This is a genomic window from Candidatus Schekmanbacteria bacterium RIFCSPLOWO2_02_FULL_38_14 (genome assembly GCA_001790855.1).
GTDB lineage: Bacteria > Schekmanbacteria > GWA2-38-11 > GWA2-38-11 > GWA2-38-11 > 2-02-FULL-38-14-A.
The window spans coordinates 39,206-96,876 of sequence record MGDH01000010.1 but is presented as its reverse complement, the minus strand read 5'-3'; the positions used below and the strand labels follow the sequence as shown (position 1 = coordinate 96,876).

Genomic DNA, 57,671 nt, shown 5'->3' with positions numbered 1-57,671 from the left:
CTGCGCCTGCAGTGATGAAGGATGCTTTTATGTCCAAGATGGACAGGGTGAAAAAAGAGAGGCCTGAGATTGCTGAAAAGTTTTTGAAATTCCACCAGTCTAATGCCCACGAGGTTCTGGAAAAGACAAAGTAAGAGCAAAGCATTATTTTCCGCTTATTCTTTTTTTTCCTTAAGATAAACTGTGCGGTGCGGGAATGGTATTTCTATGCCTTCCTCTTTGAATCTTTTAAAAATCCTTTTTCTTAGTTCGTGTTGGACAGTATACTGGTCAACAAACTCCCTGACATGGCATATGAGAGTAAAATCAAGGGAGCTTTCGCCAAATCCCGGGATAAATCTCACAAAGGGTTCCGGGTCCCCAAGCAGTCCCTGAACCTCTCCAACTGCTTTTTTTGCTTCATCAGCAAGCACCCTTTCAATCTTCTCAGGGTCTGAAGAGTAGCTTACGCTTACCTTAATTGGCAGAGACATCATTTTTTCCGGCAGGAAATAGTTTGTCATTGTACTTTGCGCAAGTTTGCTGTTTGGAATTACAACAATGTTGTTAGGAAGCATTTTTATCCTGGTTGTTCTCCATGTAATGTCCTCAACGTAGCCTTCCTGACCTGTTTCAAGTTTTATAAAGTCACCGATTCTTATAGACTTTTCAACCAGTATGTGAATGCCGGCAAAAAGGTTTGCCATCGTATCCTGAAGCGCAAGGGCAACAGCCAAACCTCCGACACCGAGCGCAGTAAGCAGAGGTGTTATTGAAATGCCAAGAACATTGAGAATAATCAATACACCTATCACAATAACCGTCCCTTTTAAAATCCCGTTTGCAAGCCCAGTTGTAGGAATCTGGAGATTTAATTTCTGAACATAATTTCTGAATATTTTTGATAATATGTTTGCAATGGTGATGGTTATGGAAAAAATTATCAATACATGGATGGTTTTGTTCAGATGAATTACATACTTTTTAGGAAACTCGGAGACTGCGATACCAATATAAATGCCGATGGCGACTGACCAGTATATAGACGGGGTTTTTAATATGTTTACTATTATGTCATCAATCCTTGTCTCTGTTTTTTCTGCCCACCTGTTAAGGATTTTAAATGAAATGGCTCTGATTATCAGCAATACCAGAATAGTTGTTAATGCTATGATTGATGGAATAACTATTATGTTAAAATTAATATCCATCTTTTTCTCCTAAAATATTTTAGAAGTTAGCCTTTTAAAAAGTTTATTTTTAAAGTCCTGAACTTTTATAATTTTTATGATGTGTTTCTGAGAAAGCTTTAAACAGAATTATTGCTCTAATTATAATTTATTATGGAACAGAACCAATTGTCAACCCTGTTTCAAGATAGATATGGTATCTTTTTCAAACATTGTTCCCTCTTTTACAAAAAGTGAAACCAACCGTTGCAGAATTCTTCTGCTAATAAAAGATTCTTAAAAGCATCAATCCCAAAATCTTCTTTCCCCATCCAGGCTTTATGTGCAAGGATTACGAGTATGGGGAGGATTGCCGGAAGTGGAGTGGGAAGTTACTTTTCTAATAAAAAAAAGAGACCGGCAGGCTGTCCCAAAATGCGCATTTTTTGAAAACTCGTTTCCTGAACTGGCAATAACATACTCAATAACGAGTAATTTTGTTTTATGAGTGTTATTTTATTTCGCAAAAGATATCAATTTACTATCTACAGTGGTAAACTATTTTTGAAGATTTAATTTTGGGACAGCCTGCCGTTCCCTTTTTCTAATTAAGGTCTTTTATGAATTTGAAAGAACGCGGGGTAACCTTTGCTCTTGTCTTTTCGTACTCTTCTAAAATAGGTTTCCAACGTTTAATAATAACTTGATCTTTAATTTGCATTTATGCCTTCTTTGGTTATATATTATATCAAAAGAGTTACCTAATTAGTGAGCATGAACAACAGTTCTCTTTAATCCCGCACCGCCGGATAAAAACCTGAACTACCTGAGGTTTTGATTTTAAGAAAAATGTACCGGTTATATTTTTTAATCCAAGCAAAAGAGCATTTTTTGAAAGAATTGAGAGAGAATCCGCTATGAAAACAAATGAAGGTTTATGGAAATTAAGCCCGAGCGGTTTATATGGATACACAAGTTGCAAGTCTTGTTTTTGGGTAGATAATCATTATAAAAAGGCTCCGATGCTTCCTTTGCTTTTGAATAGCGCTATGGATAGCATTTTAAAAGCGCGTTATGACAAATACCGCGAGCAGGAGATGTTCCCTCCGGAAACAAGCGCACTACTTCAAGAGAACATTAAACCGTTCACCGATTTAAACACCCTTAATGTATGGCGGACAAGTTCAAATGCTTTAAAGGTTGTAAGTATTGATGCTGGGTATGTTCTTACAGGGAAAATTGATGATGTTCTGGTTGAGTATGATGGACGGTTAATTCCGGCAGATTATAAATCTTCAGGCAATGCCCCTGCTGAAGATAAACAGAAATATTACATAGATCAGCTTGCCGCCTATGGCTTCATGTTTATGAAACACGGACACAGGGTTTCAGACCGAGCCTATCTTTTTCATTATTTTGTTAAGGATAAAAATGACCCTTCAATTGAAGTAAAGTTTGACAGCCATATTGATTTGGTTAAGATTGATGTTAGTTCGATGGAAAAAAAATTAGAGGATATGGTCAAGCTTTTAAACAGCCCATATCCGGGCTATAATCCAGAGTGTGAGGTCTGTTCGTATCACAAAGGAAGAACAGGCGTTTTTGAATGATTTTTAGAAAAATTTAAGGAAATCTTCTCTTTACCCCCCCCCAGCCGGCTTGACAGGTACGATAGCCAGGTTCTTAATCCATGTGAAAATTGCATATGAATCAGGATAATACTTCTTGACATTATTGTAATAAAGTTTATAAGTTAGATTAACTATTTGAAAATAAGCATAATTATTTAAGGGAGCCTGGAGATGAAAAAAGTTTTAGCTTACGTAAATACTCAACAATACAAGAAAATACAAGAGGAAGCTCTTGAAAAGAAAGTCTCAGTTGCTAAAATTATGAAGGCAGCTTTTACTGAATATTTTAAGGAAAATAATATCTCTAAAGTCTAATTCTAGCTATAATTAATTATACTGGTTCTCTTTTTAATCTGATTCTACTTGCCATATTCCCTTGATTCCAAGAAATCTCTTTACCATTTCTTTCTCTCAACAAAACAAATATGATTGTATTTTAGCCAAAGTGAGGCTATAATTACTTTGTATTTTAGACAAATTATTTTTGAAGGGTGGTATAATGCGCAGGGACATTGAAAAAGAGTTGGTTTCCTGGCGCCCGTAGCTCAGCTGGATAGAGCGTCGGACTTCGAATCCGCAAGTCGCACGTTCGAATCGTGCCGGGCGCGATAAATGGATAAGTTACCAGATTAGAATAATTTAACTAAGCAGGAAACTTATATATTGTGAAAAGGGCTTGTCACAGCACCAGTTTTTACAAACTGTGACATAATGTAGCCGCAACCTTTAGGTTTGCGAATAAAAATTTTTTAATATCAATAAGTTTAGCGCAGGCTAAAGCCTGCGGCTACCATTAAAACATAAGTTGTGACACAGTCTGTAACTATTCCATTGACTTGAAAACATTGTTTGTTTATAATATTGCGCAAATGTGCATATGTACAATATTGCAAGTTTATGAAAAAGATAATTGAAATTTTTAAAGCTCTTTCTGAGGAAAACAGACTCCGGATTTTTAACCTTGTTCTTTTGTCCAATCAGGAGATATTTGCGGGGGAGATTTCAAACGCCCTTAAGAAACCCCAGTATACCATTTCACGCCATATCGGGATTCTTATTAAAAGCGGATTAATTAAACAGAGGAGGGATGGTGCAAGGATTTTCTATTCCCTTTCAGAAAAGACAAAGGAGTTGAGGATAAACCTGCTGCAGTTTCTTGATATGATTGGGGGAGATTTTCAAAATATTTTTAAAGAAGATTTTGAGGGGTTGAGGGAGCAGATTGAAAAAAGAAAGGATGGAAAGGTTTTAAATAGTAATGGGGATAAGCTTGAATAATAAATCTTCTGAAATTAATAATGAACTTGAAAAATTAATACAGTCAACAGGGAAAAGACTTTTCAGAAGGGTTCAGGAGGAGACAGAAACTTTCATTAACTCAAGATGGTGGGAATCTCAGGTCCTTGAATGGTGTATGAAGGACAATTTTCTGAAAACGAAAATTTTAAGGTTCATTGATGTCTTTCCTGCGCTCAAGACTCCAAAACAGGTAATAAAATACCTCAGAGAATATTTTCCTGACCCTGAACACCGCCTGCCAATTCCTTTAAGGATTGGTGTTTCTGCAACAAAACTGCCCTTTCTGACTTCAAGAGCACTTTATTCGATTGTTAATCTGGGTGTTACAAAGATGGCAAAACAGTTTATTCCGGGCTCCACTGTTGAACAGGCTTTTGATGTGGTTAAGAACCTTAAAAAAGAGAATATGGATTTTACAATTGATATACTCGGTGAAGCCACTACAAGCGAACTTCAGGCTGAAATTTATATGAAGCGCTACATTGAGCTGATTAGAGAATTGTCTGAGTTTTTTCAGAGAGAAGTTGTCAGGACAGATACAGATAAGTCTTATCCAATAAATGTATCAATCAAACTTTCCTCCCTGTATTCTCAGTTCAATCCTGTTGACCCTGAAGGTACAGGCAAAGAGGTAAAAGAGCGTTTGAGAAAAATACTTAGGATAGCAAGGGAGTTTAATACATTTGTAAACATAGATATGGAGCAGTACTGCTACAGGGATTTAACTATAAGGATTTTTAAAGAGATTTTTGAAGAAGATGAGTTTTCAGACTTTGAAGGTGCAGGTTTGGTGGTTCAGGCTTATCTGAAAGATTCAGGCAGAATGGTTGATGATATTCTAAGCTGGGCAAAACAGAAAAGAAGAAAAGGTTTTACAATACGCCTTGTAAGAGGTGCCTACTGGGATTATGAAGTAATTTCTGCAAGACAGAAAGGATGGGAGATTCCTGTTTTTACCCAGAAACGGGAAACAGATGCAAACTTTGAAAGAATTGCTGAAACTCTTTTAAGGAACAGCGATGTTGTCAGGACCGCAATAGCAAGCCATAATTTCAGAAATATTGCCCACGCAATTGCGATGACAACGTTTCTAAATATTCCTGATGACAGGATTGAATTTCAACTACTCTATGGGATGGGTGATACAATAAAGAAAGCCATTGTTTCGATGGACTTTCCTGTAAGGGTCTACATACCATTTGGTGAGCTTATACCGGGAATGGGTTATCTTGTAAGAAGGCTTCTTGAAAACAGCTCAAATGTATCATTCCTGATGCAGAGCTTTGCTCATAGGCTAAATGAAGAAACTTTATTTCAAAATCCCCTTAACCAGAAACCAAGTAATTTTGGAACAATGATTTCTCCAGAAGGTTCAAAGGAGCATGAACCTTTTACAGATTTTTCAAAAGAAGAAAACAGGAACTATATGGAGAAGGCTCTTGCTTCTGCAAGAAAAGATTTATCCGGAGAATACCCTCTCGTGATTGATGGGAAGAAAATTTATACAAACGATAAAATTCTTTCCTTAAACCCTTCTGACCCTGATGAAGCAATAGGGGAAGTTTCAAAAGCCTCCAGAGAACATGCAGAGCTTGCTGTTGATTCTGCATTAAAGGCTTTTAAATCGTGGCAGTATGTTCCAGCTAACAAGCGTTCTGAATATCTTATTGCCGCAGCAAAAGTTATGAGGCAGAGGAGGTTTGAGCTTGTAGCGCTTCAGGTCTATGAAGTTGGAAAGAACTGGGAGGAAGCTGATGCTGATGTTGCTGAGGCAATTGATTATCTTGAATACTACGCCTCAGAGATGAATCGCCTTGAGAAGCCAAGGATTCTGCAGCATATACCAGGAGAAACAAACGAATATATGTACAAGCCAAGGGGAGTTGGAGTTGTAATTGCTCCGTGGAATTTTCCTCTGGCAATTTTAACAGGAATGACATCTGCAGCAGTTGTTGCTGGAAATACAGTGGTTATGAAACCTGCAGAGCAGTCCTCTGTTACTGCTTTTAAGTTTATGGAAATATTAATTGAGGCAGGGCTGCCGCCAGGAGTGGTGAACTATCTTCCGGGCATTGGAGAAGAGGTTGGGGAATATCTTGTCAGGAACCCAAAGACAAGTTTCATTGCATTTACAGGCTCACATGAGGTTGGAACATATATTAACAGGATTGCATCTGAGATAAAGGAAGGGCAGGAAGGAATCAAAAGGGTTATTGCAGAAATGGGAGGGAAAAACGCAATTATTGTTGATGATGATGCTGATATTGATGACGCTGTTAAGGGAACCTTGTCTTCTGCTTTTGGTTATCAGGGGCAGAAATGCTCAGCCTGTTCAAGGGCAATTGTTCTTAAGGGCATATATGAAGATTTTCTGAGAAAGCTTGCTGAAAGCGCTAAAGGCGTAAAAATTGGAAACCCTGTTCAGCCGGCAGTAACAATTGGTCCCTTGATTGATGAGGAGGCTTTTAACAAGGTAAGCAGGTATGTTGAAGCTGGTAAAAAAGATGGTCAACTTGTTCTTGAAACAGGAAAAGATAATTTGCCTCAAAAGGGATATTTTATAGGTCCGACAATTTTTGCAGATGTAAACCCTGATTCAGCAATTGCACAGGAGGAAATATTTGGTCCGGTTCTTTCAGTGATAAAAGCAGAAAATTTTAATAAAGCCATTGATATTGCCAACAACACAAAATATGCGCTTACAGGCGGGTTATATTCAAGAAGCCCTGAACATATAAGGATTGCGCGGGAAAGATTTCAGGCAGGAAACTTCTATATCAACAGAAAAATAACAGGTGCTGTTGTATGCCGTCAGCCATTTGGTGGGTTTAAAATGTCAGGTATTGGTTCAAAAGCAGGCGGACCAGATTACCTTGTTCAGTTCATGATTCCTGTCACAATCACAGAAAACACTCTGCGCCACGGTTTTGCCGCTGAGGAGGAGTATTAAATTATTTTTTTTACAAAATCTTCTATTACCAGGTTAGCCACCTGCAGGTCTGCTGCAATCCAGATGACTTTGTCATCTTTACAGAGAAAAAAATGTTTTTGGCTCATACCGTAAACTGAATAAAATGTCTGAGAACCTGTCTGTTCTTTTTTAAGCCCTTTAAAAATCTCGTGGCTGTTACCAATCCTTTTTACCATCCAGTCAATGAGCCTTTTGGCAAGCTTTTCGTGTTTTGCAACAGAGTAATAGACTGTAGCTTTTCCATCTTTTTCTTCATAATTTGCCACATATCCGTTAATCAAACCCATCTTCCTTCCATGAAGCATAAATATCTCTTTAAGCGCCTCTTTTCCTGTTTTATATTTTCCAAGTTTAAGATTTCCAATAGAATCAGGGGGTTTTATTGGGGCTAATGGTTTGCTGTTACAGGAATAAAAACAAAGCAGTAAAAAAAGAGCCAGATATGGAATTTTACTGTATTTTTTCATTTAAATTCCTGAATTTAATTGTTGCTTTTCAATCTATTGTGAACTATATTAATTATACTAAAATATTATCATGAGGGAAATAAAAATGTTTAAACCAAATAGTATAAAGTGGTTATTTATCTTTATCATTACTGGTCTTTTTATAATGTCTTCAGGCATTGTAAAAGGTTCGTCTAATCCCTATTATATTGGTCCATCAGGCGACATTGAAGGGGTTGTGGCGGATGATTCAGGAAGCCCTGTCTCAGGCGCAAATATTTATTACACAGCCGGTGACGGCAATATGTGGTATGGTTTTTACTATGCTGTAAGTGATGAGCAGGGAAAATTCAGCATAACAAATGTTATTCCCGGAAGCGGTACCCTGACTGCAAATGCCAAGTGGTATAATGAAGGAAAGGCAGAGAATGTTGAAGTAACTGAAAACAGCATAACAGAGCAGGATGTGGTTCTTACTCTGGTTGATACAGGAACTATAAGCGGAACTGTAACTAAAACTAACTCATCAACAGAAGACCCTATTGCAGGAATTACAGTGTCAGCTTTCCCTACCTATTATTTCCCTGAAATGATGAAAGACGGGAAAATGTCAGGCGGGATGAAAGATATGTCAATAGTTAAGAAGGATAACGGGCTTGCTATGCAGAGAATCAATCCTTCAAAAATTAAAAAAGAGAAAGCAAGGATTGACAAAAAGCACAGAGGCAAAGGGAAAAAGAAACCTACAAAAGAGGAAGAAAAGGCGACACAGAGTTTTGCAGGGCTTTTCTTCCCTAACTATTATATGTATGAAAGCATAACCCCCGCTATTACAGACAGCGAGGGAAAATACTCCTTTGAAAACCTTCCTAAAGGGAACTACTCGATTTATATTGACCTTGAAGCCAAAAGCGGATTTGAGAGACCTAAGGAGCAATATATTGAGGTTCTGGGCAATGATGCTCAGGAAATTGATTTTAAACTCAGTCCTCTGAAAACAGGTAGTGTAAGCGGTAGGGTAATAAACCCGATAAACCCGAAAGAAAACCCTGTTTCTGGCGCTATGGTTGATATTTATAATGATACCTTTTACGGGTATACAGTCACAGATGCAGATGGGAACTACTCAATGCTTTCTGTCCCTAAAGGGGAATACCAGATAAGTTCTTTCAGCCAGTATTCCTGGATTGCAAGCAAGCTGTATAGTGTTTCTGTTGAGGAGGGCAAGAACTCAGTTGTTGAGGATATAAAATTTAAAGAATATGAATATATTATGCCGGATGAAGGGGAAGATACAGGCGGCGATGGTGATTTTATGGATATGGGTAAGGATAAGATGAAAGAAAAGAATATGGGGATGTAGGTTAAAAAAAATCAAAAATCAAATTTAGTATTTAAAACAGGGATTCAAAATTTTGAACCCCTGTTTTTTTTAATTTTTATAATTTGAATTTTATTTAGAATTTAGATATCAGGGTTTAGGATTTAATTATTTATGTCAAAACACTTATTTTTAGTTGACGGTTCTTCTTATATCTACAGGGCATTCCATGCGACACCTCACCTTTCAAATTCAAAGGGGATTCCGACAAATGCAATCCTTTCATTTACCAATATGATAAGGAAATTTATTAAGGATAATAGCCCTGAGTACTTTGCCATAGCCTTTGACAGAAAAGAGGAGACCTTCAGGCATCAGGAATTTAAAGACTACAAGGCACAGCGCCCGCCGATGCCTGAGAATTTAGTACCTCAGATACCTTATATTAAGAAAATAGTTGAACTGCTGAATATTCCCCTTCTTGAAATGGCAGGGTTTGAGGCAGATGATGTTCTCGGAACGGTTTCTTTAAAGGCAGTAAACACGGGCTTTAGAGTGACAATTGTAACCGGCGATAAAGACCTTATGCAGCTTGTTGAGGACAATCTGGAGCTTTTTGATTCAATGACCGGGAAAAGGACAGGAATAAAAGAGGTAGAGGAAAAATTTGGTGTTTTGCCTGAGAAAGTAGCGGATGTTCTCGGGTTAATGGGAGATTCATCAGACAATATCCCCGGAGTTCCGGGCATAGGACCAAAAACAGGAATGAAACTGATTCAGGAGTTTTCGAGCCTTGAAAATCTTTTAAATAATTTAAAAAATATCAAACAGGCTAACCTCAGGGAAAAACTTGAGACTTATAAAGAGCAGGCTATTTTGAGCAAGAGGCTTGCTACTATTAAAAAAGATGTTCCGATTGAAACTGATATTGAATCCTTTAAAATCAAAGAGCCAAACAGGGATGAAATTGTAAAGCTTTTTACTGAACTTGAATTCAAAAACCTTCTAAAAGAATATGCGGGTTGATTTTTTGGTTGAGTTAAAAGTTAATTAGCAATTGCGGTTTTTAAAAAGCCTAATGGCTGGTGTCAGAGGCGGCAATAGCCCGTCCACTGGGTTTAATTATTATGCAATCTTCTTCTGCTTTTTAATAATTTCAGTTAAGGATCGCAGTGCTTGATTTACTGAGTCATGGTCAGGGAAAAATTTTGCAACATCGGGTTCAATAACTATAACATTTGTTCCTTCTTTGTACCTTTCAGCATATTTTCCCCGAATGCCCTTGCTGAAATCATATTCTTCAAGCATGTCTGGATCTTTTCGCATTCTCTTCATATTGTTTCCTTTCATTTCTTGTTGTTTTTCTTGCGCTTATTATCCTGATTTTATCTCCTCTTTCTGTGTGAACAACTACCAGAAGGCGATTTTCACAGGAATTCCCAATTAAAATAAACCTGTCTTCTTTATCAGAATGCAGAGGGTCGTAAATAGTTAATGATAAGGTGTCTTTGAAAGCTGTGCTTGCCTCATCAAAAGATACGCCGTGAGTTTTTATATTTTTTCTTGCCTTGTTCAGATCCCATTCAAATAAAAGCATATCTTGTCAGTTTCTATTGTCTTATTATAACTGTTATAATTGAGTTTGACAATACCTTTTCATCGTTTTTGTTAATAAATCCACAATAAAATCTTATCTAATTCACGTGGTGAAAGAGCAATATCATACTTATTCTTGATGAACCTATTAAGTGAATATGCTTTTAGATAAAATGATGTATATGTTGAATCATAATTTAAATATTTATCATTTGCCAATTTAGGTACCAGTTTTCTCAATGAATTTGCAGCTCTTGAATCGAATAAATAAAAAAGATTTGGACGGTGAAAGTGTAAATATTTTGAAGCAAGAGACCTCTTGTTTAGTTCTGTAATGCTCACAAATAAATCTACTAAATATTTATGGGTTTCTAAAATTAATTCAATATTGAAGTCGGAAATCTCTTTATATATATCCAATCTGGATAGATAATGATCTAATCTTGATTTAATCATTGCTGGTGCAACTATTTTCTCATAAAACATTTCATTATCTTCACCTTTATGATTTTTATTTTTACGTCGCTCTATAGAAGCAGCGTAAGATCTACCTATTAACCATATTTTCGCCAATACTTCAGACTTGTTCTTATGGTTTGGATATTTTAAGCATAAATTATAAAGCACTTGGTTGCCTAAATCCCATGTGGCAATTTTTGCGTACTTAAGATTTTGTTTGTCAAAAAGTATAGTTGTATTCATGGGTAATATAGAAGTCAGTGAATGGGAAAAGATCAACCGATGTATACCATTCGAGATTTGAAGTTACAATATCACTCATGTAGTTATTGTGAATCTTTTAAACTCTAACATTTACTTTCAAGCTTTATTCTGCAATTAAAAAAAATATATAGCGAAAGAATTTATTGTCAAGATATTCTTGCATACTTAAAGGAATTTAAAAAATCCCCCTTGACTTTGTCATTCCTTGCAGCAATAAATTGAATAAAATTTCATAATAGAAATTAGAATTTCAAAGTGTAAAGTTCAAAGGACAGCTATGAGAGCAAAGAGAAGGTTTTTAATATTTGTTTTTCTTTTATTCCTGCCATTAACGATTCTATTAGCTCCAAGTTCATGTAAGCGCGAAAAGGTGGATATTGATGCAAACAAAAAGGTAGTTTCACTGCCTAAAAATGAGGAACCCAAAAAAGAGGTTATAAAGTTTGGAGTGATTTCCAGATATAATCCAATGGTAATGTATGAAAATTACCAGCCAATTATGGATTATTTGACTGCAAGCACACCATATAAATTTGAGCTTAAGCTCGGTTCAACATACAATGAGACAGAGGATGACCTTCATTACGGAGTGACTGATATTGCATCCCTTGGTGGAGTGACTTTTATTGATTGCAACCTGAAATTCAATGCCAAGAGTATCCTGCGTCCAAGAACAAGCAGTGGAGATATTTTCTATAGAAGCATAATTATAACAAAAGAGGACAACAATATATATTCGTTGAATGACCTTAAAGGAAAAAGTTTTGCCTTTGCTTCAATCAAATCAACATCTGGGAATTTAATCCCGCGCTATTTGCTCTTTAATCATGGAATAAAGCTTGAAGATTTGAAATCCTATATAAATTTAAGGCACCATGATGCTGTGGCGCAGGCAGTTCTTAAAGGTGAGTATGATGCTGGCGCAGTAAAAGATGTTGTTGCCTTAAAATACAAACCAAGAGGTTTAAGATTTTTAGCTCAATCTGACCCGATTCCAAGTGTCCCTATTACAGTAAGGAAGGATGCTGACCCTAAAATGGTTGAAGCTGTTAAAAAAGTCCTCCTGAAGCTTAATCCGAAAAATCCTTTGGATTGGGAAATTATGAAGAACTGGGATGAGGAATTCAGATATGGTTTTATAGAGGCTCATGATGATGACTATGAACGTATTAAAGAACTTATCCTGGATATCCCAAAAGTCTGCGGAAAAACATGCCACAGAGGACCAAAAGGATGAAAAGAGGTTTAAAAGAGATAAGATGGAGTCTTAAAAGAAGGTATATTGCTTATACAACTACTCTAATAATAGTGCTGATGATTGTTGTGGGATATGTAGAGAAAAATCAGGAAGAAAGGCTTTTAATTGATAAAGCTGAACAGAATGGCATTACTCTGGTAGAAGCCCTTGGGGTTTCCTGCACAAATACACTTTTATATCAGGAATTGGGGTTGATTGAAGAAGGAGGCTTGCTTGACAATTATATTTTGCAGATAATGAAAAATAAAAAGCTTCATGTAGTCTATGCTATGATTCTTGATAAGGATAACAGAATTATTGCTCATAATGATTATAAAAAATATGGCAGGATATACAATGACTCTGTAAGTTTAAAAGCGACTTCAGCAAAAAAGACATTGAAGCAATATTATTATGACCCAATAAAAAAAATTAAAATCCTTGATGTGGCAACTCCGCTTGCTATTTCAACAAAGAAATGGGGAACATTGAGGGTTGGATTTTCAATGGAATTTATGAAGCCATTTTTAATAAAACTCTACATTGAAATAATACTTGTTGCACTTGGATTCATATTTGTTTCTGTTATAATTACTTGGGTTCTTGCCAAAAGATTAACAGAGCCGATTTCAAAGCTTTCAGATGCCATGGACAAAATATCTTCTGATTTATCTCATCCTGAGATTGAAATAAAAAACAGGGATGAAATAGGACTGCTGGGTGAGAAGTTCAATAAAATGATTGACAGGTTACGACAGGCTAAAAAAGACCTGGAAAAGGCACAGTCCCAGATTATTCAATCAGAAAAGCTTGCCTCAATTGGCAGGCTTGCAGCAGGAGTTGCTCATGAGATAAACAATCCACTTGACGGAATTAAGGATTGTTTCCAGATGATTTTAAAAGAACCAGATAACAGGGAACAAACCAGCAAGTACATAAAGCTGATAATGGACGGGCTGAAGAGAATAGAGCTTATTGTTCGCGAGCTTCTTGATTTTTCAAAGGACAGGACCTATGAGATGGAAGAGGTTGATGTCAATGAAATAGCAGAAAGTTCTCTTTCCCTTGTGAATTACAGAATTGAGAAAAAGAAGATAGTTTTCAAAAAAGAGTTTTGTAAGGAGATTACAAAAGTATTTGGCAATAAATATCAACTCCAGCAAGTTTTAATAAACCTGATTATGAATAGTCTTGATGCAGTAGATGGCAGTGGAGTAGTCAAAGTATCTACTGAGAGAGAAAATGGTTTTGTTAACATTAAGGTTTCAGATAATGGAAGTGGGATATCTAAAAATAATTTGAATAAAATTTTCGACCCGTTTTTTACAACAAAGGAACAGGGTAAAGGAACAGGGCTTGGGCTTTCAGTAAGTCTGGGGATTGTAGAAAAGCATAAAGGGAAAATAGAGGCTGAAAGCAAAGAAGGAGTCGGCAGCACATTTAAGGTATCACTGCCTTTGATTAGATAATATTAAGGGACTTATATGAAAAAGATTTTGGTTGCAGATGATGAACCTATAAAAAGAGTTACTGTTACTGATTTTCTGTCAAAGAATGGATATGAAGTCATTTCCTGTGAAAATGCAATAGAAGGATTTGACAGGTTTAAGAAAGAAAACCCTGATATAGTAATAACTGACTTAAAAATGCCAGAGATGGATGGAATAGAATTTTTAAAAGAGATAAAGAAAATCGATTCTGAGGCTGTTGTAATAATGATGACCGCTTATGCAACTGTGGAGACAGCCGTAGAGGCTATGAAGCAGGGGGCTTATGATTACATTACCAAACCCTTTGAGCTTGATGAACTTTTGCTGATGTTTAAGCGGATTGAAGAATTTCAAAGGTTAAAATCTGAAAACCTTGAGCTTAAGGAAAAGCTGTTTGAAAAATACGAATGCTGCAATATTGTCGGGAAAAGCAAAATAATGAGAGAAATCTATGAGTTAATTTCATGTATTGCAAATACCCAGAGCACTGTTCTGGTTCAGGGTGAAAGCGGAACAGGAAAAGAACTGGTTGCCAATGCAATTCATTATAACAGCAAAAGAAGAAATAACCCTTTGATAAAGGTTAACTGTGCTGTGTTTAATGAGAACCTTCTTGAATCTGAGCTTTTTGGCCATGAAAAAGGTTCATTTACTGGTGCAATAGGCAGAAAACCTGGCAGGTTTGAGCTCGCTAATGGAGGAACAATTTTTTTTGATGACATTGATGACCTGCCTCTTTCAATACAGGTTAAGCTATTAAGGGTTTTGCAGGAGAGAGAATTTGAAAGAGTAGGAGGAACAAATCCTATCAAGGTTGATATACGAGTAATAGCAGCAACAAAAGAGAACTTATTAGAAAAAGTCAGAAATGGAGAGTTCCGCAAGGACCTTTATTACAGGATTAATGTTGTGAACATAGAATTGCCGCCTTTAAGGGAGAGGAGTGAGGATATTGCGCTATTGTTTGATTATTTCCTGAAAAAATTCTGCAAACGCGAGGCAAAAGAGATTCCAAAAATAGAGCCTGAAGCTATGCAGGAGTTAATTTCTTACTATTGGCCCGGAAATGTGAGAGAGCTTGAAAATATAGTTGAGCAGATGGTTACAGTAATGAAAGGAGATATGCTAACAGCAGATATGGTAAAGAAAAGAATAGATTATTTTCAGTATACAGGTTCTTTTGTTGATGTTACAAAACTTCATCCTGATAACAGGGTATTTAATGAAATAATGGAACAGGCAGAAAAAGAATTGATAGCATGGGCTTTAAATGAGAGCAAAGGGAATAAAACTATTGGCGCGCAGCTTTTAAAAATGAAGAGGTCGACATTCTGCGATAAAGTAAATAAATACGGGCTTGAGAATGATGTTGGTGACGGAAATACGGAAACTTAAAACGGGAATTCGTTGAATAAAATTAAATAATAAAAACAAATAGTTATATAAGACTTCACTAGATTTTTTTTAAACCACTGCCTGAAATTCTGCAAAACAAGCAACTTTCATTCAATCAAAACAGGTTCTTAATTTTATTTTAAAAGATAAATATTTATTATCTTTTCAGATACTTAAACCCCTCAGTCAAATTCTGCTAAATCTTCTGGCATGGAATTTGCTTAGTTTTTTGTGTTCTGCTTATAGTCAATAGGAGGTGGTGAGAGAGAATTGATATAATTAGTTAAAAATTTCAATACGTTAAGTTTTGTTCCTTTGAAAGGGGGGTATATGAGAAAATTTCGGTTTTTGATTTTATTCATAATGATTGGGGTATTTATAATACCTATAAGTGCTTTTGCTGCAATATCAAAAATTAAAGTAACAGCAATAGTGCCAAAGCTTATAAAGCAAAACGATACAAAAACAATTACCATAAAGGGTAGTGGGTTTAAACAGAATGCAGAGGTAAATTTGGGTCAAGGGATTACTGTACTCTCAACAACAGTGAAAAGTAGAGAAATAAAGGTGCAGGTTGAAGTAGCCCTTGATGCAAAGATTGGTTACAGAACCATAATAGTTGAAAATACTAATGGGAAAAAAGCAAAGAAGTTAAAGGGATTAAAGGTTCAGAAATGCATAAATGACTGCGAGGAGCCTGTGCCTTTTACCGGCAATCCCATCCCCATCCATGACAAGAATTCAAGCCAATATAGAACAGATTGCACAAATGCTTCATGTCATAAGGGTATTCTGAAAGAAACAAGCTTGAATTCTTCAATTGATACATTCCATGTCCTTAAAATACTAAAACTTTCCATTATTCCCGGGAAAACTAATGATGCGAAATGCCTGTACTGCCACAAGAATACAGATATTGTGGAACGTTCTGCCGGGAGTTTAAGAAAAAATGTTGATGTTGCAATATGCTATCCATGCCATGCTCCAGGAAGTATAGGTAAAGAATTTTATAAAGAATAAAAGGAGGGGAGAATGAACACAAAAAACTCGTTTAAAAAAATAAAAAATACAGGTTTTGGAAACAAGGCTAAGGTTTCCAGAAGAACATTTCTTAAGGTAAGCAGTGTTGTTGCAGGCACAACAGCAGCTCTTTCAGGTTTTGAGTTGAAAAACCTCTATGCCTTAAATGACCCTGACCCAAATGTAGGCGATACAGGTGTAAAAGTAATCCGTACTGCCTGCATGATGTGCAATGCAGGATGCGGCATTCAGGTTAAAATTGACAGCAGTGGCATCGTACAGAAGATCGAAGGGAATCCCTTCTGTCCGCATACAAATGATTATTCAACAGCAGGCACAGAGGCAGCTCTAACAGATATTTCAGAACCTGATAAAAATTCAGGTACGCCTTGTGGTCGTGGCAATGCAGGAATAAAGACCCTTTATGACCCTTACAGGGTTAAAACTCCTTTGAAAAGGACAGGTGCAAGGGGTGAAGAAAAATGGCAGGCTATCTCATGGAAGCAGGCATTTAATGAGATAATCAATGGGGGGACTCTTCCTGAAGGCTCTTTTATAGGATTGTCTGCTATAAGAGGCACTCCTGATTCATCAAAGCGTGTTTCAGAAAAACTGACATCTTCTGATACTGACTATGCAAATGAAGCAAAATCAGGCGATGCTTCAAACTTCGGCTTTAAGGCAAATCAATATGTCTGGATAAGAGGAAGGGACCAGATTTCCCAGATAACAAAAAGATTTAATGAATCCTTTGGGACAGTAAATCATATTGAGCATAGCTCTTTGTGCAATACCAATTATGCTGTGCCAACTAAAACAACATTTACCGGTCCTAAAAAAGCTTCTTATAAGTACATGAGGGTTGACCTTGACAATGTGGAATATCTAATTCTCTTAGGAACAAATCCACTTGAGGCAAATGTGGGGACTCCTTTCTGGGCAAGAAAACTGATGGCAATGAAGGCAAATGGTGGCAAAATCGTTGTGGTTGACCCATTTTTCACGCATACTGCCTCAAAAGCTGACCAGTGGGTTCCAATAAAACCCGGCACAGACCTTGCTCTTGTCATGGGAATGATAAGATGGATAATAGAAAACAACAAGCACTTGAGTGCTTATCTTTCCATTCCAAATGAATCAGCGGCAAGCACAGCAGGATATAAAAACTATACTGATGCAACATTTCTGGTAGAAACTGCGAGTGGTAAAGGCGAGGAATTTCTGACTGCTTCTGCTGCAGGTTTAACAGAAGGAGTAACAACCCTTTCTTCAGCTATAACATCCTCTGACAAAGTTATTCCTGTTGCGGACACAAGTACCTTTCCTTCAAAGGGTTTTATAAAAATTGGTGATGAGGTAATCTATTATCCGGCAAAGGATGATACAAATAAAACGCTTGGAACCTCTGCAAGCGGTTGCACAAGGGGAAGCTTCAACACAAAGGCTGCTTCAGCAAGTAGCGGAGCTATTGCATCAATTGCCTTTACTGTGGAAAAAAGCGATGGTTCAATTGTGCCATATACTTCTGCTGATACTGCAAAACTTGAATCCTCTGGAACAAAAAATAGTCTTAATTATTCCACAGCTTTTAAGCTGTTAAAAGATGAGGTGATGAGTAAGGAACTTTCAGAATGGGCAAGCCTTTGTGATGTGAGTGGAACTACTATTCAGACTTTGGCAAGCGATTTATCCGATAGCAGCAAAAAGACTTGTTTAGAAGCTTATAGAGGTGCCTGGGGGCATCCAAATGGATATCAGACTTCAAGAGCTATAAACATTCTCAATACCATCATTGGCAGAGTAGATAAAGTTGGGGGTTATTGCACAGGTCCAAGGTTTGGAGGAAAAGAGCCTTCAAGAGCTGTTTCAAGCGGTCTTACAAGTGGTGTAAGGGTTGACAGAGCAGGTTCAAAATATGAGGGAACTGAACCCACACCAACAAGGCAGTGGTATTATCTCGCAAGTGTAATAAGCCAGGAAGCAATCCCGAGCATGGCAGTAAGTTATCCTTACAAATATAAGGCACTGATGCTTTATTGCTTTAACCCTGCTTATACTCAACCAAATAGCCAGGGAGTAAGGGATGCTCTGACGAAGAAGGATGGTTCAAGCTATGTTATTCCTCTTGTAGTCTCCTGCACAATCTTTATGGATGAGACTGCAGCGCTTTCAGATTATATCCTTCCTGACAGCACCTATCTTGAGAGGTATTCAACTCCATTTACAAGTTATCCAACATTAAAAACAAAGGCTGGCACAATTAGAAGACCTGTAATCGGCTCATATAAACAGATTACAATAGGAGATAGAACTGCGTGGATTTATATCCCTGCTGATGCAGAATTAACTGGAAGCTCTTTCAGTGATATTTCAGCTCTTCTTGATGCATGGAATGGTCCTATGCCATATGATGAACAGTTGATTCAGATGGCAAAGCTTTTAGACCTTCCAAATTTTGGGACTGATGGAATAGGCACAGGTAAGCATCTTGATACAGCCTATTCGTTCTGGGATGAAGCCTTTAAAGCAGGGGATTTCTCTTCGGGTTTAGGAAGTGAAGGTCAAACCAGCGGACCTGGAGATAGTAGTACTGAATATATGAAGATGGCTGGTAGATGGGAGAATCCGGCTCAGATTGAAGATTCAAGTGCACCAGACTGGATAAAAAACAAATATGGTGACCTTATCAGCATCTTTTCAGAAAAGGTTGCCCATGCAAAGAATGCGTTGACAGGTGAAGAATACTCAGGAATCCCGAAATGGGAAGAACCGAATATTGGGCTTAAAGGAACCTTAATTGAAGAAGTTACTGGATATGACTACACTCTGAACACATATAAGAGAGCATGGCAAGTTCAGTCAAGGTCAACAAGCAATGAATGGCTCCTTGAACTCCAGCCTGAAGGGTTTATATATCTTAGCTCCACAGATGCAGGAAGTCTTGGAGTAAGAACAGGTGACATAGTCAAAGTAACTTCATCCAATGGACAGAGTACACAGGGCAAGGTCAGAGTAATAAATGGGCTTCGCCAAAAATCAGTTGTTATTGACCACCATTTTGGAAGAGAATGGTTTGGTTCAAAACCTTATAAAGTTGATAGCGTAGATTCAGCCTATGACTCAAAAATCGGTGTAGGTCCTAATGGCAATTTGGTCCAGCGAGGAGACCCCGATTTCCCTGAACTATGCCTTACAGACCCGATTTCTGGTCAGGCATGTTTCTATATAAGTAAAGTTAAGGTTGAAAAGGTTTTAAGTTAAAATAAAAATTTGAAAGGAGGCTTAAAGAATGAGCCAGTTAGGTTTTACAATAAATCTTGCTAAATGTGCTGGATGCAGAGCTTGTGCTGTAGCTTGCAATGCTGAGTTAAATACTGTAAAAGGAACAAGATATAGAGCAGTTATTGAAAAGCAGGGAGGGACAGAAACAGAGCCAAAAAGGCTTTTTGTGACAATGTCATGCTTTCATTGTGAAGAGCCTGCGTGCCTGAAATCTTGCCCTGTTGAAGCAATAAGCAAGGATGCAAATTTCGGAGTTGTGCTTATTGATGATAGTAAATGTATTGGATGCAAGTATTGCGCAACGGTGTGTCCCTATGGGGCTCCAAGGTTTAATGGGAGCACAAAGAAGATGGAGAAATGCTCGCTTTGCGCTCATAGGGTTTTAAACAGTGCAGGAAGTGCTCTTACAGGTTTAAAGCCTGCATGCGTTAATACCTGCATTGGGAAAGCCCTTAGCTTTGGTGAAGACGTTGGCAATACAGGAACTGTTCCTGAGAAGTTTTCTTCAAGAAGCTATACAAATCCATCAGTAACATTTGAGTGGGGTTGGATTACAGCGTGGTAATATTAGAAATACTCAGTAGAAACCAACTCCTACATGGAGTTCAGGTAAAGAGATTATTGTTTGGGGTTGGTTTCTACTTTTAAAATTATGTTGGAAAAGGGAAATGAAAATTTTATTAATTTAGCGTGGGAGAGAAGTAATTTTTACTTTTTCCTTTCCTCTTTATTTTTGACTACTCCCACTGCAGATACCCTTGGAACTTTAAGAGAGATTGCAGCCTTTTCGGTAAATTCATCTTTTATTTCTAATGGAACAAAACAACTTATTTCTGAGTTAGAAAATATAAACAACGAAGATTTTAGAAGCCTTGTTCAGGAATACCATGATTTGTTTAAGGTTCCTCTTTCGAAATTTGTTACCCCTTATGAATCAGTGTATCGCCATGGTTGTATGAGCGGAAAGTCTGGGGTTGATGTTAAAAAAATTTATACCAGACTTGGATTTCAGATTCCCAATGAATACCATGAACTTCCAGACCATATCGGAACAGAGCTTGCTTTTATGGCTACTCTCTGCAAGGAAGAAGAAAAAGCTTATAAGGAAAATAATCCTAAACTTATAACCTCCCTTCAGAAAATGGAAAAGAAGTTCTTAAAAGAGCACATTCTGTGCTGGCTTCCAGATTTATGTGAAAAAATTTTTGAAAAAACAAAAAATAATTTTTATCTCGCCATTGCGAAAATCACCCTTGACTTTGTCCTTTCTGATAGCAATACATTAAATTGTGCATTTATAAAAGGATGATCATAAAGAGAGTAGAACAGGCGTCTCGCCTGTTTATTTAGATATATTATGCTTGAATCAAAAATAATTAATAAGGCGCTGGAGAGTTTTACGAGAAAGGACATAATTATCATTCCTGAACTCTGCCCGACTGTAAGGTCTCCCAAGTCAAAATGCAGAAGATGCGTTGAATTCTGTCCGGCTGGCTCAATCAGTATAGAAAATAATATTTCTATAGATGATAAATGCATTGAATGCGGTTGCTGCATTTCAGCCTGCCCGAACGGTGTTTTTGACTCTGAAACCAAGAACGATTTTTCAATAATATCCATTGCAGAGGATTTTCTTAAGAATAATCCTGAAAGGGTTGTGAGGTTTACGTGTGAAAAAGGGATTGAGGAAAATGTTGATTTAATTTCCTTAAAATGCGTTGGAAGGCTTACGGAAAACATCCTCATCCATCTGGTTTTAAAGAGGTCAGGCAGAATAGAGATAAAGGTTCCGGATTGTAAAGGATGTAGCATTGAAAAGGGAAAGGCGCTTTTTCATGAGATAAGGCAATTAGCTATCTTTATTATTCATTCATTAGGGTTAGAAGGAGATAGCATTCAGGTCCTTGGTGAGTTCTCTGAATTTAAGAAGGGTGAGGGCAAGGTTAAAAGAGAAGAGAATCTGGACAGGAGAAAATTCTTTAAAAGAATAAAAAGCAAAGTAATGTTAGAGACAACTAATACTCTGGCTAATCTGTATAAATCTGAAAATAAGGAAGAAATACCTGGTGCGCAGACCAGGAAATTCCAGAATCATAAAAGGCCGCATTTGGTGAGTCTCTTAAAGGATTCTAATCAGGAAGAGAAAGTTTTATCTCCTGATACCTTTATTCCTTTTGCAACAGCCTTTATCAGAGAAAACTGCATGGGTTGTAATGTTTGCGACGTTCTCTGCCCAACAGGAGCTATAAGCAGGATTTCTGATGAAGCCTTTATTAAGATTTATTTTAATGAGCAGAGATGCACAAACTGCAGGCTTTGTCAGGATGTTTGTCTTGTAAAGGCAATCGGAGTACAGCCAAGGCTAAGCATGAAAAAGCTGACTGAAGACAAAATGGTTGAGCTTGTTAGATTAAAGAAGAGAGTATGCCATCGCTGCAAAGGCGAATTTGTTGGAACAGAGAATATATGTCCTCTGTGTGAGAAAAGACGAAGAAACTTATAACTCCTCACCTTATACTAAATTTTTCTTCTCTTCCATAACCCCAATCCAACCAGTCCACTTCCTATCAGTTTTTTAAAAATCGCTTTTGTTTTCACTTTCATTATTTTCTCCTTTTATTTTTTGCTTCTTTTCTGCCAAAGGGCAATTCCTGCCACCTGCGAATCCTTGCTAACAGGTTCCACAAACAGAATGTGGTCTCTGTTAAGTATCATCCTGTCAGGCTTGTGCCACTCGTTACCTCTTTTTATCAGGGTGTTGTTAACCTGATTTGTCTGCTGGTTGACTTGTGACTAAATATAATAGATATCCTTTTGACAATATCCTGTAAATTATGCTCATAATTAATATAAGGCTTAAGGTGTCAAGGATTGGAGGGTTTAAAATTTTAGTTTAAGGTTTTAATTGGAGTGTAATGTGTTAGGTATTTCTACTGTATGGCAGTCAGGTAAAATAAAAAATGGAGAGGAACTTCTAAGTAAGATATATGAGCTTGGAATAGGTGCTCTTGAACTTGAATATAGGATAGATGAAGAGACTTACAAGCAGATGAAGCCTTTTTTGAAAAATGGCAAATTAAAGATTTTATCTGTTCATAATTTTTTTCCCGTGTCTGATATTCTGGAAACAGGAAGCGGAGATGCCTTTCTGTTGTCTTCACCTGAAGAGGATGAGAGAAAAAAGGCTGTAGAATATACAATCAGAACCATAGAGCACGCAAATGACCTTGAAGCAAGGGCAGTTGTGCTTCATCTTGGGAATACAGGAATGGATTCTTATAAGAGAGAGTTTTTTGAGTTTTATGATGATGGGGAAATAAACTCTGAGAGGTTTTTAAAGTTTTTAGATGAGATAAAAAGCGAGCGTAATAAAGCAAAAGCGAGGTTTTTTGATGCTGTACTTTTCAGTCTTGAAAAACTTAATAAAACTGCAGAAAAAGAAAATGTGATGCTTGGAATTGAGAACAGGTATTATTTCCACCAGATTCCTGATTTTGAGGAGATGGAAATGATTTTTAGAAAGTTTAATGGTTCAAACATCTGTTACTGGCATGATGTTGGGCATGCGGAAACATGGCAGAATTTAGGTTTAAAAAAGCATGAAGACTGGCTAAAGGGCTATGGAGAGAAATTGCTTGGTATTCATCTTCATGACTGTGAAGGCTATAGGGACCATAAAGCACCGGGAAATGGTAAGGTTGACTTCGAAATGATAAAGAAATATTTAAAACCTGAAACCATAAAAATAATTGAAGTAGAGCCCGAGGTAACAGATGAAAGCCTTAAGGAAGGAATTGTGTATTTAAAGAATGTTGGGATTGAATAATTAGATGAAAAAGAGTTTTAATTCAGGAGCAGGAAAAACCCTGAAAGAAATCATTCATGCCCTTCCGGACGGGATGATGGTCGTTGACAGGAATTTCTGTATCAATGTTTTTAATTCATCAATGGAAGAACTAAGCGGGATTTCATTTAACAGGGTTCAGGGCAAGTCACTTTTTGAATTTTTTTCTGAAAATATTAATCTAATTGAGCTTGTAAAAAAAACAATGTCTTTAGAAATTACTTTTTCTGACTACGAGACAGACTACATTAAAAAAGACAGGAGTAAAATACCTGTCAGCATTACCACTTCGCCGCTGATTTCCAACAAGGGAGAAACTGAAGGGACAGTTGTAATAATAAAAAATTTGACAATGATTAAAAGACTTGAAGAAAGGACTCTTAATCTTGAGAAAATGCAGATTTCAGGGGTTCTGGCTGCAGGGATAGTGCACGAAATAAGAAATCCTCTTGGAGGTATAAGGGGCGCGGCGCAGCTGCTTCTTGAAGAAATTGAGGACAATAAAGAGCAGAAAGAATACATAAATATTATAATTCAGGAGGTTGAAAGGCTTTCAAGACTTACTAACAGTCTTATGGAGTTAACAACGCGAAAAAAAAATTTCTTTGAACAGTGCAATATCCACAGCATACTTGATCAGGTAATACTTTTGGAAAAAACAAAAATTAATCCTGATAAGATAATATTCAGCAGAACCTATGACCCAAGCCTTCCTGATATCCTTGCTTCAAAGGATTCTCTTTTTCAGGTATTTCACAATATAATAAAAAACAGTCTTGAAGAGCTTGGTGAAAAAGGGAATATTGATATAAGGACTAAATTTTCCCAGGAATATCATCCTGTCTCCAAAGACACCGCGAGAAAGCAGTACATTCTTGTTGAGATTCAGGATAGTGGCAGAGGCATATCTCCGGAAATCAGAAAAAATCTTTTTACTCCCTTCTGCACATCAAAACCCGGCGGAGTCGGGTTGGGGTTAGCTTTGTCCCTTAAAATTATTGAAGAGCATAACGGGTTTATAAGGGTTGAGAGCGAAGAAGGAAAGGGAGCCATTTTTAAGATTTATCTGCCTCTTCCTTAATTTTTATCCTCCAAAAAATTTTTTCTTTATTATATTCTTCCCATGAGAGGGATTTAAAAACCTCATAATCCTTGTTACCTTGCATTTCAAATGGCGCATTTTATTGCGTTTCAATTGTCGCAAATAATAATTAGAAAACTTGGGACAGGGTTTCGTCGTGAGCTCAGCCGAACGGTTTATCACTGTCCAATCTGATGTAGCAGCAGAGCCTTGCTTTGCCAATGACAGGACAACCATGTAGGGACAAACCCTTGTGGTTGTCCCTACATTTAATTCTCAAGGATAAGATATTGCAATATCTCTGAATGCTGAAAACTGAAAACTGCTTGACAAAAGAAAGGGGGGTGTTACAGTTTACAGTAGAAAAAAGAGTTGGATGTGTCAGAAATTCAAACTGCTTTAAATAGTGTGAATTATCGGGTGCATAAGACGAGGCTCCGAAAACGGATGACGGAGGCAAGATGCGATGGTACAAGGGGTTGGAGCAAACGGCCGTCGGATGCTCCCCCTGTTTAGGCGGAAAGGGACAGTCTGCTTCCACCGGTTTATACAGTCTGTCCAATACATGTTATGCCTTTTAAAAAGTAAAAATTGGAAGGAGGTCAAATTATGGCTTTAGTAAAAGAACAAATGAACAGAATTATTCAGGAACAGCCAGATGATAGTTCGTATGATGAAATTCTTCGTGAATTAGCATTTAATCGGATGGTTGAAAGAGGTCTTGCCGACTCTGATTCTAATAGAACTATAAACAATGAGGAAATGAAACATAGAATTAAAACATGGCAAAAATAAATTGGACAGCAGAGTCAGAGCAGTGGCTAAAAGATATCCATGATTATGTTTTTCAAGATAATCCTAATGCAGCAATTCGTACTGTAGAGGCTATTTACAACAAAGCTCAGTTACTATTGGAATTTCCAGAAATGGGTTATAAATACAAACATAAGCCAGAACGTAATATCCGAATTTTACTTTATGGTCATTATAGAATTGCCTATCTTGTAAAACACTCTGGAGATATTGATATATTGGGTGTATTTCATGGGTCATTAGACATTGAACGTTATATTTACTAATATTATTCAAAGTAGGCATAACCAGTTGCTCCACCTGACCCAAAACAGCGGTGCTTTTTTCGTAGGCTTAATTCCTATAAATGTTTTATGATTTATCAATATTTTATCTGCTTTTTGTTTTGGGCAGGTGAGTTCTGTCGTTATTCTTTAACTCTATAATCGTGCAGATAACTTTTCTCTATTTTTACATACTTTCCTTCACGGGTCTGTTTTAAAAAGGTTAATAACGCTTTCTTTCCTTTCTGTCTCAATTCTTTTCTCTTTGCTTCAATGATTTTTCCCCGAGGCTTCTGAAAAAGTATGGTTTAATTACAGGAGCGTGACAATCTCAAATCCCCCCCCCAACCCCCCTTTTCTAAAGGGGGGATAGAGAGGGATTGTTGCGGGGCAATTCATTATATCTTGTTGTAATGTAAAAAAGTTCTTGATATAATTTAAATTAAAAAGGAACAGAAACTCAATGGAAAAGAAAAGAATCTTAATAGTAGATGACGAAGAGAGCCTGCTGAAAGTAATAAAGAGGTCTTTGGAAAAAAAGGGATATATTGCAGATACTGCGAAGGAGGGGAAGAAGGCTCTCAATCTGGTAAAGGATGCAAAATACGATATTGTCCTGCTTGATGTGAGAATGCCGGGAATGAGCGGTTTTGAGGTTTTAAGCGAGATAAAAAAAATAGCTCCTGATATTTTTGTTGTTATGATGACTGCCCAGAACACTATGGACAATGCAATAGAAGCAATGAAAAAGGGAGCCTATGATTACCTTACAAAACCATTTGACCTTGATGAATTAAATTTGCTGATGGAGAAGATAAACAGGCTTATTGACTTGCAGGGAGAGGTAAAAGCCTTAAGGGCTGAACTTGAAGAACAACAGCATAAGTGGACAATTATCGGGAAGAGCCAGAGAATGCAGGAAATATTCAAGGCTATAGGGAAAGTGGCAAACAGCGATGCAACAGTTTTGCTTTTGGGTGAAAGCGGGACAGGGAAAGAGCTTGTGGCAAGAATGATTCATAATCACAGCAGAAGAACCGGAAGCCCTTTTATAAAAGTCAACTGTGCTGCAATACCAAGAGACCTTCTTGAGAGTGAGCTTTTCGGGCACAGAAAAGGGGCTTTTACAGGAGCAATCGATACCCAGTCAGGTAAATTTGTTCAGGCGCAGAACGGGACCCTGTTTCTGGATGAGATTGGAGAAATGGATTTTAATCTTCAGGGAAAAATACTGAGAGTTCTTCAGGATAAGGAGATTGACAGGGTTGGCGAAGGGGTTCCGATAGCGGTTGATGTCAGAATAATAGCAGCTACAAATATTGACATTGAAAAAGCTGTTAGAGATAAGAATTTCAGGGAAGACCTTTACTACCGGCTGAATGTTTTCCCGATAAAACTCCCCCCTCTCAGAGAGAGAAAAGAGGATATTCCGGAGCTTGTGAAATATTTCATAAAAAAGTTTTCTGATGAGATGTCATTGAATGTCAGGTCAATTTCTGAAAAAGCAGTTGAGAAACTGATGGAATATAACTGGCCCGGAAATGTCAGGGAGCTTGAAAATTCAATTTTAAGAGCAATGCTTATGTCAGGAGGAAAAATCCTGTCTGAGAAGGAGTTCCCTTTTATCATTGAAACTGAAGCTGTTGATGAGAAAATCTCTTTGTATTTTTCTGTCAAGGCAAAGTTTTACAAGATTCTCCGGGGAAAAAAGGGAGAAAGGATATTTTCAGACATTCAAAGAGAAGTAGATGAAGCCCTTATAAAGCTTGCTTTGAAGGAATCAGGCAACAGCCAGTCAAAAGCAGCAAAGCTTCTTGGAATAAACAGGAATACTTTGAGGAAGAAGATAAAAGAAATGAACTTAAAACAGTTTTGAACATTTGAATTTTGAAAATTTGTGCTTGTTTAGAATTTAGAAATTAGGATTTAGTATTTCTTTTAAATACGAAGTCAGAGTTTTTCAAGAGGAGATTTCATGAGAAGAGAGATTATAAATAATTTTGAGAATAATGGATGTTTTGTATGCGGACAGAGGAATCCTATAGGATTTAAATTAAAATTTTATATAGAGGATGACAAAAGAGTTGTTTCTGAATGTACACCTTCAGAAGAATATTGCGGCTTTTCAAAGGTCTTTCATGGCGGACTTCAGAGCACTTTGCTTGATGACCTCACAATATGGACTCTTATTGGTCTGAGAAAGAGGCTTGGCGCAACATTAACATTAAAGATTGATTATTTAAAACCCCTCTATATCGGAGAAGCAATTTTTCTTAAAGGAGAGATAGTTTCAGAGGAAGATAGCATTGCTTACGTAAGGGGAGAGTTGATAAATAAGAGAGGGGATGTTTGCACACGGGCTGAATCAAAAATCCTGCTAATCTCAAAAAATCTTTTCAAAAAATTTTCCGGGCTAAAAGAGATTCCAAAGGGCTGGGGAGCGTTGCTGTAATGTAGGAACAGATATTCACAGGCTGACGAATTCAATTTTGTCATTGCGAGGAGCGACAGCGACGTGGCAATCTCAAATCCCCCTCTATCCCCCTTTTCTAAAGGGGGAGAAAACTGAGATTGCGGAGTTTATCCCGAACGAGATTGCCTGCCTGCCGGCAGGCAGGCGCCTGACCTACTGAGCTTCGAGGAATTCTGAGATTAAATAAAACAATGAAAAGTGTTATTGCTCACAATAAACTCCTTGAGATATACAACATTCTCTTAAAGGAGTTCGGACCAAGAAACTGGTGGCCCGCAAGGACAAGGTTTGAAGTTATTGTTGGAGCTATTTTAACCCAGAATACCGCGTGGAAAAATGTAGAAAAAGCCATTTCAAATCTATATGCAAAGAGGGTTCTTTCTTTTAAAGGAATAAAAGAGATAAATGAGAAAAGTCTTGCAGAGTTTGTAAAGCCATCAGGCTATTTTAACCAGAAGGCTAAAAAGCTTAAGGCATTTGTAGAGTTTGCAACTGATGAGTACAATGGTTCTCTGTCTCGTATGGCAAAGGAAGAACATATGCTCTTAAGGGACAAACTACTCGGAATTTTTGGCATAGGGAATGAGACAGCGGACAGCATCCTTCTTTATGCTTTTGAGAAGCCTGTTTTTGTGGTTGATGCATATACTCAGAGGATTTTCAGCCGTCACGGGTTTATTCCAGAAAATAGTTCTTATGATGATACTCAGCGATTTTTCATGAGAAACCTTCCGGAGGATACCCACATATATAATGAGTATCACGCTTTGATTGTCTGTGTTGGCAATAGATTCTGCCGCTCAAGACCTGATTGTGAACAATGCCCGTTACGTGGAATAAGTTCAAATGACAAAGGACAAAGTTTAAAATAGCTATAAGTTATAACCTGTAAGCTTTAAGCAGGGACTTTCTTGTTTTTCCATAAGGGAAGTCCTGTTACTTCGTCAAATCCCCTAATCAATAGCTCTCCTTCAATCTCAAATATCCAAAACTCGCAGGCAAAAATTGTGGTTCCGGGCATCAGATGTCCTCCAAAGGAATTCCCTTCGGAGTCAGATAAAACAATATGGGCATGTACCATTGTTTTATCATCCTTTATTGATATGTTTCCGTTGAGGCTTAGTATCTCGAGAGGCTTATCGAATTGATGTTTCAGATATTTTTTTTCTGTCTGATTATAAAAACCAACAGTTGCATTTTTTACAGCTCCAATAGCTGTAAGGATTCCGGTTTTTATCTTTTTATCTGAACAAATTTTTTCAAGCTCAGCAAGGAGGTCTCCTCCGTGCAGTAATTTGCCCATAAAAAGATTTTTTATTGAATAAGGATTTACCATATCTATAATCCCATGCTTTTATACCTGTCAGCATTATCAGGAAGGACAGTTACTACATATTTAAACTCCTGAGCCACCTCTATTGCCGCAATCACATTAGCTCCGCTGCTTATCCCGACATTTAGCCCAAGCTCTTTAAATAGAGTTTTAGCCATGCTGATAGCATCATCAGATTTTATAGCTTTTACTCCGTTCACAAAGCTCATATCAACAAGGTCAGGAATAAACCCGTCTCCTATTCCCTGAATTTTATGAATGCCGGGCTCTCTCCCGCTCATTACAGCAGATTCAGCAGGCTCTACGGCAAAGGTTTTTATATCTGGAAATTCCCGCAGTAGTCGCGCCCTTACTCCCATCAGGGTTCCGCCTGTTCCTGTTCCTGCGACAAAGGCATCTATTTCTTTTCCCGGTTCCCTTTCCCTGAACTGTTCAACAATTTCCCTTCCGGTTGTTACAATGTGGGCAATGATATTTGCGTAATTGCTGAATTGCCTTGGAATAAAGGTATTTGGCTCGCGGCTTATCTCATAGGCTTTTTTTACAGCGCCTTCAAAGTCGCTGTCTCCAACAAGGACAATCTCTGCTCCTAAGGAGCTTATCTTTTCCATTCTCTCAGTGCTCATGTTTTGCGGTATTACGACTATCATCTTGTAGCCTTTTTCCTTTGCCACCATTGAAAGGCTTATTCCAGTGTTGCCGCTTGTTGCTTCTACTATTCTGTCGCCGGGTTTCAGTTCTCCTGTCTCTTCAGCAATCTCAATCATAAATTTTGCAATTCTGTCCTTAATGCTTCCACCCGGATTTTTTGATTCATCCTTGGCATAGATTTTAGAGCCGGGTTTTGCAAGCCTGCTCAAATCCACCATTGGAGTATTGCCGATTGCATCTAATATTCCCATATATCCCTCGTTTTGGTTATTTTAGAAAAAAATTATTGTAATCTCAAATACCAGAATCCAAATGACAAATCAATGTCAAAATCCAAATACTGAAAGTTTTAATCCAAGAATTCCTCGAAGCTCTGCTTCTATGTATAATTAGTATTCATTGTCATTTCCGCGAAGGTGGGAATCGTTACGAGCCTTTGGTTTACAGAGAGACATGAAAATAATCAGGCGTCTCGCCTGTCCGAGAGTATTTTAGGGTCAATGATGCTAATTAAATTGGACAGCAGAGGATTTATTCCAATCTTTATTTTACTACTTTAAAAAACCTCTTCTCTAAAATTGACCTTTATTCTACTGTGCTCTCAAGACCTTAAATTTCTCGTTAAGGCTTGTGCCATAGGTAGTTTTTACTCTGACAGAAACAATCTTTTCCTTCTTTCCTGCAAACATATCAGGGACTGTAACAATAATGCTATCGTTGTTCCATTTGAAGGAGGCAAGACACTTCCTTTTTGCAGGCTACCTGTCCCTGCCTGCGGTAGGCAGGTGCCGACAGGCAGGAAGCCTGTGGCTACCAATCATTGAATAACCTATAGGATTAAAACATCTTGAAAAATCTTTAAAATTAAAGTATCTAAAATATAACAACCTTTAGATGGCATAATATTACGCAGGCTAGCCTGCGGCTACAGATTATACAAAGCAAGGGTTAACTCTTTGAAAAGATTTAATAAAGTTTTAGAATCAGCAATAGAGGAAGAGAGGGTATTCTTAATTAAAACTGTGGTTAAAAGAGGTGATATATCAGAAACTCTTGAAAGGATAGGGGATACAATTAGGAAAAGATTTTCAAAAAAAAATGAAAAATAAGGAATTTTCAGGCAAAATGGCTTGACAAAAAATATTAGTGATATATATTTAGTTAGATAAATTTCACAAGTAATCTACTGTTTTTAAATCATAAAAGGGTTCTCCCTTTTTTTATTTTATCAAATAAGTTCTGTGAGCATAAAAGAGAAATTAACCTCTGACCTTAAAGAATCGCTTAAATCAGGCGATAAAGCGAAACTCTCTGTTGTCAGAATGCTGCTTTCATCAATAAAAAATAAAGAAATTGATAAACGGGGAGAGTTATCAGAGGATGAAGGACTTGATGTTTTATCACATGCTGCAAAACTCAGGAAAGAATCAATAGAAGAATTTGCTAAAGGAGGAAGAGAAGATCTTGTTCAGAAAGAAAAGGAGGAGCTTAAAGTAGTTGAAAATTATTTGCCGGAACAGTTATCAGAGGATAAACTTAAAGAAATTGCAAAGCTGGCAATATTGGAAGTAAGCGCAACATCTGCGAAAGATATCGGGAAGGTAATGAAAATTTTAATGCCAAGACTTAAGGGTAAGGCTGACGGAAAGATAGTAAATAAAATAGTTCAGCAAGCCTTAGAGAGTCAAGGATGAAGGCTTTCATATATAAAAAGATATTTAATACAAACAATCTCCTCATCTCCTATATAGTTATCAGGTTAAGGGGAATATGGTAGGAAGAGGAGAAGGATATGGGGTATTAAAAAAAATTCCTTCCTTCTTGAAAAGCGTATTTTCAACAGTAAAATTCATCATCAGCATTATTGTAATAAATAAGACTTTTATACCCGGATTGGAAAATAACAGGAATTTATTATGAAATTAAGTGAAATCTATAAAACGGTTATTCAGAAAGGGATTGACTTTGACCCGCGAGGGAGAGAACCAATTGAAAAATTCTTCAGGCTTCAGAGAGAAGCGTATGATGAGCTTAAGGAGGATAAGAAGGAGTATTTTGACAAGGAAAGGCTTTCAAATCCGTTTGCTGATACCAGAATTCTTTTTGGCTCCCCTGAGCTTGAAGTAAAAAGGATTCTTGTTGGAATAGATATTGAAATAGGAGAGGTAGTCTTAGCTGACAGGCTCAGAGAAAAAGGAGAAAAAATTGACCTTACAATAGCTCATCATCCCGAAGGAAGGGCAATGGCTAATTTTTATGAAGTAATGCATATGCAGGCAGATATACTGAATAAATTTGGAGTACCAATAAATGTAGCTGAAGGGATTTTAGAGCCAAGGATTAAAGAAGTTTCAAGAAAGGTTATGCCTTCTAACTATAACAGAACAGTTGATGCTGCAAGGTTGTTGAATATACCTATTATGTGCGTTCATACCCCTTCTGATAATGCTGTTACCAGCTTTTTGCAGAAGGGGTTTGATGACAAAAAGCCTTATTATGTCAAAGAGGTTATGGATTTTTTAAACGATATTCCGGAATACAAAACATCAAAGCTTAACCAGAATGTGCCAGCTATTCTTGTTGGGTCAGAGAAAAAAAGAACAGGTAAAATTTTTGTAGATATGACAGGAGGAACAGGAGGGTCTAAAGAGGCTTTTGAGAAGCTTTCCCATACTGAAATCGGAACGATTGTTGGAATGCATATCAGCGAAGACCATCTTAAAGAAGCTGAGAAAAATCACATAAATGTAATCATAGCAGGGCATATAGCAAGTGATTCTCTTGGAATGAACCTGATGCTGGACGAGCTTTTAAAGATAGAAAAGATGGAGGTTTTTCAGTGTTCAGGTTTTACAAGGGTTGCGAGAGTGTAGAAAACAGGTATCGGGACAGGAGAGATGCCGTTGTTAAAATGAAGGGTTTTTGCGGTGAGCGGATTTATTCCAGAAGAAAAAATTGAAGAAATCAGAGCAACCAGTGATATTTTTGAAGTTATCTCTGGCTATATAACTTTAAACAGGTCTGGTAAAAATTATAAAGGGTTATGTCCGTTTCACCATGAGAAAACTCCTTCTTTTATTGTTTCATCTGAAAAGCAGATGTTCCACTGTTTTGGATGCGGTCAGGGAGGCAACGTATTTTCATTTTTAATGAAATATGAAAATTTATCTTTTCCTGAAGCGGTATTGTCTGTTGCTAAAAGATACGGGATACAGATAAAACTTACACGGGATGATAAAAGTGAGAAGTTTGTTGGAAAAAAAGAGATTCTCTATGGAGTAAATTCGCTGGCAAATGAATTTTTTAAAAAAACATTAAAGGAAACCAGCGAGGGGAAGGCTGCTCTGGAGTATTTAAGAAAAAGAGGTATTGAGGAGGGTTCTTTTAAAGATTTTAACATAGGATATGCATTATCAGAGTGGGATTCTCTGGTAAAATACTTAGGGAGAAAGGGATATTCTGAAGAAATAATCCTGGAATCAGGTTTGGCAGTTCAAAGAGAAAATAAAAGCGGCAGCTATGACAGGTTCCGTAAAAGGATAATTTTTCCAATATTTCATATAAATGGAGAGATAATTGGGTTTGGTGGAAGGAATCTGGATGATTCGTTGCCAAAATATATAAATAGCCCTGAAACATTGATTTATAAAAAGGGCGAAAGCCTATATGGACTCCATATTGCCAAGGAGAGAATAAAAACTGATAATTGCTGTATAGTTATGGAAGGATATGTTGATGTTGTAACAGCTCACAGATTTGGATTCAAGAATTCTTTGGCATCACTTGGAACTGCTTTAACAGAAAAGCAATTGAGGCTTATTAAAAGCTTAACAGGGAATATCATATTTATCTATGATGCTGACAGAGCAGGAATTAATGCGGTCCTGAGAGCATGGGAAGGGGTTTTGAAAACAGGACTTTGCGGAAAGGTTGTTGTATTACCTGAGGGAGATGACCCTGATAGTTTTTTAAACTCAAAAGGGACTGAAGATTTTAAAGCATTAATTAATAGCAGCAAGGATATAGGAGAATATATAATTGACAGATCTGTTGAAGGATATAATTTATCAACAACCTCAGACAGGTCACAGGCTTTAACCAAAGTTCTTAAAGTGCTTGAGTCTGTAATGTGCATACTCAGGCTTGCTGATTATGCAAATTATTTAGTAAGTAAACTTGGAGTGAAAGAAGAGTTTCTTTATGAGGCTATTAAATATGACAGGAAAAAAGATATAACATTTGTACCTTTAAAAGAAGAAACAAGGAAGATTCAGCTTGATTCTCTTGAGGTTCATCTTATTCAGTTAATGCTGACTTCAAAAGAGGTTGCAACAAGGGTTTTTGACAATATAAGTTCTGATGATTTTGAAGTGCCGCTTCTTAAAAAAATTGCAATAGAGATAGCAAACTCAATAAAAAGCAATAAAGAATTTGAGCCAAACAGGATTATGAATATTATGGCTGATGAGGAAGTTAATGACCTGATATCAGCTTTTTTGTTTAAGAGCGAAGATTGGCAGGATATAGAAAAGGCAATATCTGACTGCATTAAACAGATGCAAAAGAGAAAAGCAAAAAAAACGCTTAACAATATTGAGGACGAACTTAAGCTTGCTAAAGGGAAAGGAGATGAAAATACTTTAGACAAACTTTTAGAGCAAAAATATAAATTGTACACTTTTTTAAAAAGCACAAAATTTTTAGAAAATTAGATTAGAGGAGAATTTTTTCTATGGAAAATAGAAATCTTATAGAAGTAAGGCAACTGATTTCAGAAGGGAAGAAAAAAGGATTTTTAACATTTGATGAAGTAAATGAAATGCTACCTCCTGACCTGACTGATTCTGAGCAGATTGATGACATAATGATGCTTTTTGATGAAATGGATATTGAAATTATTGATTCTAAACCTGTTCAAAAGAAGGAAGAAGAAGTTACTGAAGAGTCTTTGGAAGAGCCGGATGAAGAAGACAAGATAGAAGATGAAAAACTCATTTTAATGTCTGAAATGTATGGAAAGACTGACGACCCCGTCAGGATGTATTTAAGGGAGATGGGCTCTGTATCTCTTCTTAGCAGAGAAGGAGAAGTAGAAATAGCGAAAAAGATTGAAAGGTTTGAGAATCAGATTATAAATTCCATCATCACAACTCCTTTGGCAATAAGAGAAGTTGTTTCAATGGGAGACAGGCTCAAAAAAGGGAGACTGAAGATAGGTAATGTAATCAGCATAAGTGATTTTGATGAACTGTATTCAGAGAAAGCGAAGAAAGAGGAAAAAAGGGTTTTAGATATTATAGATAAAATTAGGAATAAGGATAAAGAATATTCAAAAACCTTAAAGGTATTTAACAAACTTAATTCTGGAAGTGAAGAGCATGGAAAATGGAAACGGAAGCTTTCCTTGATTCATGATGAAATCGTTAATCTGATAAAAAATATACAGATGAGCAGCAGGCAGATTGACAGGATTGCATCAAAACTGGAAGTAATAGCTGAGAGAATATCAAAAGCTGAAGATGAGATAAGGGAGTTTGAGATAAAGATAAAAAAACTTTCTTTGCAATCCCATAGTTATTCGCAAAAGCAGACAAAGAAAAAAGGAAAAAGCAGCAATGTTGCAGGCAATAAAAAGCTTGCCAGGGAGACAAATGAACTTGGAAAAGCAATTAAAAGCTCAAGGCGTAAAATAAGAAAAGTTGAGCTTGAAGCAAATCTTTCAGGCGGGCAGATTAAAACTGCTGTGATGTTGATAAACGAGGGAAGATTAAAGGATAAGCTGGCTAAATCAGAGCTTGCAAAGGCAAACCTGCGGCTAGTTGTCAGTATTGCTAAAAAATATACTAACAGGGGTTTGCAGTTCCTTGACCTGATACAGGAAGGGAATATCGGGCTTATGAAGGCAGTTGAAAAATTTGAGTACAAGAGAGGTTATAAGTTTTCAACATATGCAACATGGTGGATAAGACAAGCTATTACCAGAGCAATTGCAGATCAGGCAAAGACTATCAGGATACCGGTTCATATGATAGAGACTATAAATAAACTTATCAGGACTTCTAGGCATCTTGTTCAGGAAATAGGAAGGGAGCCAACTCCGGAAGAAATTGCTGAGAAAATGGAGCTTCCAGAGGAGAAAATCAGAAAAGTTCTTAAAATTGCTAAAGAGCCAATATCTCTTGAAACTCCGATTGGGGAGGAAGATGACAGCCATTTGGGGGATTTTATAGAAGATACAAAAGCTATATCTCCTGCTGATGCGGTAATAGGGATAAACTTAAGGGAAAAGACCAGAGAGGTTTTAAAAACCTTAACACCAAGGGAAGAAAAGGTGTTGAGAATGCGTTTTGGCATAGATGTAAATGCAGAGCATACGCTTGAGGAAGTAGGGAAGGATTTTAGTGTTACAAGAGAAAGAATAAGGCAGATAGAAGCAAAGGCTTTAAGGAAGCTAAGGCATATAAGCCGTTCTAAAAAGCTAAAACCTTTTGTGAGTTGGCCTGAGATTGGTTAAAATAAATCAGGGCCCATAGCTCAGCTGGAAGAGCCACCGGCTCATAACCGGTAGGTCCCTGGTTCGAACCCAGGTGGGCCCAAGGCACAATATATAAAAAACAGGGTTTGTGAATTGATGCAGAATATCAAGAATGATGGTGTCTTCCTTAATAATAAGGGAGAGAAAAAGAGAGTGCAGAAACGCACTCTCTTTTTTTATTTATGGAAGGGAGTGAAAGGAATTGAATGAAGAGCTGAAACTTTTAATAAACTTACAGAATCTGGATTTTAAAATTTTGGAATTAGAGAGATTAAAAAATAATATTCCAAAAGAAATTGAAGAAAGAAAAGCGAGTCTCGACTCTGCTGAAGAGGAATATAAAAATAAAGAGTCTGAACAAAAGGAGACGCAGAAGACAATACGTATCAAGGAAGGGGCTCTTAATGATGAAATGGAGCATTTAAAGAAAACTCAGGTTAAACTCAATGAAGTAAAAACTAACAAAGAATATTCTGCCATTTTAAGTGAAATTGATTCTATAAAGAAAAATAAGGATAAATTTGAGGAAGAAATAATAATGCTTCTTGACAGTGTTGAACTTATAAAGAAAGGAATAAACGAGGCGAGGAAAAAAGTTGATGCTGAAAAAGTGGCATGGGAAGGTATAGTAAAGGAAAAGGAAAAAGAACTTAAAAGCTTGGAAGAAGAAATAAGAAAAACTCAACTTGAGCGTGAGAATATAATTGGAAAAACTGAAACAAAGCTTGTGCAGGTTTACCAGAAATTATCAGACCATAAAGATAAGTTAGCAATGGCAGAAGTTAAAAATATGTCCTGCCAGGGATGTTTTATTAAAGTTTTGCCTCAAAAATATAATGAACTCAAGTCAGGTGAAAATATAATATTCTGTTCTAACTGCCAGAGAATCCTTTATTGCCAGGAATGAAGGGTCTGCTTTTATGTCAATAAAGCGCTTTCAAAACAATGATATAGAAGGGTTTGGGAAAAGACTGGAATTTTTTCAAATCCTCATGCTTTTTTGCGCTTTAGTTATAATAATAAGAATGTGGGGCCTCCAGATAACAGAGGGTGAGAGTTTTAAGAAGGAAGCAGACAACAACAGAATAAGGACTATTTCTGAACCCGGTATTCGCGGAAATATTTTTGACAGAAATGGTACCCTCCTTGCTTTTAACCGCCCAAGCTTTACTGCAGAACTTGTTCTTGAAAATATTCCAAAAAATCTAAACAAGGAAAAACTTATTAAGAAAATCTGTACTCTTCTGGATATTTCTTCTGAAACAGTTTCTGCAAAGGTAAAATCTCTTCCAAAACAACTTTATTTCCAGCCAATAGTTTTAAAGAAAAATCTTGAAAGAGGGACTTTAGCATATTTGGAAGAACACAAAGAGGAACTAACGGGTGTTGAGATAAAGATTGAACATAGAAGATTTTATCCTTTTGAAACAGTGGCTTCGCATTTGATTGGTTATATAGGTGAAGCGAGCCAGAGCAATATAGACAAGTTCAACTATCTAAAATATGGAGCATTGGTAGGGAAATCCGGAGTCGAAAAATATTTTGACAGGACAATACGAGGCGAATACGGATGGCGGAAGGTTGTGAAAGATAGTCTTGGAAGAGAAAAAGAGGAACTTTTTTCACTATCAAAAAAATCTGAAAGGGGAAAGGATATATGCCTTACTGTTGATTTGCCGCTTCAGATATATGCTGAAGGACTTCTTGGAAACAGGAAGGGTTCGATTGTAGCTATGAACCCTAAAAATGGTGACATTCTGATAATGGCAAGTCATCCATCCTTTGACCCAAATCTTTTTGCTGCAGGGTTATCTGCAAAGGAGTGGAGAAGTTTATTCAACGATACAGGACATCCATTGCAAAACAGAGCGGTTCAGAGCCAGTATCCATCAGGGTCGGTTTTTAAAATTGTAACTGCCATTGCTGCAATGAATGAAGGACTTATAAATGAGGATTACAGTATTATATGCAATGGAAGTATGTATTTTGGAAATAAAAATTTTCTCTGCTGGAAAAAGGAAGGACATGGAAGTGTTGATATTTATCGTGGCATAATGAACTCATGTAATGTATTTTTCTATAATCTTGGTAAACGTCTTGATGTGAATACCCTCGCACGGTATTCGCGCTATTTTGGGTTAGGGGAGAAAACAGGGGTTGAACTACCTTTTGAAGAGAGAGGATTGGTTCCTGATTCAGAGTGGAAATTAAAGTTCTTGAAGAAGCCATGGATTAAAAGTGAGACTCTTTTTATGGCTATCGGGCAGGGGTATCTGCTTGTTACTCCGATACAGCTGGCAAAAATGGTAATGGCAGTGGCTAATGACGGAGTTATAGTTAATCCGGATGTTATATATTCTCCTACAAGGCAGAAAAATAACCTTAAATCATTTAGGAAAGAGATTCCTGTTAAAAAAGAGGTTTTTGATATTGTAAAAGAGGGATTGATAAATGTTGTTAACAGCGGAACAGGATGGAGGGCAAAAGTTAATGGCATAACTATTGCCGGAAAAACAGGAACTGCCCAGGTTATAAGCCTTCAAACTTCAAAATATTTAAAAGCCAAAGGTGAATTTTCTGCAGATTTAAAGGACCATGCATGGTTTGTAGCTTTTGCTCCAGCTGAAGACCCGCAGATAGTTCTTTCGATACTTGTTGAAAATGGGGGTTTTGGCGGAGAAGTATGTGCTCCAATCGCAAAGGAGCTTATTAATTTTTATTTTAATGCGACAGGGCAGGAAAGAGAAAAACTGATTACAGACTATTCAACAGAGTTCCTCGGCGCTTTGCATCGGAGTAGTTCATTCTGAGTAATCAGATTGTTTTTCTGTTTTATTTTTTTACCTGAAAGGAGATTCAAGTGGAAAGAACTTTAATCACCGGAGGCGCAGGTTTTTTAGGTTCCCATCTCTGTGACCTTCTGCTTGCTGAAGGGCATCAGGTTATCTGTATGGATAACCTGATAACCGGAAATCTTGAGAACATAATCCATCTTTTTGAGAATCCAAACTTCAAATTTATCAAATATGACGTAACTGGATATGTCCATATAGCCGGGCATCTGGATAATATTCTCCATTTTGCATCCCCTGCAAGCCCTATAGACTATATGGAATTCCCTATTCAGACCTTAAAGGTTGGTTCCCTTGGGACTCATAAGGTGCTGGGCCTTGCAAAGGAGAAGAAAGCCCGCTTCCTCATTGCATCAACTTCAGAGGTTTATGGAGACCCTTTAGAACATCCTCAGAGAGAAGAATACTGGGGGAATGTCAATCCTGTTGGACCCAGAGGAGTGTATGATGAGGCAAAAAGATTTGCAGAGGCTATGACAATGGCATATCACCGCTATCACAGGGTTTCAACAAGGATAGTGAGGATTTTTAATACCTATGGTCCACGCATGAGAATAAATGATGGCAGGGCTCTTCCAACATTTATGAGCCAGGCTCTGACTGGTGAGAATATAACCGTTTTTGGGGACGGGAGCCAGACAAGGAGTTTCTGCTATGTTTCAGATCTTATAAGAGGGATTTATAGACTTCTCAACTCTGATTATGTTGAGCCTGTTAACATAGGGAATCAGGAGGAAGTAACAATACTTGAATTTGCAAAAGAAATAGTTGAGCTTACAGAAAGCAAGAGCAGGATAGTTTTTAAAAATCTTCCTGTTGATGACCCTAAAATCAGACAGCCTGATATAACAAAAGCTAAAAAGATATTGAGCTGGCACCCAGAAGTACCAAGAAGAGAGGGGTTAAGAATGACCCTTGAATATTTCAAAAAGAAATTAGAGATTGATAAAAGATAATTTTTTTTATGCAGATAATAGCTGACTTTCATATTCACTCCAAATACAGCCGTGCTACAAGCAAGGAGATGGATGTTGAAAATCTCTGTAAGTGGGCTGATATAAAAGGAATAAACCTTCTTGGAACAGGAGATTTTACCCACCCTACATATTTCTATTATTTAAAAAGCAAGCTCGAACCTGAAGGTAATGGATTTTTCAGGTTAAAAGGAAAAAATGGGAAAGCTAGATTTATACTTACAGCAGAGGTAAGCAATATTTTTTCTCAGGGAAAAGCAAGGGGGAGAAGAATCCATAACCTTATCTTTGCTCCATCATTTGAAGTGGTAGCAAAAATTAATTCCAAGCTTGAAAAACTCGGAAAGCTTTCATCAGATGGAAGACCAATATTCGGGTTTCCTGCAAAGGAACTTGTAAAGATGATAATGGATATTTCAGATGAGTGCATGATAATTCCTGCCCATGCATGGACTCCGTGGTTTTCAGTATTTGGCGCTAACTCGGGGTTTGATTCAATAGAAGAGTGTTTTGGAGAAGAGTCAAAGCATATTTATGCTATTGAAACAGGGCTCTCATCTGACCCTGCAATGAACTGGCGCATCTCAGGCCTTGATAAGATTTCCTTAATTTCAAACTCAGATGCCCATTCACCTTCAAAGCTTGGAAGAGAGGCAAATGTTTTTGACTGCGAGTTTAGCTACAGGGAGATAATGAAGGTTTTAAAAAAAAAGGATGAGAAAAAATTTCTCTACACAATTGAGTTTTTCCCAGAAGAGGGAAAATACTACTATGATGGACACAGGAACTGTAAGGTTCTTCTTTCTCCATCTGAAACAAAAAAACATAATTACATTTGTCCGAATTGTAATGGAAAAATTACAGTTGGTGTAATGCATAGGGTAGAGGTTTTGGCTGACAGGAAAGAAGGCTTTACTCCTGAAAGAACAATCCCCTACAAAAGTTTAATTCCTTTACAAGAAATTATCGCTGAGTGTTTAGGATTTGGCGTTAATTCAGCAGCAGTTGTTAATGAATACAAAAAGATTGTTGGTTTGGGAGGTTCAGAATTTAATGTTTTTTTAGAACTTGAGCAGGATGATTTAAAGAAGATAGCTTCTCCTAAAATAGTTGAGGGAATAATGAGAATGAGAGAGGGAAGGGTTAGTATCAGGCCAGGTTATGATGGTGAATACGGAAAAGTAAAAATCTTTGAATATGGAGAAGAAGAGAAAAAAAAAGGAAAGGAACAGATGAGTCTGTTTTAGCAACCTGCTTTTTCTTTTTTGCTAATTTCTGAAATAATAAACTTTTTTTGCATTAGAAGTCATGTTTGCACCAATATTACCTGTATTCTTTACAGATTTGAAAAGAACACCTAAACCGTAATCTCAATTATCTTAACCTTGCTCAAGTCTCTCACACCAAGTCCAAGCTTTTCAGCGTGTTCCTGCGTTGCTGAGACCATCTCTGTTGAAAAGGTGGGATCATATTTTTCAAGAATCTTTGCACAGTAGGCGTCTATAACAACCATATCTCCTCCCAAAATCAGTTTGCTTATCCCTGCTTTTACTTCTCCGCCAAGGGAGATGAGGTGTTCTCTCAGCATGATTGAGTTTGCGTCAACAATATTTAAATCAGGTCTGACAGCATCAGCAAATTCTGATATAGTTTTCATATAAAAGGCTTTTCCCTCATCACCCTGAGAGGATTTTATATGAGCATTTGTTCTTAGCATCTGGTGGACTGCTCCAAAGTTGTTCTTTAAAGAGCAGGACATGCAGGCTGCGCTGTGTTTTTTGAGGACAGCCGTATTTATAATTATAGGAACATTCAGTAAAATTTTGTTGACTGGAATTACAGGATTTGCTTCCCATGCGTTTCTTTTCTGATCAGCAAACGCTTCTGTTTTCATGCAGTCTGTTGCTATGACTTCAACTTCTGCTTTTTTACCTTTTTCAAACATCTTGTGAAAAGCAAATTTTCTATCCTTCCCTCCATAGAGGTCTGAGCCCGGAGAGTCGCAGATTGTTGTTTTCTTTGCACCTATTTTTTTGAAGTAGTTTGCAATTGCAATTGCAAAATCAGGGTCAGTTGTTACAGGGTAAGGCTGTGGTGAGACAAAGTTCGGCTTTATCACTATATCTTTTCCTTTTACGAACTTCTCTATTCCTCCAAGTGCTTCTATTCCTGCTTCAAGCATTTTTGCCTTGTCTTCTCCTTCAACGATAACAAGGAGGTTTTTTCCATCTTTAACAAACTGATTTTTCCATGCTTCTCTGACAAAAGGGATTACAGTGGTTTCAGAGTGAGCAAGTTTTGCAAGGGCATCAACAGATGATAAGGTCAATGCACTTGCTGAAAGGGTTTTTAAAAAAATGCGACGGGAAAAAGATTTTGAATCAGACATTAGAAATCCTTTCTTATATTTATGATTAAAATACGAATTTGTTATTTTATTCCTTTCAAACCCTTATACGCTTCCATTTCTTTCTCAGCTTCATTGTTATTACCCTGACTTGCATAGATTGTGGACAGTATTAGATGGATATCAGAATCTTTTGGGTCAAGTTCAAGGGATTTTTTAAGCTCGTTAATTGCTTCATCATATTTCTGCATATCAATTAAAACAAACCCCATTCTTTTATGTGGAAGTGGAGACTGCGGGTTTATTTCAGAGGCTTTCTTGTATTCATCGTAAGCTGCCTTGAACTGATTGATAATCTCAAAATACCTTCCTATTCCAATATGGGCTTCAATATTTTTTGGGTCAAGGAATGTTGCCTTGCTAAAAGCCTGCATTGCCTCCTGAAGTTTTGACATCTCATAGTAATATGCATTTCCAAGAAGGACGTAGATTCCTGCATTTTTCGGGTCAAGCTCAGATGCTTTTTTATAAGATTCAACTTCTTTATCAAACTGTTTTTTTTCTTTGAATTCCTGTGCAGATTTTAGAAGAGAAGATATCTCTTTATCAGTAACTTCAGATGAAACAGAAAATGTTATTAAAGATAGAGTAATTGCTAAAATCAGTGAGATTTTTTCTTTAAAGCTCATTTTAAAATTCTTTCTTTGTTAAAATCAGGGAATCGGAAGTTAATTAATGTTGGAAATAAGATATGAAAAAAATTGATAATTTGTCAAATTGAAAATAAAAAATTGAAGGGTTATTGGTGATTAGCAAATCATCTTGTTTTTCTGTAATATCCTCTGACATAGGTTCCATATTTTTTGTAATAACCCTTTACATATTCCTTTGAGAAAGACCTGTGAATTGATTTTGGTTTTGCGATTTTGATTTCTGAATCAGTTCTATCTCCTTTAGAACTCCATAACCCTTTCCCATTTTTTCTTGCGTCGCTTTCAATGGTCCTGTAGGAGTTTAACTCCCTGAAGGGAAATCTTGTGTAGGCGTGACCATAACCATTCCTGATTATTTCTTTATTTAAACAAGTTCCATCAGGAAGATAAACATAGCAGAGAGTCCTGTCGTATTTATCTTTTCTCTGCCAGTCAAATCCGATCCTCACTTTTTTGCCAAGGCATTCTTTTACAATGAATTCCCTTGCCTCTTTTGCAAAATACTGGACAGGTTTTCTGGGGTGGTGAAGCTCAGGGGTATCAACACCAATCAGACGGATATGTTCTCCGTTGTTTAAAACAATGGTATCTCCATCTATCACTTTTTCAACTACATAGCTTTCCTGTGAAGAAGCCGGAGAAAAAGCCTGAGAAATAAAAGGATAAAAGAGTAAAAACAGAATCGTCAATAAAGCCTTTTTTTTCATATTCACCTCAGGCAAACTTATTTCGCTTATTAGCTTGTTTTACTTGATAAGTTTTATTGTCTTGGTTTTTAAAATTTACAGAATATTAAAAAATGCTGTTTTATGGCTTGAATTATTTATTTCAAGGGTATAATCATTAATTGACAGATGATAGCCAAAGACTGAGGGCGATTTTGTGGTAGATTTTTTGGAAATTATAAAGACAAGAAGGTCAGTAAGAAAGTTTAAAAAAGAACCTCTTCCTGATTCTGATATACTTAAAATAATAGAAGCAGCTTCTTACGCCCCTTCGGGGAATAACAAGCAGAACTGGCATTTCATAGTTATAAAATCTTCTGCGGTTATAAACAGCATGTCAGAAGCGGTAAAAAATAAGATGCAAGGGCTTGCAGAACAGATAAACAGTGAAGAGGATAGAAGGGGGCTTTTAAACTACAGCAGGTTTTATACTGTTTTTGAAAATGCGCCTGTAACCATTGCCTGTATAATGAAACCCTATGAATCTCCTGCTACAAGGATATTAAAGGCTCATAGCCTTGAAAGGGGATATAAAAGCACAGGAGGACTTCAAGGGGTGAGTGCTGCAATAGAAAATATTCTTCTTGCATCTAAGGCACTCGGATATGGTACATGCTGGATGACCGGGCCAATGATTGCACGGACAGAGCTTGAAAAAATTCTTGGTGTTTCTGCACCTGATGAGCTTGTTGCCCTTGTTCCGCTTGGAGTGCCTGAAAAACAGCCTCCAATGCCTGATCGCAAAAAAATTGAAGAAATCATTACCTTTAAATGAAAATGGATTTTGAGATTAACATCCGCAAAATAATATCTGAGTCTTTTGTAATTATTCTTTTAAGCGCAATTGCAGGAATTTCTTATAATCGCCTATCAAATAATGGAATCCCTCTAATTGCTCCTTCGATAATAAAAGAAAGCAAGTCAATTTCTTCTCAGGATGATAAAAATGAGAATCTGAGAAAAATAACATTAAAGGAGGCATATGAGCTTTATAATAAGGGAGAGGCTGTATTTCTTGATGCCCGTGCTGAGGAAGAATACAGGAAAGGTCACATAAAGACTGCAATGAACCTTCCCTACACGTTTCCAATAAAGAAAAAATTTGAAATCATATCTCCTATTCCAAAAAAGGTTGTGCTTGTATCATATTGTGATGGAGCTGAGTGTAATGCGAGTGAAGGGCTTGCAATAGACTTGGCACAGCTTGGTTATAAAAAGGTCATGATTTTTTTTGGCGGGTGGAAGGAATGGAATAACGCCGGGTATCCGGTTGATAAGTAGGTGCAAGTCAATGACTTGCTTAGTTCGGAGTTATGAGCTTGGAACTCGTAGTGTTAAGGGGCAAGATGTGCAGGCTACAAACAACAGAATACGGATTCCGGAAGAATTGATATAAAATATGTTAAAACTAATCAGCAATAAATACCTAACCTTAATCTTTCGCTTAGCCTTGGGAGTGATATTTCTCATTGCAAGCTTTGATAAAATTGTTTCTCCTGCTGATTTTGCTTCTTCAATAAGAAACTACAGGATACTACCCTTTTATTTTGTAAATATCATGGCAATCATAATGCCATGGCTTGAACTTTTCTGCGGGATTTTTTTAATTCTTGGTGCCTTTACACGCGCATCTGCCTTACTGATTTCCTTTATGCTTGTAATTTTTGCGATTGCTATATTTTCAGCAATAGTTAGGGGGCTTGATATTGACTGTGGTTGCTTTAAGAATGGCATTATGGCAGGCAAGGCAGGATGGAAAAAGTTTTTTGAAGATATCCTCATGATTATAATGGGGATACAGATATTTTTTTCTCAGAGCAGTTTTTTAAGCATTGAAGAAATTTTAAAAAACAGAAAAACCAAATCGCCTTAAGAAAATCAAATTGACTTATTTCTTTCAGTATGTTAGCAACACCAAAAAGTCATAAGTCATAAGTTATAAGTCATTAGTCGTTAGTAAAATATAAAGCTTACCACTTATAACTTATAGCTATAAAGAGGAGCTTATATATGACCGTAACAAAGGAAGAATTAGTCGAGAATGGATCTATAACAATTTACTGCAAGAGATGTGATGCTGAAACTCAGCATTTAATAAGATCCAAATCCTCAGATAAAGTTAAAATTCACTGTAACCCATGCGGAAAAAATTCTGCCCGTCTTCTCAGAAGGCTTTTAAAGGAAAAGAGCCCAAGCGAGAAGGGGAGAAGGAGAAGGTCTATTGACGACAAGAAAGCTCCTCAGTATATGGAAGAAGCCTATTACGAAGAACTTTCAAAACAGAATCCAAAGCCCTACAGCCAGCAGGGAATTTACCAACTTGATGATGTTATAGAACATAAAATATTTGGTCTCGGCAGGGTTGTTGACCAGAGAGGTGAGAACAAAATCGTGGTTCTTTTCTATAACATTGGCGAGAAAAAACTTATTTGCGATAAGATTGTAAGCCCGTCTTAAAAAGTTAAAAATAAATTACCCCGCAGCAAAGTTACGGGGTAATTCAATAAAGAGCAGAGAATACGGAATGCTTTAACATTCCGTATTTTTTTTCTGTTACATTATTCTGTCGTGAATAGGCTTAAGTCCAATCCTGTTGACAAGATGATAAAGATGCTCGTGAGGACCTGCTTCAGTCTTAATAAGGTTAACTGATGCTTCCAAAGCCTTCATAGCAGTTCCAAGGGGTTCATTCTTGAAAAGCTCTTTGGCATCTGTATGCCATCTTCCAAACCTTCCACCGACAAGAACTCTAACTCCCTGTCTTTTGTTCTTTATAGCGCTTACAGGGCAGGCTTCAATACATGCGCCGCAGATTACACAGGCACGTCTGTTAATTTTCAGTTTGTCGTGCTTGAACAGGATTGCATCATCAGGGCATACTTCAATGCATTTCCCGCACTTGTTACATGTTTCCTGGTCAACTTCTGGTTCAATTACTCCGTGCATTCCAAAATCCTTTGTCTCAGCAGAAGTGCAGTTATTAGGGCAGGAGGAGATTGAAACAGTAAAAAAATTGTGTGGCATAAAGGGTTCATCCGTCTTATCAGCAATTATCTCTGTAAGTTTTATTGCCTCAAGTTTTTCCTTTACTGCTTTTCCTACTTCCTTGACATCGATTATCTGGCGCGGACATCCAAAAAACCTCTGGTGGCATAACTCAACCCTGTAGAGTGCGGGACCTTTGTTGAGCTCAAGTTCAGGGTCAACATCATCATCTTTTTTCCCTTCTGTCCGGACGCAGCAGATTCTTTCCTTGAAGCTGTCCCCTAACATTTCAAAGTAATCATCTCTTGTCTTGTCCACATCTTCCATGGTTACCTTAGAACGTTTTTTTGCTCTTGCAAGCTTTTCAGCATAAAGGATAGTCATATTTTTTATGATTTCCGGCACCGGTATCATATCAACAACTTCTTTCGCTTGTGGTTCCCAATCCATACATTGTCCTCCTATAAGAAATTAGATTACAAGTTTTTTACTTTTTTTACTTAATTTGTCAATAGGTATAAAAAATATTTACAAATACTTTACTTTTCCAATAATTGTTTGCTGAAGAGGGGATTTTTAGATGTCCGTTTTAGTAGGGGCTTAGTCAGAAAATTAAGCAGATTATATACTATTGCAGAAATCTATAACTATCTTAGATTAAAAACCATAATTATATTGAAAGATTTTTTTATAGAGCTTATTTTATAAAGGAAAGGAACAAATAAAGCGGGAATGTTCGGTCCTCAGCGTCTTGATATATGGGCATACATGTATTGCCATTACTGGAAGGGAGGTGACCAGTGCAAGTTCTGCCCGGTTAATTTGATTTTTAATGGGATGTTAAAAACGGATACTGGTATTGATTAAAGGAAAAAAATGATTTCTCTTGGTGAGGTTTCTTATCAGATTACAGGAAAACCGGTAAAATGCCTGATTGCCGGTTCCCTTTTCAAGGAATTTCTGATAAAAGAGAGAGAAAGATTTGGCGGTGATTCAGACATTCAGTCTGTATGGATAGTTTCACCAATTGAAGTACGGAATCAGTCAAGGCTGGTGCGGAGAGAAGAGGAATGGCGTGAAAGGCCGTTTTGCAACATTCACCTTGATAGATTAAAAAAAGACAGATAAAAGATTTTATGTGGATTATTGACATCCTGGTATCAATATGTAAATTTATTATTAAATATTTTAAATCATATGGAGCAGTAAATGGAGCGCATTCAGAACCTGCGGGTCAAAAGCATACAAAATTTGCCTTCGCCTCAATTGCTGAGGAAGAAGTTTTCCATTGGAATTACAGCCAAGCAGACTGTGCTTGCTGCCCGCAAAACCATAAATAATATTTTAGAGAGAAGGGATAAGCGATTACTGGTAATAGTCGGTCCCTGTTCCATTCATGACCCAAAGTCAGCCATGGAATATGCCCAAAGGCTTAAAGAGCTTAAGGAAGAAATGAGAGATTCTCTCTTTGTTGTAATGCGGACCTATTTTGAAAAACCAAGAACAACGATTGGATGGAAAGGTTTTATCAATGACCCCCGTATGGATGAGTCCTGCGACATGGCATACGGATTGGAGAAAGCAAGGGAGATTTTATTGGCTCTCGCAAAAATGGAATTGCCATCTGCTGCTGAAACACTTGATACTATTACAATAAATTATATAAGCGACCTTTTAAGCTGGGTCTCAATTGGCGCAAGGACAGTCGAATCTCAGCCCCACCGTGAATTAGCAAGCGGTCTTTCAATGCCGGTTGGTTTTAAAAATAATACCAGTGGTGAAATAAAAGTTGCAATTGATGCAATTGAGTCAGCCCGCCAGCCGCACAGTTTCCTTGGAGTTAATGAAAGAGGCGAAGTCTCTATTGTCAGGACCAAAGGGAACCCTTTTGGACATCTTGTTTTGCGGGGAGGCAACAATTCACCCAATTGCGATCCTAAAAATGTGGAAAATGCAATTATCTCTCTTGCAGAAAGAAACCTCAGCCAGACTCTGGTAATTGACTGCTCCCACGGCAATTCCAGGAAAAAGCACAAAAACCAAATAAGTATTTGCCATGATGTTGTTTCCCAGAGAATTGCTGGAAACAAAAACATTGTCGGGGTAATGCTTGAGAGCAATCTTTTTGATGGCAGCCAGAAAATTACTAATGATTTATCAAAACTTCAATACGGAGTTTCTGTAACTGATGAGTGCATGGGCTGGGAAGATACTGAGAAACTGCTGAGAGAAACATACAGGTCAGTATCATCGCATCTTTAATGCAGTTTGTCTTTCCTTTTACTAACCCATCATAGGATGATAGCCCTTTAATGCGCCCTGCCTGAAAAGATATGTTACCATTGCCCTTGCGGGAAAGCCGTCTATCAAGGATTTTGCCATCCTTAATGATGATGGCGTAAGCCTCTTTATAATGCTATTTACTGAATAGGAGCTTTTGCAAGCATAATAATATCCATTTTCTAAAACTTCTGAAGTCATCAGTTTAGGCTTAAATACAACGTGGGTACAGTCGTATTTAGACCAGTCCCTCTCAAAAATTCTTCCTTCTGATTCTAATTGCTGGTAAAGAGGAGTTTTAGGGTAAGGAGTCAATACCCAATAACAGGGGAAATCAATCTTTGCATCATCCATAAATTTGACTGTTTTTTCAAAAATGGTTTCATCAGCATAATCAAATCCAAATACCATCAATCCCATTACGCTGATTCCCTTGCTGTGGAGCTTTTCTGCCACATAAAAATAATCATCTACCTTGTTAAAGGATTTATTCACAGATTTTAAACTTCCCTCTGACAGACTTTCAAAGCCTATCATCAGGTTTACACAGCCACTTTCTCTTGCCAGTTCCAAAAGTTCTTCATTATAGGCAATATGCATACAACATTGGGATATCCAGCTTTTTTTTAATGGAGTAATAGCTTTAAACAATGCTTTTGCCCTCTCAGGATTTGCTGCAATGTTATCATCCACAAAAAATATATCTTCAGATGCAATTTCCTCAAGCTCTCTAACAACATCCTCTATTGATCTGTGCCTGTAAGTGCTTCCAAAAAATTTAGTTACTGAACAGTACCCGCAATTATGCGGGCATCCTCTTGTCGTTTGTACCAGCTTGAAGTCTACCTTATATTTATGAAGTGGAAGTTTAGATAGTTTAGGAGAAGGAATGTGTGTTATATCCATGTGCCCTCTGCTGAGATATACAGGTTTTAAATTTCTATGCTTTAGATCAGCTAAGACCTCTTCCCATACCCCTTCTGCTTCTCCAATGACGACACTATCAACGTGCTTTTGAGATTCTTCCGGAAGCAGAGAGGCGTGTATACCTCCCATTATAGTTTTTTTGCCCCTCTTTATAAATTCTTTTGCGATCTGATAAGCCCTTGGAGCCTGCACAGTAGTTGCTGTTATAGCAACAGAATCAACATCCGCGTTAAAGTCAATATCTTCAATATATTCATCTACAATAGTTGTTTCAAAGTCATCAGGAGTAATTGCTGCAAGTTGAGGCAAAGCAAGCCTTGGGAGCCAGGGCAATTTACTTTTCCACACAGTCCCATCCTCTTTCAGATGGGATGGCTGAACAAATAACATCTTTAATTTATTAAACTTGTTATCGCTGTTCATAATAGAGATGGAGTTATTGTAAAAATATTATCTTATAAAAATTAAAATTAAATTAATTTCGAATTAAAATATCTTAAGTTAATAAGCACAATTGTAAGATGACAGCCTTTTAATGCACCCAGCATTAACAGATATGTTTGTATGGCTTTCATCCCGTTCCCCTGTCCAAACTTCTGTACTGGATAGCCTCTGAGAGATGCTCAGGCTTAATATTGAGAGTTTCTTCCAAGTCCGCAATTGTCCGCGAGACCTTTAAGATGCGGTCATAGGCGCGCGCTGAGAGGGCGAATCTGTTGATTGCTGTTTCAAGGAGCTTTTGCCCTGCTTCATCAATGGCACAGAATTTTTTTATCTGCTTAGGCGACATGTGGGCATTGCAGAAAATCCCGTCCCCTTTGAAACGCTCCTGCTGGACCTTTCTTGCAGAGTTAATTCTTCCACGGATTACTTTTGACGGCTCGCCTGCTGAATCTGAGGAAAGCTCTTTATATTTTAAAGCCGGTATCTCTATGTGGATGTCAATGCGGTCAAGAAGCGGTCCTGATATTTTAGCGTGATATTTGTGAATCTGCCCCGGTGAGCAGGTACATTCTTTCTTTGTATCAAATTTAAAACCGCAGGGGCAGGGGTTCATAGCAGCAGCAAGCATAAAGCGCGCCGGAAATGTGAGTGATGCAGATGCCCTTGAGATTGTAACTCTGCCGTCCTCTAAAGGCTGGCGCATTACCTCAAGGACATTTCTCTTAAATTCAGGCAACTCATCAAGAAACAGCACCCCGTTGTGCGATAGGCTTACTTCACCGGGCATTGGAATTGCACCTCCGCCTATCAGCCCTGCATCTGAAATCGTGTGGTGTGGGGAACGGAATGGTCTTGTTCCAACCATTGCCTGGCTTTTTTCAAGCAGTCCCACTACAGAATGGATCTTTGTTGTCTCAATTGCTTCTTCAAAGGTCATATCAGGAAGGATTGTTGGCAGGCGTTTTGCAAGCATTGTTTTTCCTGAGCCAGGAGAGCCTATCATTATGATGTTGTGCCCTCCTGCGGCTGCAACCTCTAAGGCTCTTTTTGCGTGCTCCTGTCCCTTAACATCAGTAAAGTCGGTCCTGTGTCTCGAGTTGTTTTCAAAGATTTTTTCTAAATCTATCTTCACAGGCAAGAGTTCAAGCCTTCCATTTAAAAATTCTACTGCTTCCGGAAGTGAGGAAATAGGATATACTTTTACTCCATTTACAACTGCTGCCTCATCGCAGTTTTCTTTTGGCAGGATAATCCCTTTTTTTCCGGAATCCCGCGCTGCAACAGCCATTGGAAGTGCGCCCTTGATTGTCCTGATAGTTCCGTCAAGAGAGAGCTCACCAAGGATTACATAGTCTTTAAGGACACCTTCATCAATTAAGCCCTGTGCGGCAATTATTCCTATTGCAATTGGAAGGTCAAAGATAGGTCCCTCTTTCTTAATGTCAGCAGGGGCGAGGTTGACTGTTATTCTTCTTACAGGAAACTCAAAACCGGTATTGACTATTGCTGCCTTTACCCTGTCCTTGCTCTCCTTTACAGCAGCATCAGGAAGCCCGACAGTTGAGAAGGTTGGAAGCCCGAGGGCAATGTCTACTTCAACTTCGACAATATATGCATCAATCCCGATTGTGGCGCAGCTTAGTACCCGGGAAAGCATCCGCTCCTCTTTTTAAATAGATTTTATTTGTGTGATTTAATTGAAAAAAGATTTTTATAAATCTTTATATGCCTTTTTTGGCAGTGTCAAGAAAGAAAAGTAAAAAGAGTTTAATGGGAGATAAAGGCGCGGGGATTTAAATGCTTGTCAATTCTTAAATTTAAGATATTAAGATAAAAGAAAACCATAAAGAGAAGATTTCTTTTCTGGCAAAACAGGAAACAGTATTTTCAAAAAAGGTTTATTAATGAGCAGTTCTGCATTTCTTCCGGCTACGAAAAAAGAGATGCTTGAAAGGGGCTGGGACTATGTTGATGTGGTTCTGATTACCGGCGATGCCTATGTTGACCATCCATCATTTGGAGTAGCACTTATAGGAAGGTGGCTTGAGGCACATGGATACCGCGTGGCAATACTCAGCCAGCCACGTTATCACAACCCTGATGACTTCAGGAGATTTGGAAAGCCCCGTCTCTTTTTTGGAATCACAGCGGGGAATGTGGATTCAATAGTCTCTAACTACACAGGAAATGCAAAGGTCAGGGATTTTGATGACTATTCACCGCAGGGAAATCCATATTTTGGGAAGGAGCAAAGCAAGACTTCAAGGCGCAAGCCTGACAGGGCATCTATCTCTTACTCAATTCTTGCAAGGGCTGCATACAAAAATATTTCGGTTGTTCTTGGCGGGCTTGAGGCATCGCTGCGGAGATTTGTCCACTATGACTTTCAGCAGGAAAAACTGCGCGCCTCTGTCCTGACCGATTCCAAGGCAGACCTTCTTGTATACGGCATGGGCGAGCGGACAGTGCTTGAGATAGCAGGCAGGCTTGAACAGGGCAGAGGCTTGAGTGGCATAGCCGGAACATGTGAAAGGATAAGCGATAAGGAGATGAAGGAAAGGGGTTTTGAGAAGCCGCCCCTTGTATTGCCTTCATGGCAGGATATACAGAAAGATGTAAGAAAATTTATGGATGCAGAGCTTGATGTGGACAGGCATGCCAGAGCCCTTTCACAGGTTCCGGTACTCCAGAGCCAGCAGGCTATGTGGGTGCTGCAGAACAAGCCCGCAGAACCGCTTAAAGCAGCAGAGCTTGATTCCCTTTACTGCCTCCCTTTTGCCCGCGCTCCGCATCCTGAGTCAGGGGATGTGCCGGCTTACAGAATGATACGACATTCTGTAACCATAGTAAGGGGGTGTTCCGGGAATTGTTCCTTTTGTGCCATAGCACGACATCAGGGTCCTTTGATAATAAGCCGCAGCCATGAATCTGTTCTTGAAGAAGTAAAAAATATTACCATGATGCCTGATTTTAAGGGAACAATAAACGACCTTGGAGGTCCCACAGCAAACCTTTACGGAACGTCATGCAGAAACTCATCTTCCTGTATTAAGCACGATTGCCTCTATCCAAGGGTCTGTAATTATCTCAGAATGGATGAGAATGCCTTTGTAGGATTGCTGGAAAAGATTTCAAGAGTCAAGGGAGTAAAACATGTTTTTGTATCGTCAGGACTTCAGATGGAACTGCTTCTGCGTACACCAAGGCTATTAGCAAGATTACTGGACAAACATATTCCCGGAGTGATGAAGATAGCGCCTGAGCATACTGAGGCAGGGGTTTTGCGGCTGATGCATAAACAAGGCTCAGAGATTCTTTCCCAGTTTCTGAAAAAATGCAGGGAGATAGCTTTAAAACAGGGCAAGAAGATATATTTTTCTCCCTACTTCATATCTGCCCATCCGGGGTGTACTCTTAAGGATATGGAGGCTCTTGCAGAGAAGATAAAAAGAATGGGATTTTCTGTGCGGTTCTTTCAGGATTTTACACCAACCCCGGGCACACTTTCTACTGCCATGTATGTTACAGGGATTGACCGCAACACACTCAATCCGGTTTATGTTCCTCGCAAGGCAGGTGAACGCAGGGAACAGAGAATGATACTTGAGAAAATGCGAAGGAGGTAATTTTATTAAAATATAATTTGAATACCCCGTCTTTAGACGGGGAGGAAAAGTTGCTTTTCTTGTATATCATTGATCCGAAAATTCCATCGGACAGGCGTCCCGCCTGACTATTTTCATGTGCCTCTGTGAGCGCCAATGGCTCGTAACGATTTCTGCCTGCCTGCCGGCAGGCAGGCGTAAGCAGGAATCCAGTCCTTCGACAAGCTCAGGATGCATGGTGAGCTCTGAGCCTTGCCGAAGAGTCGAACCATGGATTCCAGTTCCCCGATCGCAGTCGAGGACAAGTTTCACGGGATGACAAACGAACAAAATAAATTCAAAAGCCCCGCCTTTAGGCGGGGTTCTTTATTACAGTTTAGAGCCAGCCCTGCCTGATAAAGTGGTTAGAATGGATTAAATTTGCAATAAATCAGTAAAGATGTATTATACACATCCTAACTGATTAACTGAAAGGAGACAGAAAGGTATTAATATGAAACGTGAAGATTTAAGGAACATAGCTATTATTGCCCATGTTGACCACGGCAAAACAACCCTTGTCGACTGGATGCTCAGGCAGTCAGGGATATTCCGCTCCAATGAAAAGGTACAGGAGCGGGTGATGGACAATATAGACATTGAGAGAGAGCGCGGCATCACTATAATGGCAAAGAACACAGCCGTTGAATATATGGGCGTGAAGATAAATATTGTGGATACTCCGGGCCATGCTGATTTTGGCGGGGAAGTTGAACGTACGCTCAAAATGGTTGATGGCGTGCTCCTGCTTGTTGACGCATCAGAAGGACCCCTCCCACAGACAAGGTTTGTCCTCAAAAAAGCCCTTGAGCAGAACCTTCCTCCAATCCTTGTCATAAATAAAATAGACAGGCCTGACGCAAGGATTCAGGATGTGCTTAATGAAATATATGACCTTTTTATTGACCTTGATGCCACAGAAGAGCAGCTTGAATTCCCGATAGTTTACACAAACGCAAAACTGGGAATAGCAAAGCTCTCTCTTGATGAAGACTCAAAAGATTTGAAAGTCCTTTTTGAGCAGATTTTAAAAACAATCCCTCTCCCTGAAGGTGATGAAAAGGGGTTGCTTCAGCTGCTTGTTACAAATATTGATTATAACGACTATGTTGGCAGGCTTGGAATAGGAAGAATATTTTCAGGCTCTATAAGGGTCGGAGACCTTGTAGCAATGGCAGGCAACAATGGAGGAGTTGTTAAAACAAAAATAACATCTCTTTCCGGGTTTAAAGGACTTGAACGGGTTGAGATAAATGATGCCTCAATGGGAGATATTGTTGCCCTTGCAGGACTTGAAGGGATAAACATTGGCGATACAATAACAGATGCGGAAAAGCCAAAACCCCTTCCAAGAATCAAGGTTGATGAGCCTACAATCTCTATGGTCTTTTCTATTAATACCTCTCCATTTGGAGGGAAGGAAGGAAAATACAGCAATTCAAGAAACTTAAGAGAGAGGCTTGAAAAGGAGCTTCTTTATAATGTAGCCATAAGGGTTGATTTTGACAACACGGATTCCTTTAAGGTTTATGGCAGAGGAGAACTGCAGCTTGCCATACTTATTGAGATGATGAGGAGGGAAGGGTATGAGCTTTCAGTTTCAATGCCAGAGGCAGTAACAAAGAAGATTGACAGCATTTTACACGAGCCAATGGAAAACCTTGTAATAGATGTTCCTGAGGAATTTGTCGGGGTGGTTACGCAGCAGGTCGGGATGCGCAGGGGAAGAATGATAAAGATGCAGAATAACGGGCATGGCAGGGTTCGTCTTGAGTTCAGAATACCGGCACAGGGACTTATAGGTTTCCGTTCGCAGTTTCTCACAGATACTAAAGGGACAGGGCTCTTAAATCATATCTTTGATGGCTATGAGCCATGGCAGGGGCAGATTTCAAAACGTTTTTCAGGAGCCCTTGTTGCAGACAGGGAGGGAAGGTCAACAACTTACGCGCTTTTCCACCTTCAGCCAAGAGGAATACTTTTTATAAAAGAAGGGATTCATGTGTACGAGGGAATGGTTGTTGGCGAGAACTCAAGAGATAATGACCTTGATGTAAATGTGACAAAGGAAAAAAAACTTACAAACATCAGGGCTGCAGGCTCTGATGAGAACCTCCTCCTTATCCCGCCGCGCATAATGAGCCTTGAGCAGGCAATAGAATTTATCAAGGAGGACGAGCTTGTTGAAGTTACTCCCCTTTCAATCCGCATCAGGAAGAAAACCCTGGACCCAAGCAGGAGGAAGAAGGTAATAAAAGGATAAAAAGTTAAGGAGAAAGAGATACTTGGCATATTAAAATAGCTGAAATTTTTCTGTTAAATAAAAATAAAAATTATGGAATGGGTTGCCTTGACAAAGAAGGGATAAGTTGTTAAGTCGCCAAAAAAATTTTGATTTAAATATGCCATTAATTGTCCGGTGAGGTTAGGCTACAAGGTGGCTCTGAATGAGCGCAAAACAGTTGGACCCCACAGCGCTTTCAATGCTGTATATACGCTCATCTACAGGCAAACTCGTCGAGCTTGATTCTGTGGTAGACATCAGGATTGGCATGGGACCACTTACAGTTAATCATCTAGGCCAGATACCTGCAGTAACTCTTTCCTTTAACCTGAAGCCCGGAGTTCCTTTGAGCAAGGCTGTTGAAAGCGTGCACAGACTTGCAGACCAAACCCTCCCGCAAACAATCACAGCAAGTTTTCAGGAAACTGCGCAGGCATTTGAATCTTCAGCAAAGGGTCTGGGGCTTCTTTTGATTGTGGCAATACTTGTGATATACATTGTGCTGGGGATTCTTTATGAGAGCTTCATACATCCCCTGACCATACTTTCAGGACTTCCGTCAGCAGGTGTCGGAGGGCTGATAACACTTCTTATTTTTAAAAAAGATTTGAATATCTATGCCTTTGTAGGGCTTATAATGCTTATGGGGATAGTGAAGAAAAATGCTATTATGATGATTGACTTTGCTCTTGAGGCTGAACGCAGGGAAGGGAAATCTCCTGCAGAAGCGATTTATAAGGGCTGCCTTGTGCGTTTCCGTCCAATAATGATGACAACAATGGCTGCCATTATGGGGACGCTCCCGATAGCGCTTGCTTTTGGCGCAAGCGGTGAGGCGCGGCAGACGCTCGGACTCACAGTTGTTGGCGGGCTCATCTTTTCACAGCTAATTACTCTCTACATAACACCTGTTATATATATATACCTTGACAGGTTTCAGGCAA

51 protein-coding genes, 2 tRNA genes and 2 pseudogenes (3 of these 55 only partly in view) are annotated in these 57,671 nt (G+C 38.0%); 40 read left to right on the top strand and 15 right to left on the bottom strand.

The window, feature by feature from the left end:
• On the top strand, positions 1-134 hold the 3' end of the coding sequence (locus A3H37_11170) for a hypothetical protein (protein ID OGL51028.1). It extends 1,192 nt beyond the left edge of the window; 134 of the gene's 1,326 nt are visible here — the last part of the coding sequence; the start codon falls outside the window, past its left edge; its stop codon occupies positions 132-134.
• Positions 135-155: 21 nt separating this feature from the next.
• Here A3H37_11170 and A3H37_11165 read toward each other — a convergent pair whose 3' ends face one another.
• The gene (locus A3H37_11165) at positions 156-1,190 is read right to left on the bottom strand and encodes a hypothetical protein (protein ID OGL51027.1); all 1,035 of its coding nucleotides are present in this window, start codon (positions 1,188-1,190) and stop codon (positions 156-158) included.
• A 715-nt stretch (positions 1,191-1,905) separates the two neighbouring features.
• Entirely contained in the window at positions 1,906-2,121 is a 216-nt protein-coding gene (locus A3H37_11160) for a hypothetical protein (protein ID OGL51026.1), read from the bottom strand.
• Between the two features lie 49 nt (positions 2,122-2,170).
• On the opposite strand from A3H37_11160, the gene A3H37_11155 reads away from it, so the two are divergent.
• The 4 genes from A3H37_11155 to A3H37_11140 all read left to right on the top strand — a co-directional run bounded on the left by A3H37_11155 (position 2,171) and on the right by A3H37_11140 (position 7,028).
• Positions 2,171-2,758, top strand: a complete 588-nt coding sequence (locus A3H37_11155; protein ID OGL51025.1) for a hypothetical protein — start codon at positions 2,171-2,173, stop codon at positions 2,756-2,758.
• Between the two features lie 555 nt (positions 2,759-3,313).
• Positions 3,314-3,387: transfer RNA gene (locus A3H37_11150), tRNA-Arg, on the top strand.
• Positions 3,388-3,676: 289 nt separating this feature from the next.
• Entirely contained in the window at positions 3,677-4,057 is a 381-nt protein-coding gene (locus A3H37_11145) for a hypothetical protein (GenBank protein OGL51024.1), read from the top strand.
• Positions 4,038-7,028 (top strand): L-glutamate gamma-semialdehyde dehydrogenase, encoded by a 2,991-nt coding sequence (locus A3H37_11140; GenBank protein ID OGL51023.1) that lies wholly within the window; start codon positions 4,038-4,040, stop codon positions 7,026-7,028. Before A3H37_11145 ends, A3H37_11140 begins: the two co-directional genes overlap by 20 nt.
• Here the strand turns inward: A3H37_11140 and A3H37_11135 are convergent.
• Positions 7,025-7,516 (bottom strand): hypothetical protein, encoded by a 492-nt coding sequence (locus A3H37_11135; GenBank protein OGL51022.1) that lies wholly within the window; start codon positions 7,514-7,516, stop codon positions 7,025-7,027. The genes A3H37_11140 and A3H37_11135 overlap by 4 nt on opposite strands.
• Before the next feature lie 85 nt (positions 7,517-7,601).
• Between A3H37_11135 and A3H37_11130 the strand changes: the two genes are divergently transcribed.
• Complete coding sequence (locus tag A3H37_11130) at positions 7,602-8,858, top strand: hypothetical protein (protein ID OGL51021.1); 1,257 nt, start codon at positions 7,602-7,604, stop codon at positions 8,856-8,858.
• A 132-nt stretch (positions 8,859-8,990) separates the two neighbouring features.
• The gene (locus tag A3H37_11125; GenBank protein OGL51020.1) at positions 8,991-9,842 is read left to right on the top strand and encodes a hypothetical protein; all 852 of its coding nucleotides are present in this window, start codon (positions 8,991-8,993) and stop codon (positions 9,840-9,842) included.
• 99 nt (positions 9,843-9,941) lie between these two features.
• On the opposite strand, the gene A3H37_11120 is transcribed toward A3H37_11125, so the two are convergent.
• From A3H37_11120 to A3H37_11110, 3 genes are all read right to left on the bottom strand, one after another.
• On the bottom strand, positions 9,942-10,166 hold the full coding sequence (locus A3H37_11120; GenBank protein OGL51019.1) for a hypothetical protein: 225 nt from the start codon (positions 10,164-10,166) through the stop codon (positions 9,942-9,944).
• Positions 10,117-10,413, bottom strand: a complete 297-nt coding sequence (locus A3H37_11115; protein ID OGL51018.1) for a hypothetical protein — start codon at positions 10,411-10,413, stop codon at positions 10,117-10,119. Before A3H37_11115 ends, A3H37_11120 begins: the two co-directional genes overlap by 50 nt.
• Before the next feature lie 71 nt (positions 10,414-10,484).
• Positions 10,485-11,114 (bottom strand): hypothetical protein, encoded by a 630-nt coding sequence (locus A3H37_11110; GenBank protein ID OGL51017.1) that lies wholly within the window; start codon positions 11,112-11,114, stop codon positions 10,485-10,487.
• 298 nt (positions 11,115-11,412) lie between these two features.
• Between A3H37_11110 and A3H37_11105 the strand changes: the two genes are divergently transcribed.
• The 15 genes from A3H37_11105 to A3H37_11035 all read left to right on the top strand — a co-directional run bounded on the left by A3H37_11105 (position 11,413) and on the right by A3H37_11035 (position 28,905).
• Positions 11,413-12,372 (top strand): hypothetical protein, encoded by a 960-nt coding sequence (locus tag A3H37_11105; protein ID OGL51016.1) that lies wholly within the window; start codon positions 11,413-11,415, stop codon positions 12,370-12,372.
• Entirely contained in the window at positions 12,369-13,841 is a 1,473-nt protein-coding gene (locus tag A3H37_11100) for a hypothetical protein (GenBank protein OGL51015.1), read from the top strand. The genes A3H37_11105 and A3H37_11100 overlap by 4 nt, the downstream gene beginning before the upstream one ends.
• A gap of 15 nt (positions 13,842-13,856) precedes the next feature.
• Positions 13,857-15,257 carry a hypothetical protein gene (locus tag A3H37_11095; protein ID OGL51014.1) on the top strand — a complete coding sequence of 467 codons (1,401 nt, stop codon included), beginning with the start codon at positions 13,857-13,859 and terminating at the stop codon, positions 15,255-15,257.
• A gap of 330 nt (positions 15,258-15,587) precedes the next feature.
• A complete protein-coding gene (locus A3H37_11090) occupies positions 15,588-16,277 on the top strand; it encodes a hypothetical protein (GenBank protein ID OGL51013.1) in 690 nt (229 codons plus the stop codon).
• Positions 16,278-16,289: 12 nt separating this feature from the next.
• A complete protein-coding gene (locus A3H37_11085) occupies positions 16,290-19,538 on the top strand; it encodes a hypothetical protein (GenBank protein OGL51012.1) in 3,249 nt (1,082 codons plus the stop codon).
• A gap of 28 nt (positions 19,539-19,566) precedes the next feature.
• The gene (locus tag A3H37_11080) at positions 19,567-20,124 is read left to right on the top strand and encodes a hypothetical protein (GenBank protein OGL51011.1); all 558 of its coding nucleotides are present in this window, start codon (positions 19,567-19,569) and stop codon (positions 20,122-20,124) included.
• Positions 20,125-20,184: 60 nt separating this feature from the next.
• On the top strand, positions 20,185-20,868 hold the full coding sequence (locus tag A3H37_11075; protein ID OGL51010.1) for a hypothetical protein: 684 nt from the start codon (positions 20,185-20,187) through the stop codon (positions 20,866-20,868).
• A 48-nt stretch (positions 20,869-20,916) separates the two neighbouring features.
• Positions 20,917-22,062 (top strand): hypothetical protein, encoded by a 1,146-nt coding sequence (locus A3H37_11070; protein OGL51009.1) that lies wholly within the window; start codon positions 20,917-20,919, stop codon positions 22,060-22,062.
• A gap of 414 nt (positions 22,063-22,476) precedes the next feature.
• The gene (locus A3H37_11065; GenBank protein OGL51008.1) at positions 22,477-23,385 is read left to right on the top strand and encodes a hypothetical protein; all 909 of its coding nucleotides are present in this window, start codon (positions 22,477-22,479) and stop codon (positions 23,383-23,385) included.
• Between the two features lie 4 nt (positions 23,386-23,389).
• On the top strand, positions 23,390-24,484 hold the full coding sequence (locus A3H37_11060) for a hypothetical protein (GenBank protein OGL51007.1): 1,095 nt from the start codon (positions 23,390-23,392) through the stop codon (positions 24,482-24,484).
• A 609-nt stretch (positions 24,485-25,093) separates the two neighbouring features.
• Positions 25,094-25,279, top strand: coding sequence for a hypothetical protein (locus tag A3H37_11055; GenBank protein ID OGL51006.1), 186 nt, complete (start codon positions 25,094-25,096; stop codon positions 25,277-25,279).
• Positions 25,267-25,563, top strand: coding sequence for a plasmid stabilization protein (locus A3H37_11050; protein OGL51005.1), 297 nt, complete (start codon positions 25,267-25,269; stop codon positions 25,561-25,563). The genes A3H37_11055 and A3H37_11050 overlap by 13 nt, the downstream gene beginning before the upstream one ends.
• 460 nt (positions 25,564-26,023) lie before the next feature.
• Complete coding sequence (locus tag A3H37_11045; GenBank protein ID OGL51004.1) at positions 26,024-27,436, top strand: two-component system response regulator; 1,413 nt, start codon at positions 26,024-26,026, stop codon at positions 27,434-27,436.
• A 99-nt stretch (positions 27,437-27,535) separates the two neighbouring features.
• Positions 27,536-28,012, top strand: a complete 477-nt coding sequence (locus tag A3H37_11040; protein ID OGL51003.1) for a hypothetical protein — start codon at positions 27,536-27,538, stop codon at positions 28,010-28,012.
• A 212-nt stretch (positions 28,013-28,224) separates the two neighbouring features.
• Positions 28,225-28,905: an endonuclease gene (locus A3H37_11035; protein OGL51002.1), complete on the top strand. Its 681-nt coding sequence runs from the start codon at positions 28,225-28,227 to the stop codon at positions 28,903-28,905.
• A gap of 23 nt (positions 28,906-28,928) precedes the next feature.
• Here A3H37_11035 and A3H37_11030 read toward each other — a convergent pair whose 3' ends face one another.
• Both A3H37_11030 and A3H37_11025 read right to left on the bottom strand, forming a co-directional pair.
• Positions 28,929-29,369: a DNA-binding protein gene (locus A3H37_11030; protein ID OGL51001.1), complete on the bottom strand. Its 441-nt coding sequence runs from the start codon at positions 29,367-29,369 to the stop codon at positions 28,929-28,931.
• A gap of 2 nt (positions 29,370-29,371) precedes the next feature.
• Positions 29,372-30,268 carry a hypothetical protein gene (locus A3H37_11025; GenBank protein ID OGL51000.1) on the bottom strand — a complete coding sequence of 299 codons (897 nt, stop codon included), beginning with the start codon at positions 30,266-30,268 and terminating at the stop codon, positions 29,372-29,374.
• Between the two features lie 990 nt (positions 30,269-31,258).
• On the opposite strand from A3H37_11025, the gene A3H37_11020 reads away from it, so the two are divergent.
• From A3H37_11020 to A3H37_10980, 9 genes are all read left to right on the top strand, one after another.
• Entirely contained in the window at positions 31,259-31,711 is a 453-nt protein-coding gene (locus A3H37_11020; GenBank protein OGL50999.1) for a glutamyl-tRNA amidotransferase, read from the top strand.
• A 222-nt stretch (positions 31,712-31,933) separates the two neighbouring features.
• Positions 31,934-32,890 carry an NGG1p interacting factor NIF3 gene (locus tag A3H37_11015; GenBank protein OGL50998.1) on the top strand — a complete coding sequence of 319 codons (957 nt, stop codon included), beginning with the start codon at positions 31,934-31,936 and terminating at the stop codon, positions 32,888-32,890.
• A gap of 54 nt (positions 32,891-32,944) precedes the next feature.
• Positions 32,945-34,729 carry a DNA primase gene (locus tag A3H37_11010; protein ID OGL50997.1) on the top strand — a complete coding sequence of 595 codons (1,785 nt, stop codon included), beginning with the start codon at positions 32,945-32,947 and terminating at the stop codon, positions 34,727-34,729.
• Between the two features lie 20 nt (positions 34,730-34,749).
• The gene (locus A3H37_11005) at positions 34,750-36,531 is read left to right on the top strand and encodes an RNA polymerase sigma factor RpoD (GenBank protein ID OGL50996.1); all 1,782 of its coding nucleotides are present in this window, start codon (positions 34,750-34,752) and stop codon (positions 36,529-36,531) included.
• Between the two features lie 9 nt (positions 36,532-36,540).
• Positions 36,541-36,613: transfer RNA gene (locus A3H37_11000), tRNA-Met, on the top strand.
• 141 nt (positions 36,614-36,754) lie between these two features.
• On the top strand, positions 36,755-37,459 hold the full coding sequence (locus A3H37_10995; GenBank protein OGL50995.1) for a hypothetical protein: 705 nt from the start codon (positions 36,755-36,757) through the stop codon (positions 37,457-37,459).
• A 13-nt stretch (positions 37,460-37,472) separates the two neighbouring features.
• Entirely contained in the window at positions 37,473-39,362 is a 1,890-nt protein-coding gene (locus A3H37_10990; protein OGL50994.1) for a penicillin-binding protein 2, read from the top strand.
• A gap of 50 nt (positions 39,363-39,412) precedes the next feature.
• Positions 39,413-40,360 carry an NAD-dependent dehydratase gene (locus A3H37_10985; protein ID OGL50993.1) on the top strand — a complete coding sequence of 316 codons (948 nt, stop codon included), beginning with the start codon at positions 39,413-39,415 and terminating at the stop codon, positions 40,358-40,360.
• An 8-nt stretch (positions 40,361-40,368) separates the two neighbouring features.
• Complete coding sequence (locus A3H37_10980; protein ID OGL50992.1) at positions 40,369-41,625, top strand: DNA helicase UvrD; 1,257 nt, start codon at positions 40,369-40,371, stop codon at positions 41,623-41,625.
• A gap of 110 nt (positions 41,626-41,735) precedes the next feature.
• Here A3H37_10980 and A3H37_10975 read toward each other — a convergent pair whose 3' ends face one another.
• The 3 genes from A3H37_10975 to A3H37_10965 all read right to left on the bottom strand — a co-directional run bounded on the left by A3H37_10975 (position 41,736) and on the right by A3H37_10965 (position 44,145).
• Positions 41,736-42,767, bottom strand: a complete 1,032-nt coding sequence (locus A3H37_10975) for a hypothetical protein (GenBank protein OGL50991.1) — start codon at positions 42,765-42,767, stop codon at positions 41,736-41,738.
• Positions 42,768-42,808: 41 nt separating this feature from the next.
• On the bottom strand, positions 42,809-43,414 hold the full coding sequence (locus tag A3H37_10970) for a hypothetical protein (GenBank protein OGL50990.1): 606 nt from the start codon (positions 43,412-43,414) through the stop codon (positions 42,809-42,811).
• 128 nt (positions 43,415-43,542) lie between these two features.
• Positions 43,543-44,145, bottom strand: a complete 603-nt coding sequence (locus A3H37_10965; protein OGL50989.1) for a hypothetical protein — start codon at positions 44,143-44,145, stop codon at positions 43,543-43,545.
• 187 nt (positions 44,146-44,332) lie between these two features.
• On the opposite strand from A3H37_10965, the gene A3H37_10960 reads away from it, so the two are divergent.
• From A3H37_10960 to A3H37_10945, 4 genes are all read left to right on the top strand, one after another.
• Positions 44,333-44,938, top strand: a complete 606-nt coding sequence (locus tag A3H37_10960) for a hypothetical protein (GenBank protein OGL51044.1) — start codon at positions 44,333-44,335, stop codon at positions 44,936-44,938.
• Positions 44,935-45,444 carry a hypothetical protein gene (locus tag A3H37_10955; GenBank protein ID OGL50988.1) on the top strand — a complete coding sequence of 170 codons (510 nt, stop codon included), beginning with the start codon at positions 44,935-44,937 and terminating at the stop codon, positions 45,442-45,444. Before A3H37_10960 ends, A3H37_10955 begins: the two co-directional genes overlap by 4 nt.
• 118 nt (positions 45,445-45,562) lie before the next feature.
• Entirely contained in the window at positions 45,563-46,036 is a 474-nt protein-coding gene (locus A3H37_10950) for a hypothetical protein (protein ID OGL50987.1), read from the top strand.
• 137 nt (positions 46,037-46,173) lie between these two features.
• Positions 46,174-46,620 carry a hypothetical protein gene (locus A3H37_10945; protein OGL50986.1) on the top strand — a complete coding sequence of 149 codons (447 nt, stop codon included), beginning with the start codon at positions 46,174-46,176 and terminating at the stop codon, positions 46,618-46,620.
• A 96-nt stretch (positions 46,621-46,716) separates the two neighbouring features.
• Here A3H37_10945 and A3H37_10940 read toward each other — a convergent pair whose 3' ends face one another.
• Positions 46,717-47,598, bottom strand: a complete 882-nt coding sequence (locus tag A3H37_10940) for a hypothetical protein (protein OGL50985.1) — start codon at positions 47,596-47,598, stop codon at positions 46,717-46,719.
• A 426-nt stretch (positions 47,599-48,024) separates the two neighbouring features.
• On the opposite strand from A3H37_10940, the gene A3H37_10935 reads away from it, so the two are divergent.
• Both A3H37_10935 and A3H37_10930 read left to right on the top strand, forming a co-directional pair.
• Positions 48,025-48,276, top strand: a complete 252-nt coding sequence (locus tag A3H37_10935) for a hypothetical protein (protein OGL50984.1) — start codon at positions 48,025-48,027, stop codon at positions 48,274-48,276.
• Positions 48,277-48,357: 81 nt separating this feature from the next.
• Positions 48,358-49,410 carry a 3-deoxy-7-phosphoheptulonate synthase gene (locus tag A3H37_10930; protein ID OGL50983.1) on the top strand — a complete coding sequence of 351 codons (1,053 nt, stop codon included), beginning with the start codon at positions 48,358-48,360 and terminating at the stop codon, positions 49,408-49,410.
• Positions 49,411-49,431: 21 nt separating this feature from the next.
• On the opposite strand, the gene A3H37_10925 is transcribed toward A3H37_10930, so the two are convergent.
• Complete coding sequence (locus A3H37_10925) at positions 49,432-50,778, bottom strand: hypothetical protein (protein ID OGL50982.1); 1,347 nt, start codon at positions 50,776-50,778, stop codon at positions 49,432-49,434.
• 148 nt (positions 50,779-50,926) lie between these two features.
• On the bottom strand, positions 50,927-52,456 hold the full coding sequence (locus A3H37_10920; GenBank protein ID OGL50981.1) for a hypothetical protein: 1,530 nt from the start codon (positions 52,454-52,456) through the stop codon (positions 50,927-50,929).
• A gap of 247 nt (positions 52,457-52,703) precedes the next feature.
• On the opposite strand from A3H37_10920, the gene A3H37_10915 reads away from it, so the two are divergent.
• From A3H37_10915 to A3H37_10905, 3 genes and pseudogenes are all read left to right on the top strand, one after another.
• Positions 52,704-54,425: a YgiQ family radical SAM protein gene (locus tag A3H37_10915; protein OGL50980.1), complete on the top strand. Its 1,722-nt coding sequence runs from the start codon at positions 52,704-52,706 to the stop codon at positions 54,423-54,425.
• A gap of 472 nt (positions 54,426-54,897) precedes the next feature.
• Complete coding sequence (locus A3H37_10910) at positions 54,898-56,706, top strand: GTP-binding protein TypA (GenBank protein OGL50979.1); 1,809 nt, start codon at positions 54,898-54,900, stop codon at positions 56,704-56,706.
• A 184-nt stretch (positions 56,707-56,890) separates the two neighbouring features.
• Positions 56,891-57,671, top strand: a pseudogene (locus A3H37_10905) (hypothetical protein); it runs 56 nt beyond the window's last position.
• A pseudogene (locus A3H37_10900) lies at positions 57,664-57,671 on the bottom strand (hypothetical protein); it runs 829 nt beyond the window's last position. The pseudogenes A3H37_10905 and A3H37_10900 overlap by 64 nt on opposite strands.

Coding starts and splice junctions, on each gene's coding strand:
- A3H37_11165 (OGL51027.1), bottom strand. CDS start 1,190: ATGGATATTAATTTTAACATAATAGTTATTCCATCAATCATAGCATTA.
- A3H37_11155 (OGL51025.1), top strand. CDS start 2,171: ATGCTTCCTTTGCTTTTGAATAGCGCTATGGATAGCATTTTAAAAGCG.
- A3H37_11145 (OGL51024.1), top strand. CDS start 3,677: ATGAAAAAGATAATTGAAATTTTTAAAGCTCTTTCTGAGGAAAACAGA.
- A3H37_11140 (OGL51023.1), top strand. CDS start 4,038: ATGGGGATAAGCTTGAATAATAAATCTTCTGAAATTAATAATGAACTT.
- A3H37_11135 (OGL51022.1), bottom strand. CDS start 7,516: ATGAAAAAATACAGTAAAATTCCATATCTGGCTCTTTTTTTACTGCTT.
- A3H37_11130 (OGL51021.1), top strand. CDS start 7,602: ATGTTTAAACCAAATAGTATAAAGTGGTTATTTATCTTTATCATTACT.
- A3H37_11125 (OGL51020.1), top strand. CDS start 8,991: ATGTCAAAACACTTATTTTTAGTTGACGGTTCTTCTTATATCTACAGG.
- A3H37_11120 (OGL51019.1), bottom strand. CDS start 10,166: ATGAAAGGAAACAATATGAAGAGAATGCGAAAAGATCCAGACATGCTT.
- A3H37_11115 (OGL51018.1), bottom strand. CDS start 10,413: ATGCTTTTATTTGAATGGGATCTGAACAAGGCAAGAAAAAATATAAAA.
- A3H37_11110 (OGL51017.1), bottom strand. CDS start 11,114: ATGAATACAACTATACTTTTTGACAAACAAAATCTTAAGTACGCAAAA.
- A3H37_11105 (OGL51016.1), top strand. CDS start 11,413: ATGAGAGCAAAGAGAAGGTTTTTAATATTTGTTTTTCTTTTATTCCTG.
- A3H37_11100 (OGL51015.1), top strand. CDS start 12,369: ATGAAAAGAGGTTTAAAAGAGATAAGATGGAGTCTTAAAAGAAGGTAT.
- A3H37_11095 (OGL51014.1), top strand. CDS start 13,857: ATGAAAAAGATTTTGGTTGCAGATGATGAACCTATAAAAAGAGTTACT.
- A3H37_11090 (OGL51013.1), top strand. CDS start 15,588: ATGAGAAAATTTCGGTTTTTGATTTTATTCATAATGATTGGGGTATTT.
- A3H37_11085 (OGL51012.1), top strand. CDS start 16,290: ATGAACACAAAAAACTCGTTTAAAAAAATAAAAAATACAGGTTTTGGA.
- A3H37_11080 (OGL51011.1), top strand. CDS start 19,567: ATGAGCCAGTTAGGTTTTACAATAAATCTTGCTAAATGTGCTGGATGC.
- A3H37_11070 (OGL51009.1), top strand. CDS start 20,917: ATGCTTGAATCAAAAATAATTAATAAGGCGCTGGAGAGTTTTACGAGA.
- A3H37_11060 (OGL51007.1), top strand. CDS start 23,390: ATGAAAAAGAGTTTTAATTCAGGAGCAGGAAAAACCCTGAAAGAAATC.
- A3H37_11055 (OGL51006.1), top strand. CDS start 25,094: ATGGCTTTAGTAAAAGAACAAATGAACAGAATTATTCAGGAACAGCCA.
- A3H37_11050 (OGL51005.1), top strand. CDS start 25,267: ATGGCAAAAATAAATTGGACAGCAGAGTCAGAGCAGTGGCTAAAAGAT.
- A3H37_11045 (OGL51004.1), top strand. CDS start 26,024: ATGGAAAAGAAAAGAATCTTAATAGTAGATGACGAAGAGAGCCTGCTG.
- A3H37_11040 (OGL51003.1), top strand. CDS start 27,536: ATGAGAAGAGAGATTATAAATAATTTTGAGAATAATGGATGTTTTGTA.
- A3H37_11035 (OGL51002.1), top strand. CDS start 28,225: ATGAAAAGTGTTATTGCTCACAATAAACTCCTTGAGATATACAACATT.
- A3H37_11030 (OGL51001.1), bottom strand. CDS start 29,369: ATGGTAAATCCTTATTCAATAAAAAATCTTTTTATGGGCAAATTACTG.
- A3H37_11025 (OGL51000.1), bottom strand. CDS start 30,268: ATGGGAATATTAGATGCAATCGGCAATACTCCAATGGTGGATTTGAGC.
- A3H37_11015 (OGL50998.1), top strand. CDS start 31,934: ATGAAATTAAGTGAAATCTATAAAACGGTTATTCAGAAAGGGATTGAC.
- A3H37_11005 (OGL50996.1), top strand. CDS start 34,750: ATGGAAAATAGAAATCTTATAGAAGTAAGGCAACTGATTTCAGAAGGG.
- A3H37_10990 (OGL50994.1), top strand. CDS start 37,473: ATGTCAATAAAGCGCTTTCAAAACAATGATATAGAAGGGTTTGGGAAA.
- A3H37_10980 (OGL50992.1), top strand. CDS start 40,369: ATGCAGATAATAGCTGACTTTCATATTCACTCCAAATACAGCCGTGCT.
- A3H37_10975 (OGL50991.1), bottom strand. CDS start 42,767: ATGTCTGATTCAAAATCTTTTTCCCGTCGCATTTTTTTAAAAACCCTT.
- A3H37_10970 (OGL50990.1), bottom strand. CDS start 43,414: ATGAGCTTTAAAGAAAAAATCTCACTGATTTTAGCAATTACTCTATCT.
- A3H37_10965 (OGL50989.1), bottom strand. CDS start 44,145: ATGAAAAAAAAGGCTTTATTGACGATTCTGTTTTTACTCTTTTATCCT.
- A3H37_10955 (OGL50988.1), top strand. CDS start 44,935: ATGAAAATGGATTTTGAGATTAACATCCGCAAAATAATATCTGAGTCT.
- A3H37_10950 (OGL50987.1), top strand. CDS start 45,563: ATGTTAAAACTAATCAGCAATAAATACCTAACCTTAATCTTTCGCTTA.
- A3H37_10945 (OGL50986.1), top strand. CDS start 46,174: ATGACCGTAACAAAGGAAGAATTAGTCGAGAATGGATCTATAACAATT.
- A3H37_10940 (OGL50985.1), bottom strand. CDS start 47,598: ATGGATTGGGAACCACAAGCGAAAGAAGTTGTTGATATGATACCGGTG.
- A3H37_10935 (OGL50984.1), top strand. CDS start 48,025: ATGATTTCTCTTGGTGAGGTTTCTTATCAGATTACAGGAAAACCGGTA.
- A3H37_10930 (OGL50983.1), top strand. CDS start 48,358: ATGGAGCGCATTCAGAACCTGCGGGTCAAAAGCATACAAAATTTGCCT.
- A3H37_10925 (OGL50982.1), bottom strand. CDS start 50,778: ATGAACAGCGATAACAAGTTTAATAAATTAAAGATGTTATTTGTTCAG.
- A3H37_10920 (OGL50981.1), bottom strand. CDS start 52,456: ATGCTTTCCCGGGTACTAAGCTGCGCCACAATCGGGATTGATGCATAT.
- A3H37_10915 (OGL50980.1), top strand. CDS start 52,704: ATGAGCAGTTCTGCATTTCTTCCGGCTACGAAAAAAGAGATGCTTGAA.
- A3H37_10910 (OGL50979.1), top strand. CDS start 54,898: ATGAAACGTGAAGATTTAAGGAACATAGCTATTATTGCCCATGTTGAC.